Below are 45,085 nucleotides of genomic sequence, written 5' to 3' on the forward strand. Positions count from 1 at the left end.
ACCACGGCCTGGCCGGCCTCCAGCAGTGCGCGGGCGGTGTAGGCACCGATGAAGCCGGCAGCGCCGGTGAGCAGGATGGTCATGGCAGGGGCCTGGAAACGAAGTTCAGGCCCCTGATGTTACCGGTCTCAGAACAAACCGAAACGCTTCTTCGCCACGTTGGTGCGGCCGGGTTCGATTACATCCTGGATCTTCTTCGCGTCGAAGCGGTCGAGCAGCGCCTCGGCGCCCTTCCTCAGCTTCAGGTCCATCTCTTCGGGGTACAGCGGGACCAGGCTCATGAAGCTGATGGTCTTGCCGTCGTCCAGTTCCAGCGTGGCAAAGTCCTCCGGGGTGGTTACCGGCGGCAGCACGATGGCGCCGTCGAAGCCCACGCCCGGCGCATAGGGCTCGCTGGGATGGCCGTTGGGAATGGTGTGGCCGAAGCCCAGCCAGGTGTCGTACTCGTGCGGCAACCGCGCCATGCCCTTCAGCAGGCGCACCGGCCAGTAATTGCGCTCGTCCTCGAAGGCGTCCTGGGAGATGGGCCAGTCCGCCGGCAGGGTCACCATCAGTTCCATGTAGCGCGGCACGTCCGCGTCCACCTCGGCGGGCACGGTCATCGGCAGGTCGCTCATGCCGGAGGTGACCAGGCGCAGGTAAGGGCAGTGGTCATTGGCCGGCACCACGTGCACGTCGATGTGCACCAGGTCGGAGATGATCTCGTGGAAGACACCGGACACCGGGCCCAGATGGCGTTCGAGGTGGGCGCTGATCGCCTCGATGTGGCGTTCTTCGCCGGTGGCGAGCACGAAGTCCTTTTCGCGGCGATGTACCAGTATCTGGGTGCCGTCCGGGCTGACGTCCTCGTATTCGTTGCTCATGTCCTGCTCCCTGGATGAGGCCACGGACCGGAAGGCAGTGCATTCCCACGGCGCGCGCGGCGGTACGCTCCCTGTCATTGGCGGGACACGGCAGGAACGGGCCGCGCCCCCTGTCACTGCGCCGGGCTCAGCCCTGGCGCGTGCGCAGCTTTTCCAGCACGCCGTCCAGGGTATCCAGGTCGGTGTAGTGGATGATCAGCTTGCCCTTGCCACCGCGGCCATGATTGATCGCCACCTTGGCGCCCAATGCTTCGGACAGTTCGGTTTCCAGCGAGGCGATGTCGGCCTGCTGCACCTTCGGCGTGGCCGCCGGGCGGTTGCTCGGCACCTTGCCGGCGGCGAAGGCCTGCGCCCGGCGCTCGACCTCGCGCACCGACCAGCCTTCATCGGCTGCTTCCTGGGCCAGCTTGCCGGCCAGCTCGGGAGCCAGGGTCAGCAGCGCGCGGGCGTGGCCCATTTCCAGGCGGCGGGTTTCCAGCAGCAGGCGGATCGCCACCGGCAGCTCCAGCAGGCGCAGCAGGTTGGACACCGCCGCGCGCGAGCGGCCGACGGCCTCGGCGGCCTCGGCATGGGTCAGGGTGAACTCGCTGATCAGGCGCTGCAGCGCCTCGGCTTCTTCCAGCGGGTTGAGGTCTTCGCGCTGGATGTTCTCGATCAGCGCCATCGCGATGACGGTGCGGTCTTCCAGCTCGCGCACCACCACCGGCACTTCGTCCAGGCCGGCCAGCTGCGATGCGCGCCAACGGCGTTCACCGGCGACGATTTCGTAGTTGCCTGCCGGCAGCTGGCGCACCAGGATCGGCTGGATCACGCCCTGCGACTTGATCGAGTCGGCCAGCTCGGACAGCTTGCCCTCGTCCATCTCGCGGCGCGGCTGGTACTTGCCCGGCTGCAGCTGGCCGACCGGCAACTTGCGCAGCACTTCACCCGGCAGCGGCTCGATCACCGCGGTGGTGGCCTGCACCTGGCTGACCGCGCCTTTCGGGCCCAACAGCGCATCCAGGCCACGGCCGAGGCCTCGCTTCTTGGCTGCCGGCTTGCTGCTGGTCATCAGACGATCTCCACGGCCTTGCCGGCCTTGTTGCGTTCGTTGTTGCGGCGGATGATCTCGCCGGCCAGGCCCAGGTAGGCCACGCCACCGCGCGAGGCGCGGTCGTAGCCGACGATGCTCTGGCCATGGCTGGGTGCCTCGGCCAGGCGCACGTTGCGCGGCACGATGGTGCGGAACACGCGGTCGCCGAAGTGCTCGGTGAGCTCGGCCGACACTGCGTTGGCCAGGTTGTTGCGCACGTCGAACATGGTGCGCAGCACGCCTTCGATCTCCAGCGCCGGGTTCAGGCTGGTGCGCAGCGCTTCGATGGTTTCCACCAGCGCGCTCAGGCCTTCCAGCGCGTAGTACTCGCACTGCATCGGCACGATCACCGAGTCGGCGGCGGCCAGCGCGTTGAGCGTCAGCAGCGACAGCGCCGGCGGGCAGTCGATCAGGATGTAGTCGTACTCGTCGCGGATCGGCGCCAGCGCGCGCTTCAGGCGCTGCTCGCGCTCGCTCTGGCCCATCAGCTGGATCTCGGCGGCGGTCAGGTCGATATTGCCGGGCAGCAGGTCGTAACCCTCGGCAGTCTGCACGCGTACGTCGGCAGCGCTGTTCTCGCCGAGCAGCAGGTCACAGGTGGAGGCGGCCAGCTCGCGTTTGTCCACGCCACTGCCCATGGTCGCGTTGCCCTGCGAATCCAGGTCGACCAACAGCACGCGCTTGGGTGCGTTGGCCAGGGAAGCGGCCAGGTTGACGGCGGTCGTGGTCTTGCCGACGCCACCCTTCTGGTTGGCGATGGCGATGATGCGGGCCATGCGGGTGTGCCTCGTCGACGTGTGCTGGGACCGGTCATTATGCGTACAACCGGCCCCTTGCGGAAATCGTGGATCGCCAACCCGTTGTTCCACAAGGGGCTGGCGGCGGGAATCAGGGGCCTGTAACAGTGACCAGGTGGCGTTCGCCGGCCAGGCCGGGCACGCTCAACGGGGTCACCTCGCGCACCTGCCAGCCCGCCGGCAGGTCCGCGATCTCCTCATGCGGGTAGACGCCCTTCATGGCCAGCAACACGCCGCCGGGGCGCAGCAGGTGGCCACCGACGCGGACGATGCCGGCCAGGGTGTCCATCGCGCGCGCGGTCAGCTGGTCATAGCGGCCGGCCTCGTCCAGCGCCTCGGCGCGCGACTCGGCCACGCGGGCGTTGCCCAGGCCGAGCTGGCGCACGGCTTCGCGCATGAAGCGCGCCTTCTTGCCGTTGCTCTCGACCAGGGTGACCTGCAGGCCCGGGCAGGCGATCGCCAGCGGGATGCCGGGCAGCCCGGGGCCGGTGCCAAGGTCGGCCAGGCTGCCGTCGGCCACGAACGGCTGCATCGCCAGCGAGTCGAGCAGGTGGCGGGTGACCATCTCCTGCGGGTCGCGGATGGCGGTGAGGTTGTAGGTGCCGTTCCAGCGGTGCAGCAGGGCCAGGTAGCGCAGCAACGGCGGCGCCAGCGCGGCGTCCAGGCCCATGCTGGCCAGGCCCTGTTCCAGCGTAGCAGACACGCTGGCGGGAAGTGGGTGTTCGCTCATGCCGGCATTATCGCCGGTTTTGCGCGCCGATTCCCCGCTTCAGTGTGGATACCAGGCCAATGCAGCGCGGAACTGGCCGCTGGCCTGCCACTCGTGCAGGTGCCAGCGCGCGGCCTCGCCCAGTTCCGGGTCGCACCAGCGCAGGTGCAGGGCGCCATCGGGCCCGGGCGCCAGCTGCAGGCGGTGCAGGCCGAACGAGATGCCCTGCCCGTGCGCCTTCAGCATCGCTTCCTTGGCGCACCACACGCGGAAGAACCAGTGCTCGCGCCCGGCCTCATCCAGGCGTTCCAGCCAGGCCACCTCCTGTGGGTGGAAGAAGCGCCGCACGATCTCCAGCAGGCGCGGTCGCGGCCGCAGCAGCTCCAGGTCCACGCCCAGCCGCACGCCTTCGCCCAGCGCCACCAGCAGCACCTCGCCGCTGTGGCTCCAGCCGGTGCCGTAGTGGGCCAACGGGCCGCTCAGTTCCGGCCGGCCCTTGTCATCACGGACCAGCGGCAGCGTCTGCGGGTCGGCGCCCAATGCCTGTGCCAGCACCTGCCGCGCCTGCGGTTCACCACGCTGGCCCGGCACATGCGGGCGCCGCCAGACCGTCACCGGACCGAAGCGCCACGGGCCATCGAGGGTGGCTGGCAGGCTCATCCGCACACGCCCATCACGCAATTCCACGACGGGTTCACAGCCCTGCGCGTCAACTGGTCACAGTTCCCCACCGGAGGTTCGATCATGGGCATCATCATCTGGCTGATCGTCGGCGGCATCGTAGGCTGGCTGGCCAGCATCATCATGAAGCGCGATGCCCAGCAGGGCATCATCCTCAACATCGTGGTCGGCATCGTCGGCGCGCTGATTTCCGGCTGGCTGTTCGGCGGCGGCATCAACGAAGCGATCACCCTCCGCACCTTCCTGTTCTCGCTGATCGGTGCGGTGATCCTGCTGGCGATCGTCAACCTGTTCACCCGCAAGAGCATACGGTGATCTGAGGGTAGTGCCGGCCACTGGCCGGCAGATGTTCCAGAACGGGCCCGGCAATCGTCGGGCCCTGTTCGTTCAACCGATCTGCACCCAGGCCGGCGCATGGTCACTCGGGCGTTCCCAGGTGCGCGGCTCGCGGTCGATGCCCGAGGCCACCGCACTGCCCTTCAGCGCCTCTGAGACCAGGGTCAGGTCGATGCGCAGGCCCAGGTTGCGGCGGAAGCCGGCGGCACGGTAGTCCCACCAGCTGAAGGTACCCGCCTCGTCGTTGTGCAGGCGGAAGCCATCGTGCAGGCCCAGCTGCAGCAGCTTGTTCAATGCGCCGCGCTCGGCGGTGGAGGTCAGGATGTGGTTGTCGTTCCACACCGCCGGGTCGTGCACGTCGCGCGCGTCCGGGGCGATGTTGAAGTCGCCCATCACGATCAGCTTCGGGTGGCGCTGCAGTTCTCCGGCGATCCAGGCATGCACCGCTTCCAGCCAGCGCAGCTTGTAGTCGTACTTGTCGGTGCCGATGTCCTGGCCATTGACCACGTACAGGTTGATCACCCGCAGGTCGCCGAAGGTGCCGGCGATGACGCGCTTCTGCTCGTCCTCGAAACCGGGAATGCCGATCTGCACGTCCTGCGCCGGCTCACGCGACAGCAGCGCCACGCCGTTGTAGGTCTTCTGGCCGGCGAACACGCTGCGATAGCCTGCGGCGATCAGCGCCGAATCGGGGAACTTGTGGTCCTCCAGCTTGGTTTCCTGGATACCGACGATGTCCGGGCCGAAGTCCTTGAGCCACTGCTCCAGGTGCGGCAGGCGGACATTGAGCGAATTGACGTTCCACGAGGCGATCTTCATGGGGGCATTCTAACCGGGTGGGCTTGGGTTGCCTTGTAGAGCCGAGCCCACGCTCGGCTGTGTCTGCCTGGACCAGCCAAGAGCAGCCGAGCGTGGGCTCGGCTCTACAGAAGAATCAGGCCCTGAATCAAGTGGAGCCACGCCATGCGTGGCTTCATCGCAGCAGGAACCGCAACAACCCCGCAATCCTCGAATACGGCGGCCGCAGCCGGTCGCTGGCCGCCCAGCGCGACTGCCACAGCACCGGCAGCCGCTTGCTCATCGCATCGAACCCGGCGCGGCCGTGGTACGCGCCCATGCCGCTGGCCCCTACACCGCCAAACGGCAGGCCATCGGCGGCGAAGTGCAGCAGCGTGTCATTCACCGTCACCCCGCCGGCCACCACCTGGCCAAGGATGCGCTCCACCGTCGCCGTGTCGTGGCTGAAGGGATACAGCGCCAGCGGCCGGTCGCGGGACAGCACGTCGCCCAGCGCGGCGTCCAGATCCGGGTAGGCCCGCACCGGAAGGATCGGGCCGAAGATCTCCTCGCGCATCAGGTCCAGGTCGTCCGGCGGGTCCAGCACCACGGTCGGCACCAGCAGGCGCTCGCGGTCGGCGCGCGCGTCATCCACCTGCGCCAACGGAATCACCGGCACCCCGCGTTGCCGCGCCTGTGCCAGATAGCCCTGCAGGCGCCGGTACTGACCTTCATTGATGATGCGGGTGTAGTCGTCGGCATCGCTGAAGTCGCCATAGCGCTCGCGCACCTGCTGCTGCAGCGCCTGTACGAATTCGCGCTGGCGAACGGTATCGATCAGCACGTAATCCGGCGCGATGCAGGTCTGGCCCGCGTTGAACCACTTGCCGGTGGCCAGCCGCGCAGCGGCTTTGTCCAGCGGGAAATCGCGACAGACAATCGCCGGCGACTTGCCGCCCAGCTCCAGCGTGACCGGTACCAGATGCTCAGCCGCGGCGGCCATCACCTTGCGGCCAACCGCCGTCGAGCCGGTGAACAGCAGATGGTCCAGCGGCAGCGACGACACCGCTGCGGCCACATCCGCCCCGCCCTGCACCACCGCCACCCGATCGGGCGGGAACACGCTGGCCAGCAGATCGGCCAGGAACGCGCTGGTGCGGGGCGTGTGTTCCGAAGGTTTCAGCAGTACGTAGTTGCCCGCAGCGATGGCGGTGGCCAAAGGCACCAATGCCAGCGTGACCGGGTAGTTCCACGGTGAGATCACCCCGACCACGCCCAACGGCGTCGGCCGCAGCTGCGCGCGCGCCGGCCACAGCTTCCATCCCGCCGATGCCCGCTGCGGCTTCGACCAGCGCCGCAGGTGGCGGCGCAGGTGGTCGATGGCCGACAGCACGCTCATGCCATCGGCCAGCTTCGATTCAACGTGGGCGCGATGCCCGAAGTCCTCGGCGATGGCCTGGGCCATTTCGTCCAGGCGCGGCTTCAATGCCTCGCGCAGACGGCGCAGGTCGGCTTCGCGCTGGTCGAGCGTGGGGCGCTGGGCCTGCCAGGCGCTGCGCAGGGTGTGCAGGAGGGCGGGAAGGTCTGCCGGCGTGGTGGTGGTCATGGGCCGACTATACGGGGTGCTGCGCAACGCAATGGTAGTGCCGGCCGCTGGCCGGCAAGGGCTTCATGTCCGCGGCGATTCAGGAGGTTGCCGGCCAGCGGCCGGCACTACCGGATGCGGGCCGAGTGGGCACGGCCCACAAGCAGAAAGGCCGCGGTCTGCACCGCGGCCTTTCCTTCACTGCATGGAACCCACCGGTTACTTGGTGATATCCACGTTCTTGGTTTCGCGCAGGAACAGGCCGCCGATCACCACCGACATCAGTGCGATCGCGATCGGGTACCACAGGCCGTAGTACAGGTTGCCGGTACCGGCCACCAGCGCGAACGAGATCGCCGGCAGGAAGCCACCGAACCAGCCGTTGCCGATGTGGTACGGCAGCGACATCGAGGTGTAGCGGATGCGGGTCGGGAACAGTTCGACCAGGTAGGCGGCGATCGGGCCGTAGACCATGGTCACGTACAGCACCAGCAGCCACAGCATGAAGATGGTGCCGGCGATGTTGATGCGGGCGCCATCGGCCTTGGCCGGGTAGCCGGCGGTGGTCAGGGCGGTCTTCAGTTCCGCACCGAACGCATCGGCCTTGGCCTTGCCTTCTTCCTTGGTCAGGCCGGCGGCCTCATACGAGGTGACGCTGGCGCTGCCCACGTTCACCATCGCCAGCGAACCGGCGGCGGCGGGCTGCACGTCGTACGGCACACCGGCCTTGGTCAGCGCGGCGGTGGCCACGTCGCAGGAGCTGGTGAACTTGCGCAGGCCGACCGGATCGAACTGGAACGAGCAGGTAGCCGGATCGGCCACGACCAGGGCCGGCGAGCTGCTGCGGGCTTCTTCGATGGCCGGGTTGGCGAAGTGGGTCAGGCCCTTGAAGATCGGGATGTAGGTGATGGCCGCCAGCAGGCAGCCGGCCAGGATGATCTTCTTGCGACCGATGCGGTCGGACAGCCAGCCGAAGAAGATGAAGAACGGCGTACCCAGTGCCAGCGCAGCGGCGATCAGCAGGTAGGAGGTGGTGGCATCGACCTTCAGCATGCTGCTGAGGAAGAACAGCGCGTAGAACTGGCCGCCGTACCAGACCACCGCCTGGCCGGCCGCCGCACCGAGCAGGACCAGCAGCATCAGCTTCAGGTTGCCACCCTTCAGGCTGTCGCGGAACGGGGTCTTGGAGCCCTTGCCTTCAGCCTTCATCTGCTGGAACAGCGGCGATTCGCTCAGCTGCAGGCGGATCCATACCGAAATGCCCAGCAGCAGGATCGAGACCAGGAACGGGATGCGCCAGCCCCAGGCTTCGAAGGCCTCGTTGCCCAGCGTCATGCGGCAGGCCAGGATGATCAGCAGCGACAGGAACAGGCCCAGCGTGGCGGTGCACTGGATGAAGCTGGTGTACAGGCCGCGCTTGTCGTCCGGCGCGTGCTCGGCCACGTAGGTGGCGGCACCGCCGTACTCGCCGCCCATCGCCAGGCCCTGGGCCAGGCGCAGGATGATCAGGATCACCGGTGCGGCGAAACCGATCGAGGCGTAGTTGGGCAGCACGCCGACCAGGAAGGTCGAGATGCCCATGATCAGGATGGTGACCAGGAAGGTGTACTTGCGGCCGATGCGGTCGCCGAGGCTGCCGAAGAAGGCCGCGCCGAACGGACGCACGAAGAAGCCGGCAGCGAACGCCAGCAGGGCGAAGATCATGCCCGTGGTTTCATTGACGCCACTGAAGAACTGCTTGGCGATGATGGCCGCGAGCGAGCCGTACAGGAAGAAGTCATACCACTCGAAGACCGTGCCGAGGCTCGAGGCGAAGATGACTTTCTTGTGGCCCTTGGTCAGGGTGCCCGCCGCATGGTGCGGGCCTGGTGCAGTGCTGGACATAAGACGCTTCCCCTCCGAAGCAATCGTTGTGGGTGGGTGCCGACCGTTGGTCGGCACACAATCTCTGTAGGTGCCGACTTTGGCCGGCACCCCATCTCGGTAGATGCCGACCTTGGCCGGCACCTCATCTCGGTAGGTGCCGGCCGCTGGCCGGCACGCTCTTAGAAGCTGTACTTCGTAGTGAACTGCAACCGGGTGATGTCACCCTTGTTGCCGTTTTCCACTTCGCGACGGCCATACATCAGCTCGGCGCCGATATCGACCTTGGGCAGCGGCGAATAGAAGATGTTGCCGCGGATGCTCTGCACGCTCTTGGTCACCAGCGGGCCGAGGATGCTGTCGTTGTCGTAGTCGCTGCGCGCATAGATCAGGTTGGTGCGGAGCTTCGGCGAGAACGCATGCCGCCAGCCCACGTAGCCGGCCAGCACGCCGGTCGGGTTGAGCTCGTCGCGGGCCACGTCATAGGCACTGTCGGCAGTGATGCCCAGGCCGATGTAGCGGGCGATGCCTTCGCCACCGGTCAGCTGGTAATGCAGCGAATCGCTGTCACCCATCACCCACTTGCCGCCCAGGGTCAGGCCGCCAGCCACCTTGTCGGCCTTCGCGCCGGTGGCCTGGTTGTCCACCTTCAACTGGCGGACGATGCCGCCGACACCAAAGGTGCCCCAGTCGCCCTTCCAGCCATAACGCATGGTCAGGTCGGGCAGGCTGCCACGGTCGGAGTTGGCGCTGGCGTTGGTCCAGGCCCCGGTGACCGGGTTGCGGGTACCGGTGAGGGTGGTGGTTTCCGGGTTTTCCAGTGCGACGCTGAAGCCGCCCTGGGTGTAGCGCACCTGGGCCTGGCGCACGAAGATCACGCCGTCGGTGGGGCCGACGAAGTCGACCGCCTCCGGCAGCGCGGCCGCGTCCATGAAGTTGGACCAGGTCTGGCCGGCCATCCAGTTGTTCCAGTACATGTAGGCGTGACGCAGGGTCACGCCGTAGGTATTGGTGGCGGTCTGGTTGCCCAGCGAATTGCCGAAGAAGTCCATCTCGAAGAACGCACCGGCCTTGTTGCCCGATTCGCTCACGTTGTCGATGCCCAGGTTGAAGCGCGAGAACTTGGCATGGGCGTTGAAGTCGGTGCCCGAACGCTTGCCGCTGCCGCCGGCGCCTTCCACCGGGGTCTGGCCCGGCAGGTACAGCGAGCGGCCGGTGGCGTCGTCGGCCAGCTGGCCATCGCTGGTCTGGGTGGCCAGGAAGTCGGCCTTGATGAAGCCACCGATCTTGACCGTGGTGCCCGGCGCGGCGCCCGGGGTAATGGTGGTGACCTGGATCGGCTGCTTGCCCGCCGGCACCGAGGCGACCGGCTTCTGCCCGGCCTGCACCGTGCGCACTTCGGTCACCGCCTGCTGGGTCTGGCTGATCTGGGTCTGTTGTTGTTGCTGCGAAGACAGCAGCAGCTGGACCTGGCGTTCCAGTTCGGCAACGCGTGCTTCCAGTGCCTTCTCTTTGGCGGTCTCTGCGAACGCCATGCCCGGTGCGACCAGGGCGACCAACAGGCAGGCCGCCAAAGGTGTGCGCACGGCTTTCAACGTACGGTGGCTCATGTTGCCCTCTCTCCCAAGTGGCAAGGTGATGCCGCGCGTGGGGCACGGTCGAGCCGAGACTGCGGGGCGTTCGCGCACAGCGGCTATTGGCCATTGGTCGAACCCGGCCCTGCTGGGCGCTCACTTTCGACCATGGTCTAACCAGGGTGGTGACGCGGCCGGGGGTGAATGGGGCAAACTGAGGGGGATCGGTCGTTGCGATGCTGCGACCGCACATACAAAGTCAACGTGCAAGTGAGGGTGCCATGGCTGATATCTACCCCGTCGATCCGCAGTTCGCCGCCAAGGCACGCATCGACAAGACGTCGTACGAACAGCAGTACCAGGCGTCGGTGACCGACCCGGATGGTTTCTGGGGCAAGGCCGCCGAGCGCCTGCAATGGATGCGCAAGCCGACGAAGATCAAGAACGTCAGCTATGACCTGTCCGACTTCCACATCAAGTGGTTCGAAGATGGCGAGCTCAATGCCAGCGTGAACTGCCTGGATCGCCAGCTGGAAACGCGCGGCGACAAGACCGCCCTGCTGTTCGAGCCGGACGGCCCGGAAGCACCGGCCCAGCACGTGACCTATCGCGAGCTGTACGAGCGCACCTGCCGCCTCGGCAACGCGCTGCGCAACCTCGGCGTCAAGAAGGGCGACCGCGTCACCATCTACCTGCCGATGATCGTCGACGCCGCGGTGGCCATGCTGGCCTGTGCGCGCATCGGTGCGATCCACTCGGTGGTGTTCGGTGGCTTCGCGCCGAATTCGATCGCCGACCGCGTCAGCGACTGCCAGAGCAAGCTGATCATCACCGCCGACGAGGGCCTGCGCGGTGGCCGCAGGATTCCGCTGAAGACCAACGTTGATGCCGCGCTGAAGCTGCCGGGCACGAATACGGTTGAAACCGTGCTGGTGGTGCGCCACACCGGCGGCGCGGTGGACATGCAGGCCCCGCGCGACCGCTGGTTCCACGATGTGGTGGACAGCCAGCCGTCCACCTGCGAACCGGAACGCATGAACGCGGAAGATCCGCTGTTCATCCTCTACACCTCCGGTTCCACCGGCAAGCCCAAGGGCGTGCTGCACACCACCGGCGGTTACCTGCTGTACGCGGCCTACACCCATGAAGCGGTGTTCGACCTGCGCGAAGACGACGTCTACTGGTGCACCGCCGATGTCGGCTGGGTCACCGGCCACAGCTACATCGTGTACGGGCCGCTGGCCAACGGCGCGACCTCGCTGATGTTCGAAGGCGTGCCGAACTACCCGGACACCTCGCGTTTCTGGAACGTCATCGACAAGCACAAGGTGACCATCTTCTACACCGCCCCGACCGCCATCCGCGCGCTGATGCGCGAAGGCGAGGAGCCGGTGAAGAAGACATCGCGCGCGTCGCTGCGCCTGCTCGGCAGCGTCGGCGAGCCGATCAATCCGGAAGCCTGGCGCTGGTACTACGAAGTGGTCGGCGACAGCCGCTGCCCGATCGTCGATACCTGGTGGCAGACCGAGACCGGCGGCATCCTGATCTCGCCGCTGGCCGGCGCGATGGACCTCAAGCCGGGGTCGGCCACCCTGCCCTTCTTCGGCGTGCAGCCGGCGCTGGTCAATGCCGATGGCGAGATCCAGGACGGCCCGACCGAGGGCAACCTGATCATCCGTGATTCCTGGCCGGGCCAGATGCGCACGGTGTACGGCGACCACCAGCGCTTCATCGATACCTATTTCCGCACCTACCCGGGCAGCTACTTCACCGGCGACGGTTGCCGCCGCGACGAGGACGGCTACTACTGGATCACCGGCCGCGTCGACGATGTGATCAACGTGTCCGGCCACCGCATCGGCACCGCCGAAGTGGAAAGCGCGCTGGTCTCGCACCCGAAAGTGGCCGAAGCGGCCGTGGTCGGCTTCCCGCATGACGTGAAGGGCCAGGGCATCTACGCCTACGTCACCCTGGTGGCCGAAGAGGCACCGAGCGACGAGTTGCACAAGGAACTGGTTGCCTGGGTGCGCAAGGAAATCGGCCCGATCGCCACGCCGGACCACCTGCAGTGGGCGCCGGGCCTGCCGAAGACCCGCTCGGGCAAGATCATGCGCCGCATCCTGCGCAAGATTGCCGAGAACGCGCCGGACCAGCTTGGCGACACCTCGACCCTGGCCGATCCGTCGGTGGTGGCGTCGCTGGTGGACGAGCGCAAGGTGCGCTGACGTACGACCCGGGGCCGGATCCCGGGGTCGGATCCCGTTCCGCCAGGAACGGGCTCTGACCCCGGAGGATCTGGCCCCATGCAGTTTCCCCCCACGGTTCCCCCCGACCATGACCACCCTCCTGATTGCCGATGACCACCCGCTGTTCCGCGAGGCCCTGCGCGGGGCCGTGCAGCGGGTCATCCCCGGCGTGCAGTTGTTCGAGGCCGACAGCGTGGAAGCGCTGTATGCACTGGCCGACCAGCACAATGACGCCGACCTGGTCCTGATGGATCTCAACATGCCCGGTGCGCAGGGTTTCAACGCGCTGGTGCACATGCGCTCGCTGCATCCGCACCTGCCGGTGGTGGTGGTGTCCGCGCGCGAAGAAGCCACGGTGATGCGCCGTGCCCTCGACCACGGCGCGCTCGGCTTCATTCCCAAGTCCGCCGACTCGGACACCATCGGCCACGCACTGGGCACCATCCTCGATGGCGAGACCTGGGCACCGCCGGAAGCGCACAACGTGCCACCCACCGGCAGCGAAGAACGCGAAGTCGGCCAGCGCCTGCGCGAGCTGACCCCGCAGCAGTTCCGCGTCTTGCAGATGCTCGGCGCTGGGCGCTTGAACAAGCAGATCGCCTACGACCTCAATGTCTCCGAAGCGACGATCAAGGCCCACGTCACCGCCATCCTGCGCAAGCTGGGCGTGACCAACCGCACCCAGGCCGTGCTGATGGCCGGCAAGCTGGCGATCGACGACGACGCCATCGTGCTGCCGCCGGAAGAAGATTGATCGTAACGGACTGCGGAGCCGAGCATGTGCTCGGCTCCGCAGCCTTCATGATGCCCCTGTAGAGCCGAGCCCATGCTCGGCTGCTCTTGGCCTCAATACCGATCACCCCCAAAGCCGCCATCGACTCCATACATAGGGGTATTCCCCGATGCGCGTGGCCAGCCCAGCACGCACTGGATTGGCTGCAATGTACATCGCCTGCGTGCGCAGGCACTCGTCACTGCGCAGCGCATGATCGTAGAACCCCGCCTGCCAGATCGGTGCGTTCGCATCAACGCGCCTGGCGATGGATCTTCCACTCCGGGACTTCAGGATCTGCATGCAGCCGGCCAGCGTTCCGGTACGCAACTCGACCAACCAATGCAGGTGATCCGGCATGATCACCCAGGCGAGGGAGGAGGTCCGCCCCGTCCGCTCTACGGTGCGCAGCGCTTCGATCAGCAGATCGACATTGGCCTTGTCGTCGAACCAGGGACGGCGTGCGCGTGTCACAGCCGTGATCGCGTAGACATTGCCGGTCTGCGACCAGCGACCAAAGCGGAGTGCGGGACTGGCCATGCGAAGAGGCTATGGCACGCATGACAGCCTCTCCATCAGCGAAATGCCGTGCTGCATGTCGGCGAATGCTCCAATGTAGAGCCGAGCCCACGCTCGGCTGCCATGTGAAGCAGCCGAGCATGGGCTCGGCTCTACAGGGGCGGGCGTTACCCCACGCCGTGCAGGTGTTCGTACAGGATCGTTGCGCCGATGATCACCAGGATCACGCCACCGATGATCTCCGCACGCTTGCCGACCATGCTGCCCAGCACGCGGCCGAGCATGATGCCGACGGTGACCATGGTCAGCGTGCACAGGCCGATCACCGCAGCCATCACGCCGATATGTACATCCATGAAGGCCAGGCCGATGCCCACCGCCATCGCGTCGATGCTGGTGGCGAAACCGGTCAGCGCCAGCTTCCAGAAGCCGTGGTGTTGCGACGGATCTTCGTCGTCCTCAGCACTGTCGGGGCGCAGGCCGTTGTAGATCATGTGGATGCCCAGTGCGCCGAGCAGGCCGAAGGCGATCCAGTGGTCGAAGGCTTCGACGTATTGCAGGGCAGCCCGACCGAGCAGCCAGCCGATGATGGGCGTGATCGCCTCGATGACGCCGAAGATGATGCCGGCACGCAATGCATCGCGGAACACCGGCTTGCGCATGGCCGCACCCTTGCCGATTGCAGCGGCGAAGGCATCGGTGGACATGGCAAAGCCGATCAGGAGGATCGAAATGGGGGACATGGGCGGTGGCTGAGGTCGGGCTGGGACGGACGCACGGCCTGCGCTCGCGCCCAACCTGACGTTGCGCGCGCGGGCCGCTGGTCTCGCCAACCATCATGGTTGTCCACGCCACGGCGCACTGGCCGAGTATGTTGACGTGGACGATTCCTGCGAAGGAATCCGGCTACTCCCCAAGGGGACGCGAAGCTTAGCATCGCGATCCGCACGTGGCGCATTTCCAGCGAAACGCGCAGGCAGGGCTGGTTTGTATAGCGATGGCTATATCGGCGCCGCCATGCGTTCGGGAGCCGAGCACAGGCTCGGCTCTACAATTGCCGATCAGGCATCGCTATTGCCGGCATCGCGCAGCGCGCCCAGGAAGGCGCGCAGCGAGGCCGGCTTGATCGGCTTGGTCAGCACGCGGTGGCCGCGTTCGCGTGCCATCCGCTTCAGTTCGTCGCGGCCATCGGCGGTCAACAACGCACCCGGCAGCGGGTAACCGGCGGCTTCACGCAGCGCCACCAGCGCATCCAGGCCGTCCATGCGGTCGTGCAGGTGGTAGTCCACCAGCATCACCTGCGGCCGCTCGGCCACTTTCTCCAGCGCCTGATCCACCGTCGATGCCGTAATCACCTGCACCTGCCAGCGACCGAGCAGCGCGCGCATGCCGTCGAGGATCTCTTCGTCGTTGTCTACGCACAGCACGCGCAGGCCCGCCAGCGAATCGCTGCGCAGCGGCGCGGCTGCGGCCTGTACCGGCGCGGCCAGTTCGGTATAGCCCGGCAGCGGCGCCACCCGCGGCAGGATGATCGAGAACATCGAGCCCTTGCCAACCCGGCTGCGCGCATTGAGGCGATGGTCAAGCAGGCGCGAGATGCGCTGGCAGATCGACAGGCCCAGGCCCAACCCCTGTTCGCCCCAATCGAACGGCTGCTGGTAGCGGTGGAACTCGTCGAAGATCTGCCGCATGTGGTGCTCGGGAATGCCCGGGCCGGTATCCCATACCTGCAGCTCCACTTCGTTGCCACGCTGGCGCACCGCCAGCACGATGCGGCCCTGGCGGGTGTAGCGCAGCGCATTGGCCAGGAAGTTCTGCAGCACGCGGCGCAGCAGGCGGCGATCACTGCGCACCCAGGCCGGACGCGTGAACAGGTCCAGGCGCAGGCCACGGCCGGCGGCGACCGGCGTGTACTGCGCGGCCAGTTCGCGCATCAGCGCGCTCACGTCGAACTCGCCGATCACCGGGTGCAGGCCACCGGCATCCAGCCGCGACACGTCCAGCAGGCCATCAAGCAGTTCTTCGGCAGCACGCAGCGACGCATCCACGCGCTCGGCCAGGTGCTTCTGCTCGTCGCTCACATGGTCGCTGTCGCGCAGCGCCGAAGCAAACAGCCGTGCGGCGTTCAACGGCTGCAGCACGTCATGGCTGATCGCCGCCAGGAAGCGGGTCTTCGACTGCTGCGCGACCTCGGCCTCGTGCGAGCGCTCGGCCACGCGCTGTTCCAGCGTCTCGTTGGCCTCCAGCAGTGCCTTCTCCGCGTGCTTGTAGTCGGTGATGTCGTTGTAGCTGGTCACGTAACCGCCGCCGGGCAGCGCCTGGCCGCGCATCTCGATCACCTTGCCGTCGCTGCGGGTGCGCTCGAACACGTGCGGTGAGCCGGCGCGCATGTAGCCGATGCGGCGGTTGATCTGCACTTCGATATCGCCCTCGCCCAGCTCGCCGCGCTCGGCGTTGTAGCGGATCAGGTCGGCCACCGGGCGGCCCACGTAGAGCATGCCGTCGGGGTAGCCGAACATGTCCTGGTAGCGGCGGTTCCATGCGGTCAGGCGCATGTCCGGATCAACCACGCTGACCCCGGCGCTGATGTTCTCCAGCGTGGTCGACAGGATCTCGCGGTTGAAGCGCAGCTCCTGCCCCGCTTCGTCCAGCACCGCCACCACTTCGCCCAGGTCCATGCCCGAGCCACGCAGCAGGCTGGTCAGCAGCAGGCGCGCCGATGCCGCGCCGATCGAGGCCGCCAACAGACGCTCGGTGAACTGTACCCACGGCCGGTCCGCAGGCGCCGAGGATTGCAGCTCGCGGCCCAGCGACTGCGCCTGCTCGAAGAACGAACGCCGCGCGTGGCGCTCGCCGACCACGCGCGAGGCCAGTGCCAGCAGGTCGCCCACGTGCACGTGGCCGGGCCAGCCGCCGGCCACCGACGGGCGTTCGGCATACGGGTCGAGGAAGGGGGCAGCGCGCAGGCGCTCGTCGACGCCGGGTCGCCAGCGTGCGGACACCAGCATCATCGTCGCCGCATTGACCAGCAGCGACCAGAACGTGCCATGGGTCAGCGGATCCCAGCCGGTCATGCCGAACAGCTGCTGCGGGCGCAGCCACTCAATGCCGAACGGGCCGTGCTGCACCCAGGCGGCATCGACCCAGCCGGCCATGGTCATCGCCGGCAACAGCAAGGTGTACAGCCAGGTGGCGAAGCCGAGCAGCATGCCCACCTCGACGCCACGCCGGCTGGCACCGCGCCAGTACAGGCCGCCGATCAGGCCGGGCGCGAACTGCGCCACCGCTGCGAACGCCATCAGGCCGTACGAGGCCAGCGTGCTGTCATTGCTGCTGGTGCGGTAGTAGCTGTAGGCCATCAGCGCCAGCAGCAGGATCGCCAGGCGGCGGATCCACAGCACGCGCGAAGCGACGTCGGCGGCCTCCTGGTGGTCACCGCTCCGACGCAGCAGCACCGGCATCACCAGGTCGTTGCTGACCATGGTGGCCAGTGCGATGGACGACACGATGACCATGCCGGTGGCCGCCGAAAAGCCGCCCACGTAGGCGATCAGCGCCAGCGCATTGCGGCCTTCGGCCAGCGGCAGAGCCAGCACCATCGAGTCGTCGGCGACGCTGCCGCCGGTGCCGAACAGGGTCACGCCGGCGGTGGCGATCGGCAGCACCATGCCCGAGATCAGCACCAGGTAGCCGCCGAACATCCAGCGCGCGCGGCGCACGTCGCGCACATCGCCGCACTCGACCACGGCCACGTGGAACTGGCGCGGCAGGCAGATGATGGCCAGGAAACTGAGCAGCGTCTGCGAGATGAAGCCCACCGGCGGCAGGCCGGTGAACAGCGTATGCACCGACTCGACCACCGCGTCGGTGCGGTTGCTCAGCCACAGGTAGGCGAACACGCCCACGGCCAGCATCGCCAGCAGCTTGATCACCGATTCGAAGGCGATGGCCAGCATCATGCCGTGGTGGTGTTCGGTGGCATCGACCTGGCGGGTACCGAACAGGGTGGCGAACAGCGCCATCAGCAGCGCCACGTACAGCGCGGGATCGGTGAAGAAGCCGGTCGGGCCGGTGTTGCCGGTCAGCACCTGCAGGCTCATCGCCACCGCTTTGTACTGCAGCGCCAGGTACGGAATGATGCCGATCAGCGCGATGATCGCCACCAGCGCCGCCAGCCGCCGCGAGCGACCGAAGCGCGAGGAGATGAAGTCGGCGATGGAGACCACGTTCTGGCTGCGCGCGATCAGCGCCAGGCGCTCGATGATGCGCCAGCCGAACAGCAGCAGCAGCAGCGGGCCGATGTAGATGGGCAGGTAGCCCACGCCGTTGCGCACGGCGGTACCGACCGCGCCGTAGAAGGTCCACGACGAGCAGTACACGGCCAGTGCCAGGCTGTAGACCACCGGCCGCAGCCACGGCCGGTCGGGGTACATCGGCCGACGGTCGCCCCACCACGCCACGCCGAACAGCAGCGCGGCATAGGCAACCGAGACCAGCAGCAGGATCCAGCTGGAGACCACGCGTGCGTTTCCGTCAGGACAGGGGTCAGTAGATCACGACCGCTGGTCGTGCGGGTAGGTCATGGCGGTGGGTCACGACCATTGGTCCGTCTGGTGGGTCACGATCGTTGATCCGTCTGGTGGGTCACGACCGTTGGTCGTGACGGGGACATCCGTGCCCACTAACAGTGGGCACCTACCGGGAATCAATGGGCACCCACCAGGAAGCGGTGGGCGCCTGCCAGGTACCGGCGTTATTGGGCCGGCACGCCCATTTCCTTCAGCAGCTCGGGCGCCGGGTAGACCTTGGCCAGCAGCCAGCGCAGGTAGCGCATGTCCACGTGCACGGCGCGCTTGTAGCGCGGGTCGAACCACCAGCTGGCGCTGACCGACTCCCAGTTGCTGTCGAAGTTCAGGCCGATCAGTTCGCCCCTGGCGTTGAGCACCGGCGAGCCGGAGTTGCCGCCCGTGGTGTCCAGGTTGGTCAGGAAGTTGACCGTCTGGGTCTTCAGTGCCGGATCGGCGGTGCTGCCGAAGTCACCCTTGGCGATGGCGGCCAGCAGCGGCTTGGGTGCATCGAACGGGTAGGCGTTGGTGTTCTTCTCGACGATGCCGGCCACGGTGGTCACCGGCGAGTAGGTCACGCCATCGCGCGGGTGCAGCGCCTCGACCTTGCCGTAGCTGATGCGCAGGGTGCGGTTGGCATCCGGATACACCGCGCGGCCCTGCCTGGCACGCCAGGCGAACAGCGCCTGCATGTACGCCGGGCGCAGGCGCAGCTGCTCGCCTTCGCGGGTCTTGCTCTCGTTCTCGATGCGCAGCTGCGCGGCCACCAGCGGACCGGCCACGCTGATCAGCGGATCGGCGGCCAGTGCCTTGCCTTCGCGTGCGGCGGCAAAGCGCGACAGGCGCTGCGCTTCCTCACCCAGCTGGGTACCGGCATACAGGGTGTCCAGCGCCTTGGCCAGCTGCTGCGGGGTACGACCAAAGGCCGCGTCGAACTCGGCCACGCGCTGCGCGTCCGGCAGCTGCTGGTAGCGGGTCAGCAGGGTGGTCAGCAGGGCCTTCTCGACCTCCGGCGCGTAACGGCGCTGGACCTGCTTGAGCACCCCTTCGATCATCGCCTGGTCGCGCTGCTGGTAGCCGCTCTCGCGCTGCGCGTCCGGCTTGGCCGATTCGATGCGCAGGCGCTCCAGCAGCAGCGCCGAGCGCAGCAGCTGGCTCTGCGCGGCCATCTGCTCCAGCAGCAGGTCACGCTCGCCCACCGCCGCGCCCTGCGACAGGTTGGCCAGCAGCGCCTTGATGTCGCCCTGGTACCTGCGGTCGGTGGCAGCCAGCATGGCCGTCTCGTCGGCCGCACGCTGTGCCTTGGCGTCGCTGCGCAGCAGGCCTTCCAGTTCACCGGCGGCGCGCTTGCGGTTGTTCTTCAGCGACTGCAGCTGCGAGGCGTAGCGGGTACGCGCCTGCGCATCCTTGGCGCTGGCGGCCTCGATGGTGTCGATCATCTGCTGGAACACCGATACGCGGCGCGGCAGCACGGTATCGATCTGGCCGGCGAATTCGGCCGCGGTGCGGTGGCGGTAGGTGATGCCCGGGTAACCGGCCAGCATCGCGTAATCGCCTTCCTTCGGGCCTTCCACCGACATCTGCAGGTGTGCCGGCGCCTGGTAGGGTACGTTGTCCTTGCTGTAGGCGGCCGGCTTGCCGTCCTTGCCCACGTAGGCGCGCAGCAGGGTGAAGTCGCCGGTGTGGCGGGGCCACATGAAGTTGTCGATCTCATCGCCGTAGTTGCCGATCGCGCGCGGCGGCGCATACACCAGGCGCACGTCGCTCAGTTCCAGCTGGGCAATGCGGTAGAAATCGGTGCCGTAGTACATGTTGGCCACCGAGCAGCGCACGCTGCCGTCCTTCTCGCACTCGGCCACGATCTGCTTGCTGGCTGCATCCACGGCATCGAAGTAGGCACGGCCGGTCTTGCCACGGGCCTGCGCCAGCACCTGGTCGGTCACCTTGTCGAAGCCGACGGTGACCAGCACGCGGAAGTCCGGGTTGGCCGGGCGCTCGTCGGCACGGTCCCTGGCGATGAAGCCACCAGCGATCAGGTCGTGCTCGGGCGAGCTGTTGTACTGGATCACGCCCATCGCCACGTGGTGGTTGGTCAGCAGCAGGCCGTCGGCGGACACGAACGAACCGGTGCCACCACCGGCGCGCACCACGGCGCTCAGCGGCGGCGCGGTGACGTTGGCCAGGTCGGCCGGATTGCCCTTGAAGCCAGCGGCCTGCAGCGGTTGGGCCAGGTCCGGCAGCTGCGTCGGCATCCACATGCCTTCATCGGCGTGGGCGCCGGTGGCGAGGGTCAGGCCCAGGGCCAGGGCGGTGGGGAGGGCTTTGCGTGGTGACATGAGGCAATCCGGTACGACAGAACAGCCCGGGACCATAGCCCGTGGGGCGCTGTCGGGCAACGCCCGATAGTCAGGCCTGCGCCGCGCTCCTAGAATTGCCGTTTTCTGCACATCGGACGTTCGCAGATGATCGTCGGCATCGATCTTGGCACCACCCATTCCCTCATCGGCAGGCACACGGCAGCAGGGCCGCAGCTGTTCCCCAATGCCCATGGCGAGCTGTTGACCCCTTCGGTGGTCAGCCTCGTCGATGGTGCCGTACTGGTCGGCCAGCCGGCCCGTGACCGCCTGGTCAGCCATCCGCAGCAGACCGTGGCCCATTTCAAGCGCTGGATGGGCAGCGACCGTGAGACCCGGCTGGGTGAGCGCAGTTTCCGTCCCGAGGAGCTCTCGGCCATGGTGCTGCGCTCGCTGCTGGCCGACGCCGAAGCCGCCCTGGGCCACAAGGTGGAGGAAGCGGTGATCAGCGTGCCGGCCTACTTCTCCGACGCCCAGCGCAAGGCCACCCGGGCCGCCGGCGAACTGGCCGGCATCCGCGTCGAGCGCCTGATCAATGAACCCACGGCCGCTGCGCTGGCCTATGGTCTGCAGGAGCGTGACGGCGAAGGCCGCGTGCTGGTGCTGGACCTGGGCGGCGGCACCTTCGACGTCTCCATCCTGGAACTGTTCGATGGCGTGGTCGAAGTGCATGCCAGCGCCGGCGACAATTTCCTGGGCGGCGAGGATTTCCTGCAGGTACTCGTGCAGGCCTTCCACGCCGACCAGGGCACGTCCGCCAGCGACCTGTCCGCTGCCGAGCAGGCGCAGCTGCTGCGTCGGCTGGAACTGTTCAAGCGCGAACTCAGCCAGAGCGGCACTGCCAGCCTGCAGTTGCCCCTGGCCGGCAGCGAACGCCAGTGGCAGCTGGATGAAGCTCGCTACGCCCAGCTCTGCGAGCCACTGCTGCTGCGCATGCGCGCGCCCATCGAGCGCGCGATCCGCGACGCCCGGCTCAAGCCCGAGGCGCTGGACGACATCATCCTGGTCGGCGGTGCGGTACGCATGCCGATGGTCAGCAGGCTTGCGACCCGCATGTTCGGCCGGCTGCCGCTGCGCCATGTCCATCCGGACCAGGCGATTGCCTTGGGTGCCGCCGTTGCAGCGGGATTGAAGGCGCGCGACGAATCGCTGCGCGAAGTCGTGCTGACCGATGTCTGCCCCTACACGCTTGGCACGCAGGTGTCCCGCCAGGATGCTGCCGGTGGCGAGCGCAGCGGCTATTTCCACCCGATCATCCAGCGCAACAGCGTGGTGCCGGTCAGCCGCGAGGATCGCTTCTACCCGCTGCACGAGCGGCAAAGTGCCATCCGCATCGACGTGTTCCAGGGCGAGAGCCCGACGGTGGATCGCAACATCAAGCTCGGTGAGCTGACCGTGCCGCTGACCCATTCTGTCCCGATGCAGGAACGCAGCGTCACCGCCCGCTTCACCTACGACGTGAACGGGCTGCTGCAGGTGGAAGTCACCGAGGATGCCACCGGCAGGCGCCACGAGCTCATCCTGGAACAGAATCCCGGGCTGCTGTCACCCGAAGAGATCCAGCAGCGCCTGCGCGCGCTGGAAGCGCTGAAGATCCACCCGCGTGACGCCCAGCCCAACCTCGCGGTGATCGCCCGCACCGAGCGCCTGTACGAGGAACGCATCCATCACCGTGAACAGTTGCAGTCGTGGCTGAGCAGCTTCCGCCATGTGCTGGAGAGCCAGGATGCCGTTGCCGTCGAGCGTCATCGCCGTCAGCTGGACGAGGCACTCGACGCCCTCGAGCGCGATGCATGAGCTGGGCACTGCACGTCCTGGAGCTGGACCAAACGGCTGACGAGCGCGCGGTCAAGCGCGCCTATGCAAAGCGCCTGCGGGTGACTCGACCCGACGAGGATCCCATCGCCTTCCAGCACCTGCATGAGGCCTATCAGGCGGCATTGGACTGGGTCCGCCAGGAAGCGCTGGCCGATATCGCGGACGAAGACGAACCGGCGGAGCATGCAACCGACATCGCACCCTGGCCGCCCGACGCAGACGTGGCATGGGCGCCGCCCGAAACGCGTTCGTACTCGCCTCCATGGCCACCTCGCGGCACGCCTGTGCTGCTGCGCACGGCACCAGTGGCGGAACTGGAGGGAGCGGTCCACGTATCGGGCCATGCGCACACGATCCTGCGCATGGCCCATCTGTCTTCCCCTGAAGACTTCGGCCCCTGGCTGGAGGCCACGCCGGTGCTGTGGTCGCTGCGCTACAAGCCATTGGTGGGCGACGCGCTGCTGGATGAACTGGCACGCAGTCACAACAGCGTCAGCGCAGCCAACATGGGTCTGCTGGCACGCTGCTTTGGCTGGGATGATGTACACGATGGCGTGGATCCGGACAGGCTGGCATCGATCCAGTCGCGCGGTCATCGACGCTGGGCCGCCGAGACCGGGAATGCGGCAGAGCTGTCGGCACTGCTTGAACAAGAGGGCAGCCTGCGGCTGGGGAGGGTCACCCTTGCGCGTTGCCTGCGCTACCTGGCGCAGCCATGGCACGCGCGACGATCCCTCTGGCAGGCGCAGCTGCCCGAGCACATCATTGAGGTCAACGCGCTGCTGGATGCGCTGGAACGCGGCGGCCAGGAGCCATTGCCCGCCGCCTGGGATCGGCAGCAGGTGCAGTTCTGGCGCAGCCTTGCCGACGTTTCCCGTCCCAACCGCTGGCGTTGCCAGGTCAATGCGCTGCGGGGCGGCCTGTTGGCTGCCCTGACGCTCGCGATTGCCGGTGGCTCGACTCTCATGAGTCTTGCCCAGCGTGACCTGCGCACCGCCGCCGCGCTCGGCATAGGCGGCGTGCTGCTCGGGGTCCTGCTCGCCCTGGCCGGCGCTCTGTGGGTCCATGTCCGTTGGGCGCTGCGCCAGCTGACGCTGGATCTGCCCCCTTCGCGCTGGGGATGGCTGCTGGCGTTGCCAGCGCCGCTGATCGCCCTCGCCAGCCTGATCCTGGTCCATGGCCTGGATCTGCGGCTGGAAGGTACGTTGCTGCTGTTCCCTGGCCTTGCTCTGGCGACGGCACGCTGGATCCGGCGCGAGGATGGCCGGGGATTCCGGCCGCGCAACCTGATTGGACCGGGCATCGGCATGTTCGTCCCCGAAGTGGGCTGCGCCCTGGTCCTGCTGCTATGGACCACCTGGTTCCTGCGTGACAGGTGCCGTCGCCTGTCGATCGACCTGCCTCCACCTGCTTCTGGAAACACCGTGTGAACCGGGCACTGGACGCTCTCGGGCTCGACGCCAGCGCCGACGAAAAGGCGATCAAGCGCGCCTACGCGCAGAGACTGCGCGCGGCACGCCCGGACGAAGACCCGGTGGCATTCCAGGCGCTGCACGAGGCTTACCAGCAGGCCCTGCTGTGGGCACGCAGCCGCACGCAATGGCAGGAGGAAAGCAGTGCAGAAGCGCTGTCGACGCCACCTGCAGACAACAGCCCACCCGGCCCACCGGCGCCGTACGACAGCCATTCGCCGATGGACCACATGCCGGTGCTGCATCATCCATGCACGCCCGACACCGACATGCCGGACGATGTGGTGGAGCCATCATTGAACCTGCCCCGGTTTGCGCGCCTGCTGATCAACACCGCCGGCGACGCCGACCCGGCCAGCTTCGAGCACTGGCTGGCCCATCGCCCGGAGCTGTGGTCATTGGCCGACAGGCCGCGTATCGGTGACGTGGTACTGCAGCAGCTGCTGCACCAGGGCCAGCCGCTGTGCGAGTCCAACTTCGATCTGCTCGGTCGATACTTCTGCTGGGATGAGATCCGGGCTGATATCGATCCCTACCGGGTCCGCGCACGGCGCAACCTGCTGCATCGCCGCTGGCAGCTGCAGCCGCGCAACCACACGGCCCTCACCGCAGCCCTGGACCGACCGCATGACCGGGTGTCCGCTACCGAGGCCCATGCCCGCATGGAACGCTTGACCCGACCGTGGCACTGGTTGCAATCGCTGCTGTCGGCCAGCGTGCCCGGGCGTGCTGGCATCATGCGGCAAACGATGCAGCGTCTGGGAGTGCATGGTGTCCGTGACACGCTGGCGCCACTGGACACGGATCAGGTCGCCTTCTGGATGGCGGTATCCCAACCCGGGCACTTCAATCTCATGAAGATGCAGGTGGCCATTGTCCGCTGCCTGCTGGGCGCTCTCGTCGTGCTGGCCGTTCTGGCGGCGCTGGCATTGCTCGGTGATGCCGCTCGCCCTATCGCGATCAGCACGTCCAGCATGAAACACGTGGCAATCCATGTCTCGGTGGTCATCGTGTCTGGCGTCCTCATGCTGACGCCTTTCGTTGGAGGCACCCCATCGCGGACGGCGTCCGCGCCAGCGCCCGTCGAGCCACCGTCGGCGCTTGATGGGCACGGCATGCTCACGCACGGGCCTCGTCCGCGCAGGCCAGCCCCCTCCTTCGCCGTTGTCAGCCAGACCGATCCCGACACAGAGGGTGGTTGAGGGGCAGCGGGTTATTTCTCCCGCCGCCAGTTGATCGACCCGCGGTTTTCCACGGTGCTCGACTCCACTTCCACGTCGAACCCGCGGCGCAGCAGGTACTTCAGCGTGATCACCGAACCGGCACCGACCAGCGACACGCCGTAGCCGACGTACAGCTTGGGCGAGATGTACTTGCCGACACCGATCACCGAGCCGCCCAGCGCGCGCGACTGGCTCACGCCGGCGTCGTCCAGGCCCAGCTTGGCGCCCAGCTGCGAAGCCAGCAGGCCGCTGCCCGCCGAGAGCGCCGCCGAGGCCGCGTTGACCTGCTGCGCCTGGTCGCTGCTGGCACCGGTCAGGCTGCGTCCCAGCACCAGATAGGCCAGTGCCTCGGACTGCGACATCGCCGGATCGGACCACACGTCCGCGCGCGGCTGCTGCGCACGCCCGGTCACGTCGATGCCGGCGGTGACATCACCGATCCGGCGCTCGGCGCGGATGTTGATGCGCGGGTCGGACACCGCGTTGTAGTTCCAGGTGAGGTTGCCGCGGGTGATGGTCAGGTCCTGCCCATACGCCTTGTAGCGGCCGCTCACTTCCAAGCCGCCATTGGCGGTCATTTCACGGCCGGGCTTGGCCCAGACCTGCATCTTGCCGGTCAGCGCGCCCTTCAGGCCGAACCCGGTCATCTTCACCTTGTCGCCGAGGCTGACCGTCAGGTCCATGTCCAGCGGCGAGGTGCGCGACTCTTCCGGATCGGCCGGGTCCAGCACCACCACGTCTTCGGACACCGAGGTGCCACGGTCCAGGCGCTCCAGGTCGATGTCGGCCTCGGGCACGTGCACGGTGCCACGCAGCTCCATCGCCGCCTTGGCCAACGTGAAGTCGAGGTTGGGGTTGGCGACGATGCGCAGCTCGCTGGTGTTGGACAGCAGCACGTTCTCGCCGTGGATCTTCAGCTGCAGCGGCTGTGCATCACCGAACCACGACAGGCCGCCGTCGACATACAGCGTGCCCTGGCCCGAGTTGGCCTGCGCGGTGATCTTGGCCGAACCGTCGGGCTGGGCCACGAAACTACCCTTGCCCTGGTCGAAGGTCAGGCCAAGCGCGGGGAATTCGCCCTTGAAGTTGCTCAGCTGCGCGTCGCCGCCCAGCGACGGCTGCCCGCGCGTACCGCGCAGGCTGACGTGGCCTTCGATCAGGCCGGTCGGGCGCACGATGTCCGGCGAGAACAGCTCCAGCCAGTACAGCCGCGACATGTTGAGGTAGAGCTCACCGTTCAGCGGTGCGCTGGCTTCCCAGCCGGTCTGCATCTTCGCGTCGACGAAGCCATTGCCCTGGAAGCCCATGCCCAGGTAGCCCTTGATGCTGGCCGGGGTCATGTCGAGCTTCAGCGAGAACTGGTCATAGCGCACCAGCTCGCCGCGGGTGGTATCGCCCACGGTGTTGCGGTTCTCGCCCAGGCGCACGCCGCCTTCCTTCGAGCGCACTTCCACATGGCCTTCCCAGGCCGCGCCACGCGGGCGGATCTGCGCGTCCAGGCTGACGTCGCCGCGCAGGTAGATGCGGCGGCCGGACTGCGGCGGCAGCCACGGCTGCACCAGCGCCAGCGGCAGCGCGTCACTGCGCAGCACCAGGCCTTCTCGCGGCCAGTTGGCCTGTGCGCACAGCGCGCCGCTGCTGGCGGCGGCCAGGCAGGCTTCGGACAGGGTGTAGGTGCTGCCGGTGATCGCGAACGCCGCCGGTGCACGCAGCGACCACGCATCACCCTTCACCGGTGCGATGCGCAGCGAGGCCAGCTCGCCACGCCACTGCGCCCCCTGCTGGCGCACACTGCCCTGCAGCTCGATCGCGCCCATCTCATTGCGGGTCTGCGCAGCCAGGCGCAGGTTGGACACACTGCCCTGCGCATCCACGTTCAAGCGCTCCAGCAGCATGCCGGCGTTGACCTGCTGGCCCTGCACCGCCAGCGTGCCGCTGTCGCCGCGCCACGGCAGGTGGCCCTTGATGCTCACGCTCTCGGCGCCGTAGCCCTCCCAGTTGAGATTATTGCCGACCAGGTCGGCGGTGATGTCCGGCACATCGCGCGGCCCCTTCACCTGCACCTGGCCGCGCAGGCCGCCGTCGGCGCCCGGCAGCAGGTCACTCAGCTGCAGCGGTTCGAAACGTGCATCGATGTCGAGGCGGTCGCCGACCTTGCCCGACGCGGTCACCCGGCTGCTGCCCAGCGACAGCTTCAGGTCACCCTGGCCCTGCGCGCCCTGCAGCGCGAACTTGCCCTGTGCATCAAGGTTGCGCTGGCGCAGGATGCCCTTCAGCGACGGCAGGTCGACGGTGGCTTCCAGCGTGCCGGCCGTGCCCGGTGCGGCATTGGCCGGCGGCGGCAGCTGACGGCCCTTGGAGGCCAGGTTGCCGGACAGGCGGCCGTTCCAGCCCGGCACGAAATAGCCGGGGTCGAAGTCCTTCAGCGTGGCCTTGGCGTCCCATTCCAGCTGCGGCGCCCAGGCCACCTGGCCTTCCACCTGCAGCTGCCCACCCGGCGTCTGCGCCTGCAGCTGGTGGATCGACGCGGCCTGGTCATTGCCGCGTACGTCGAACTGCAGCTGCGCCTTCTGCGCCTCGCGTTCGATCTCGGCACGGCCGATCGCCGCCCAGGCCTTCAGGGTACCGGCCAGGCCGAAGCGTGCTTCCTTCAGGGTGACCGGCACCGGTGCGCTGCCAGCCGTGTTCGGGTCGGGTGCCGGCACGTAGGTCAGATCGCGTGCGACCACCGAGAAATTGAGTTTCTGCTGATCGTCCTGGCTGAAGTCGGCGGTGCCTTCCAGCCGCGCTTCGCCACCGAGGCCCTTCACCAGCAGCGGTGAGACCTTCAGCACCTGGTCCTGCAGCGACACCACCGACGGTGCCAGTTCCAGCTCCTGGTCGCCCTGCTTCACCCTGCCGCGCAGGTTGGCATTGCCGCCCTTGCCGGCGGCGGTGAAGTCCAGCGACAACGGCGCAATCGCCGAGCTCGCCAATGCTGGCGACAACAGCGCCAGATCCAGCTCGTCGCTGCGGGTGCGGGCGCTCCAGCTCGGGTCGGTGCGGCCATCGAACACCAGCATCGCGTGCAGCGGCTTCGGCGCGCGCCCGGCTACGGCCACTTCCATGTGCGACAGGTCGCCACGTGCGACCAAGCCCACCGTAGCGGCGGTGCGCCCACGCGGTGCTGGCAGCACCGCCGTCACCGTCACATCGGTGTCGTAGTCCTCGGCCGGAATGTAACGGCCCTGGGCGGTGAAGTTGCCCATGTCGCTGTCCACCACCAGCTTGTGCGCCTGGAACTCGCCATTGGCGATCTCGATGCCACCACGCACCCGGCTGATGTCGATCACCGGCTCGTTGGCCTGGCTGATGCGGAAGCCGTCGATGGCAATGTCATCGGCCTGGATCGCCAGCGGCATTTCGATCTGCGGCAGCGAATCGGGCCACGACGGCAGCTTGAACGGCTCGTCACTCTTGGCCAGGTTCAGCGTGGCGTTGGTCAGCTCCAGCTTGTCCAGCAGCAGCTTGCGGCCCAGCAGCGGGCGCAGGTCCGGCTCCAGGTGCGCACGCTCGGCGTGGAAGTGGATGTCGTCGTAGCGGAAGTCGACGTTGTACAGGGTCAGCGGACCGGCTACCGGGCCTTCCACCTTGTCCCAGGTGAAGCTGGCACCCACCGGCAGTCGCGCCACCACCTGGGCCAGCAGCACATCGCGGCCGGCCACGGTCTGCAGCAGCCAGTACACCGCCAGCAGGGCCAGCAGCACCACGCCGATCACGCCGACGCCGGACCAGGCCCAGAAGCGGCGGCGTCGGTAGAAGCGCACGCGCGGCGGTGGCGTGCCGGGGCTCGGTGCGGGCGTGCTCACAGGTCCGCTCCGATGTTGAGGTACAGCTGGAACTGCGAGTCCGGATTGTTCAGGCCGTGCGCGATATCCACCCGCACCGGGCCCACCGGCGATTTCCAGCGCACGCCGAAGCCGACGCCGGTATGCAGGTCAATGGTGTTGTCGAAGGCACTGCCGGTATCGACGAACACGGCCGCGCCCCAGGGGCCGCCATTGAAGTAGTGTTCGTACTCGGCCGAGCCGATCACCAGGTTCTTTGCGCCCAGCGCATATTTGTCGGGTTTGGGCGTGCGCGGACCAACTTCGCGGTAAGCGTAGCCGCGGATGCTGCGGTCTCCGCCGGCGAAGTAGCGCAGGCTCGGTGGCATCGCCACCAGGTCGCTGGTCCACGTGGTGCCGCCTTCACCGCGCAGGATCAGGCGGTTGCTTTCACCCACCGGGATGTACCAGCGCAGCACGGCGTTGGCCTGCACGAAGCTGGTATCCGAGCCGGCGCCTTCCACGCCGGCACGCACCGTCGCCGCGCCGCTGATGCCCTTGCGCGGGAACATCTCGTCGTCGACGTTGACGTAGTCGGCAACCATCTGCGGGTACACCAGCGTCGAGGTGTTGTAGACGGCGTCGGTGAATTCGGTGCCGGACGCGTAGCGCCAGCGCTCGCGCAGTGCGTTGATCGAGGCGATCGCGGTCCAGTGCTCGTTGATCTCGCCGCTGCGGCTGGCGATCAGCTTGAAGTTGCGCAGATCGATGTAGTCGGTCTGCTCGTCGTACGCGCTGGCGGCAAAGGTGTACCAGCCGTCGAGCCAGTTGAAGGCCGGAATGCGGTAACTGGTGACCAGGCTCTTGCGCTTCTGCGCATAGTCCAGCTGCGTGTTCATCTTGTGGCCGCGGTTGTTCAGGAAGCGCCGCTCGATGCCACCGCGCACACCCGGGCCGCTCTCGCTGCCGTAGCTCAGGCCGGCGGTATAGATGGTGCGCTTGGCGCGCGTCAGCTTCACGTCCACCGGCACTTCGCCGTTCTCGTCGGCCTGGTCCGGGCGCGGCTGGATGTCGATCACGCTGAAGTAGTCCAGCTTGGTCAGCGACTCGCGCAGCCGGTCCAGCTTGCCCTCGTGGTAGTAGCTGCCCTGGTCCCAGTAGACCAGTGGATCGAACAGCTTGTCGACGAAGTAGTCCTGCTGGAAGCGCACCGGGCCCATGTTGTAGCGGCGGCCGCTGTCCCAGGTCAGGTCGATGTCGGCGGCGTTGTCGGCGCGGGTGATCTGCACCTGGCGCTGGGTGTAGTCGGCGTCGAAGTAGCCGCGCTCGGCCAGGCGCCGGGTGATGGTGATCTTGCTGGCTTCGTACTGGGTGTGCTCGAAGCGCTGGCCCTTGCGCGGCTTGAACGCGGCCAGGTCATCCTGCAGGTACTGGTCGTACATCGCCGGACCGGTGATGTCGATGTGCTCCCGGCGCACGGTCACCGGGGTGCCCTTGTCGACATGGATCAGCACGCGCACGTGTTCGTCCTCGCGCGGTGCCTCGACCTTGATCACCGGGTTGTAGTACCCGAACGGTTCCAGTGCCTGGCGGGTCTGCCGCTCGGCCTGTGACAGCAGGTACTCCAGGCGTGATTCGCCCTGTTCCTTGCCGATCGTGTCGTACAGCGACAGCGATTCCTGGATGTTCTCGATGATTGCGGCGTCGTCGCCCTTGTCCAATCCCTTGATGTCCACCTTGTCGATGGTGCCGCGCGCGTGGGCCACGGAAGTGGCGGCCAGCGACAGGACCATCAGCGGCAGGGCGTATTTCTTTGGCTGCATGCGGGACAGCATACCGACCGAAGGTGACGATGCGAAATGCATCACGTCATTCGGGATCGGTTGTTAAGTGGCGGTCAAAATACGCACCTTTGTGGCGATCATCGTGAATGCAGGCGAGGATGCCGGCATCGTGCGCGATGCCGGCAATGACCCCGATGGACATCCACCGGCGATGCGGTGCGCGGGGTAATGCCGGCCAGCGGCCGGCACTACCGATACGGGCATCAGCTCGACAGATGCTCGATCGCCGCGACCTTGCCCAGGCGCTCGCCCAGCATCGTCAGCAGCGCCAGGCGGTTGCCACGCAGCGCCAGATCGTCCGCATTGACCATCACCCCGTCGAAGAACGCGTCGACCTGCGGGCGCAGGCGCGCCAGGCGTGCCAGCACGGCCACGTAGTCCTTCTGGTGCAGGCTGGCGCCGGTGTCGTCGATGGCGGCGGTGACCGCTTCGGCCAGCGCGCGCTCGGCGTCTTCCTGCAGCAGCGCCGGGTCGATCTGCGCCGGAATGTCGCCCTCGGCCTTGCGCAGGATGTTGCGGATGCGCTTGTTGGCCGCAGCCAGTGCTTCGGCTTCCGGCAGTGCGGCGAAGGTGCCGATCGCATCCAGGCGGCGGTCGAAGTCGTACAGCGAGGCCGGCTTCAGTTCGGCCACCGCGTTGAAGTGCGTGGCCGGCACGCCCTTGTCGCCGTAATAGCCCTTCAGGCGGTCGAGAATGAAGTCGTACAGCTCGCCGACATCGGCCTGCACGTTGCGCGCGGCCAGGCCGGCGTTGGCGCTGGCCAGCAGCGCGCGCAGGTCCAGCTCGAAGCCGCTTTCGATGATCGTGCGGGCCAGGCCCAGCGCATTGCGGCGCAGCGCGAACGGGTCCTTGTTGCCGGTCGGCTTCAGGCCCGCGGCGAAACCACCGGCCAGCGTGTCGACGCGTTCGGCGATGGCCAGCACCTTGCCCAGCGGCGACAGCGCGATGTCATCACCGCCGAAGCGCGGCTGGTAGGCCTCGTCGATGGCCAGCGCCACCTCGGTCGATTCGCCACCGGCCACGGCGTAGTGGCGGCCGGCGATGCCCTGCAGCTCCGGGAACTCGTTGACCATGCGCGACTGCAGGTCGTTCTTGGCCAATTCGGCAGCCCGCCTGGCCTGCACGGCATCGGCACCCACCTGGGGTGCGATCACTTCGGCCAGGGCGGCCACGCGCGCCACCTTGTCGGCCACGCTGCCGAGCTTGGCCTGGTAGGTCACCGTCTTCAGGCCGTCGCCCATCGACGCCAGGCCCTGCTTCAGGTCCTCGTCGAAGAAGAACTTGGCGTCGGCAAAGCGCGGGCGGATCACCCGCTCGTAGCCCTTGGCCACTTCGGCCACGTCCTTCGATTCGATGTTGGCGATGCCGATGAACTTCTCGGTCAGCGTGCCTGCGGCATCCAGCACCGGGAAGAACTTCTGGTTGATCTCCATCGTTTCGATCAGCGCTTCCTGCGGCACTGCCAGGAACGCGCGTTCGAAGCTGCACAGCACCGCCGACGGCCACTCGACCAGGTTCACCACCTGCTCCAGGTTGTCGTCGGTGATGCGGGCGCTGCCACCGGCCCTGGCCGCGGCGGCCTCGACCTCGGCGACGATGCGCGCACGGCGCTCGCGCGGGTCGACCAGCACGAAGGCGGCGCGCAGGGCTTCAACATAGTCCTGCGGCTGGGCCAGCGACACGGGCTGGTCGTGGTGGAAGCGATGGCCACGGCTGACACGGCCGGCCTGCAGGCCGAACAGTTCGGCCTCCACCACCTCGGTACCGTGCAGCAGCACCAGCCAGTGCGCCGGGCGGGCAAAGCCCCAGGTGTGGCCGCCCCAGCGCATCGGCTTGGGAATCGGCATCGCTGCAATCGCCTCGCGCAGGATCTCCGGCAGCAGGCTGGCGGTGCGTGCGCCCGGGGTCACCGCGCGGTGCACGAAGCGCTCACCCTTGTTGTCGGTGGTCTTCTCCAGCGCGGTCCAGTCGATCCCGGCCTTGGCGGCAAAGCCCTGCAACGCCTTGGTCGGCTGGCCTTCGGCGTCCAGTGCGATGTTCAGGTACGGGCCCAGCACTTCGCTGTGCTGTTCCGGCTGTTCCAGGCCCACGCCCGGCAGCAGCACGGCCAGGCGGCGCGGGGTCGACAGCGGGCGTGCATCACCCAGTTCCAGCGCGACGCCGCGCGTGCGCAGGCCTTCGACAACACCGTCGAAGAACGCCTGGGCCAGGCCCGGCAGCGCCTTGACCGGCAGCTCCTCGGTGCCCAGTTCGATCAGCAGGGGGGACAGTTGGCTCATCGGTTCGATCCTGTGGTGGGGGCGCAGCGCGCGACGCGTCCGGCGCCCCGGGTAGTTGATGAAAAGCGGGTGGGTGCCGACGGCCCGTCAGGCCTTCTTCGCGCCCGGGAAGCCCAGCTTCTCGCGCTGCTCGTAGTACGCCTTGGCCACCGCCTGGGCCAGCGCGCGCACGCGCAGGATGTAGCGCTGGCGCTCGGTCACGCTGATCGCGCGGCGTGCATCGAGCAGGTTGAAGGTGTGGCTGGCCTTCATCACCTGCTCGTAGGCCGGCAGCGGCAGGCCCACCTCGACCAGCTTCTGCGCTTCACGCTCGCAGGCATCGAAGCGGTGGAACATTTCGTCCACGTCGGCGTATTCGAAGTTGTAGGTGCTCTGCTCGACTTCGTTCTGGTGGTAGACGTCGCCATAGGTCACCGGTTGCCCGTCCGGGCCGTAGGTCCAGACCAGGTCGTAGACGTTGTCGCAGTTCTGCAGGTACATGCACAGGCGTTCGAGACCGTAGGTGATCTCGCCCAGCACCGGGCGGCACTCTAGGCCACCGGCCTGCTGGAAGTAGGTGAACTGGGTCACTTCCATGCCGTTGAGCCAGACTTCCCAGCCCAGGCCCCAGGCGCCCAGCGTCGGCGATTCCCAGTTGTCCTCGACGAAACGCAGGTCGTGCACCAGCGGGTCGATGCCCAGCGCCTTCAGCGAATCCAGGTACAGCTGCTGGATGTTGTCCGGCGCCGGCTTCATCGCCACCTGGTACTGGTAGTAGCGCTGCAGGCGGTTCGGGTTCTCGCCGTAGCGGCCATCGGTCGGGCGGCGCGACGGCTGCACGTAGGCCGCGTTCCAGCGTTCCGGACCGATCGCACGCAGGAAGGTGGCCGGGTGGAAGGTACCGGCGCCCACCTCCAGGTCGAGCGGCTGGATGAGCACGCAGCCCTGCTGGGCCCAGAACTGGTTCAGGGTCTGGATCAGGCCCTGGAAGGTGATCGGAACGGTCGGGGTCGCGGACATGCGTACGAGTCTTGGCCGGCAAGGGGGTGCGTTAGTATAACGGCCGACCTGCGGGGCATTCCGTACCCGGGAGGAGCAGGCAGATGGAACATCGGCTGCCGGTGGGCACGCCCGGCGAGCCAGGCGACATCCCGCTGCCGTGGGGCCGCCTGCATTTCGAACAGGTCTGCGCAGCGCTGCTGGCCGATGGCCTGGTGGCCGAGCACGACGTCGAGCGCATGCGGTTTTCCGCACAGGGCGCGCGCAACGCCAGTGAAGTGCACCCGCTGGTGTTGCTGTCCAACCTCAAGCTGGCCGCCCGCGACGGTGGCGAACTGACCCTGGAACGCCTGACCGAATGGCTGGCCCGGCGCACCGGCAGCCGCTACCTGCGCATCGATCCGACCCGGGTCGACGTCGCTGCGGTCACCGCGCTGGTCTCCCATGCCTACGCCCGCCGCCACCGCTTCCTGCCGCTGGCGGTGGATGCCGAACGGGTGCTGGTGGCCACCAGCGAGCCGCTGGTGCAGGAGTGGCGCCGCGACCTGCAGCACCTGACCCGCCGCAGCATCGAGCTGGCGGTGGTCAATCCGCTCGACCTGCACCGCTACACCATGGAGTTCTACGGGGTGACCCGCTCGGTGCGTGGCGCGCGCGGCGATGTCCGCGGCGAAGCCAGCACCACCCTGCCCAGCTTCGAGCAGCTGGTCGAGCTGGGCCGTACCGGCGACGTCAATGCCGACGACCAGCACATCGTGCACATCGTCGACTGGCTGCTGCAATATGCCTACGAACAGCGCGCCTCGGACATCCACCTGGAACCGCGCCGCGAGATGGGGCGCATGCGCTTCCGCATCGATGGCGTGCTGCACAAGGTCTTCGAGGTGCCCCCGGCGGTGATGACCGCCGTGGTCAGCCGCATCAAGGTGCTCGGCCGCATGGACCTGGCCGAACGCCGGCGCCCGCAGGACGGCCGCATCAAGACCCGCTCGCCGGGCGGCCGCGAGGTCGAGATGCGCCTGTCGACCATGCCCACCGCCTTCGGCGAGAAGTGCGTGATGCGCATCTTCGACCCGGATGCCGCCTTCAAGAGCATCGACCAGCTGGGTTTCAGTCCGCAGGAGGCCGCCGGCTGGAATGCACTGGTCGAACGCCCGCACGGCATCGTGCTGGTCACCGGCCCGACCGGCTCAGGCAAGACCACCACCCTGTATTCCACGCTGAAGCGGCTGGCCACGCCGGACGTGAACGTGTGCACCGTGGAGGACCCGATCGAGATGATCGCGCCCGAGTTCAACCAGATGCAGGTGCAGGCCAACATCGACCTGGACTTCGCCAGCGGCGTGCGCACCCTGCTGCGGCAGGACCCGGACATCATCATGATCGGCGAGATCCGCGATCTGGAAACCGCGCAGATGGCGGTGCAGGCCTCGCTGACCGGCCATCTGGTGCTGTCCACGCTGCATACCAACGACGCGCCGTCGGCGGTCACCCGCTTGCTCGACCTGGGCGTGCCGCACTACCTGCTGGCCAGCACCCTCAACGGCATCCTCGCCCAGCGCCTGGTGCGCACCCTGTGCCCGCACTGCAAGCAGCCGCACACCCTTGGTGCTGCCGACTGGGCGGTGCTGGCTGATAGCCAAGCCGCATATCCAGATGCCGCCACGCCCTGTCGGCCGGTTGGTTGCCTGGAGTGCCGGCGCACCGGTTTCCTCGGCCGCATCGGCCTGTATGAGTTGCTGCCATTGGGCTCGCGGCTGCGTGGGCAGATCCGCGCCGACATGGATCTGGCCGGTTTCACCCGTGCCGCGCGGGCTGAAGGGGTGCGAACCCTGCGCCAGGCCGGGCTTGAAAAGGTGGCGCAGGGGCTGACTACAATCGAGGAAGTCCTGTCAGTCCTGCCGCCCCCGGATGAACCCAGCCCCGTTCCTGATCCTTGAAACCGGCCGACCGGTGCCGTCGCTGCGCCGCTACGGGCGCTTCCCTCACTGGATCCGGGTGGCCGCCGGGCTGGAAGAGCACGAGACGGTGGTGGTCGATGTCGAACACGGGGATGCCCTGCCCGACCCGCATGCCTTCGCCGGCGTGCTGGTGACCGGCTCGGCCGCCTTCGTCACCGACCACGCCGAATGGAGTGAGCGCAGTGCCGCATGGCTGCGCCAGGCCGCCCACGACGACTTGCCCGTGTTCGGTATCTGCTACGGACACCAGCTGCTGGCGCACGCGCTGGGTGGCGAGGTGGCCTACAACCCGGCCGGGCGCGAGTCGGGCACGATCGAACTGGAGCTGCAGCCGCAGGCCGCGCAGGACCCGCTGTTCCAGGGCCTGCCGCAGCACTTCGCCGCCCACGCCACCCACCTGCAGACCGTGTTGCGCGCGCCCGACGGCGCCGAAGTACTGGCACGCTCGCCGCTGGATGGCTGCCATGCCTTCCGCTGGGGGCGCCAGGCCTGGGGCGTGCAGTTCCACCCCGAGTTCGCCACCCACCACATGCGCGGCTACGTGCGTGCCCGCGCCGACTGCATCGGCCGCCATGGCGGCTGTGCCCGCAGCATCGAGCGCGCGGTCAGCGCCGCACCGCTGGCGCGCCAGCTGCTGCGCCGCTTCGTTCGCCAGGCGCGGCTGTCTTCAGCCCAGCCGGCGGCAAAACAGGGATAATCGGCGGCACGGGCAAGCGCCCGGCCCCCTCCTGTCCTTCCCGGATGTCCATGAAAGAGATTCGCAAGCTGCCGGCCTCGGCGGGCGCCCAGTGGTTGCTGGATACGTTCTCGCTGTATCGGCGTGCGCCGCTGCAGCTGGCCCGGATCGGTCTGACCTGGCTGCTGGTGAGCTGGGTGGTCACCCTGTTGTCGACGCTGATTCCCGGCGCTGCCGGCATGGCCGTGCAGCTGATGACCCTGGCCATCTCGCCGATCATGTTCGGCGGCATGCTGTACGCCGTGGGTGAGATCGACGAAGGTCGCCCGGGCCTGGCCTCGCACCTGCTGCAGCCGATCCGCGACCACCGCGTCAGCCACCTGCTGGTGCCGCTGGCGATCCAGGTGCTGGCGGTGCTGCTGCTGGGCGCGCTGCTGTTCCTGATGATCGGCCGCGAAGGCTTCACCGCCTTCAGCGAGGTCATGACCAAGATGGAAGAGATCAGCCGCAGTGGCCAGCAGATCAAGCCGGACGATGCCGCGGCGCTGGTGGCCAACCTGCCGGCCAAGCGCATCGCACTGTGGATGCTGCTGGTGTTCCTGAGCGCGGTCGCACTGTCGCTGGCAATGTTCACCCAGCCGGCGCTGGTGGTGTTCGACAAGCAGAGCGGCATGCACGCGCTGCGCCTGAGCCTGCAGGGCTGCATCGAGAACATCGGCGCAATGATCGTGTTCGCCGTGCTCGGCCTGATCGCCGCGTTCTGCATCTACATCCTGTTCGTGATCGTGATCCAGATCGCGATGCTGATCGGCGGCCCGCTGGCCGCCGCCTTCATCGCCCAGCTGGTGCTGACCACGGTGCTGATGCCGCTGTATGTCGGCGCGGTCTACGCCGCGTGGAAGCAGATGTTCGTGCACCGTGGCAGCCGCGCCGCACCGCCGATCCCGACCACGCCGACCTCGAGCGACATCTTCCACGCCTGATGAAAAAAGGGGACGGAGGGGATTAAGTCGTTAGCTGCACACACTGGGCATAAACGACTTAATCCCCTCCGTCCCCTTTTTTCTTTCAGGCGGCGGGCTTCTTGACTGCCGACGACGGCACCAGCCAGCGTGCGGCGTGGATGCCCAGCTCATAGAGCAGGCACATCGGGATCGCCAGCATCAGCTGCGAAACCACGTCCGGCGGGGTCAGCACCGCCGCCAGCACGAAGATGCCGACGATCGCGTAGCCGCGGCCTTCCTTGAACTGCTGCGGCGTCACCCAGCCCAGCAGCACCAGGATCACCATCGCCACCGGCAGTTCGAAGCTGCCGCCGAAGGCGAAGAAGATCGCCAGCACGAAATCCAGGTAGGCATTTGCATCCGGGGTGATCGCAATCACGTCCGGGCTGAAGGTGGTGAGGAAGTGGAACACCGCCGGCAGCACCAGGAAGTAGGCAAAGGCACAGCCGGTGTAGAACAGCAGCACCGAGGACACCAGCAGCGGCACCGCCAGGCGCTTCTCGCGCGCATACAGGCCGGGCGCGACGAAGGCCCACAGCTGGTACAGCAGCCACGGCACCGCCACGAACAGGGCAACGAAGAAGGTCAGCTTCAACGGCGCGAAGAAGGCGCCGGCCGGATTGGTGGCAATCATCGTCTGCCCGTTCGGCAGCTGCGAGACCAGCGGCTCGGCCAACGCGTTGTACAGCTTCTGGGTGAACGGCAGCAGCGCCAGCAGCACCACGCCCAGGCCCAGCAATGCGCGCACCAGGCGGCCGCGCAGTTCCACCAGATGTTCGACCAGCGAGCTCTCGCCGAAATCCTGTTCACTCATGGCTGGCGCTCCGTGCGCGGCGGCGGCGGCGCACCGGCTTCAGGGGGTGTCGCCGGCGTCGGCTCGGGAGCGACGCCCTCCTGTACCGGTGCATCGGCACGGGTCAGGCCGCTCATATGCGGCGGCAGATCCGCAGGCGCCGGTGCGCGTACCTCCTGCGCCAGCGTATCGCCCTGCTGCTGCGCCTCCTGCGCTTCGCGACGGATCGCTTCGCCGCTGGCACGCAGCTGGTTCTCGGTGTCCTGCATGCCCTGGCGAACGTCCTGCATCTGCCGCTTGATCTCCTCGGCCTGCAGTTCGCGCTCCAGTTCCTGTTTCACCGAATCCCATTGATTGCGGGCGCGACGCACCCACAGGCCGGCAAAGCGGGCCGCCTTGGGCAGGCGCTCGGGACCGAGCACCACCAGGGCGACCACGGCGATCACCAGCAATTCGCTGAAGCCGATATCAAACACCGCGACCGCTCCGGATCAGCGAGGGGTGCGGTCGTGCTCGTCCTGCGCGGTGCGCGAGGCGTCCTGGCTGCGCGACTCGTCGCCCAGCTGCGCGTTCGGCTTGTCGTCGTCGCGCATGCCCTTCTTGAATTCCTTGACCGCCGAACCGAGGTCCTTGGCGCCACTGGTCAGGCGCTTGGTGCCGAACACCAGCAGGACGATGGCCAGCACGACCAACCAATGCCAGATGCTGAAACTGCCCATAAAGACGCTCGTTACGTTAGTGATCAGGCTGTCGAGCATAGCGCACCGGCTGTTAGCCGGCGCGCGTGACGAAAGTCAGTTTCCGCCCAGCGTTTCCGTGCGGATTTCGCCGTCGTTGACCGGCTGGAAGCCCTGCTGCTGCGGCGGCGGGTTCTGCGGAACGTTCTGCAGCGGCGCGGTGGTGGCTTCGGCCGGGGCCGCCGGTGCTGCCTGAACAGGCGCAGGCACAGGGGCGGCAGCCGGCGCCGGCGCCGGACGCGGTGCATTGCCACCGTTGCCGTTGCGGTTGTTGCGGGCGGCGTAGGTGGCCTCTTCCAGGCGATCGCGGAAGGCGACCACGTCCATCGACGGCGAACCGACGGCGCGACCTTCGAAGATCATGCGCGGCGTGGTGTTGCTGCCGTAGGCGTCAAGGTTGGCGGCATCGTCGATCTGCAGCACCGCGCCATCCAGCGCAACACCGGCGAACAGGCCGCGCGCGCGCGACCACGACCAGATCTCGGCCTTCAGCTGGCCGTCGGTGGCGGCGGCGGCATTGCGGCCGACCGGACCGGCGGCAACGCCGGCATCGGCGCCAAGCGTGAACTTGCCATTGACCAGGTTGTCCAGGCTGCGGTCGTTGCGGAACACCAGCACCACGTCCGAAGACTGGACGCCGGCCTGGAAGCCGATGCTGCCACCGGTCAGCTTGACGAATACCGGGCTGGACCAGGCGCCATTGGGCATGCGCACCGACATCAGCCCGTGGCCGCGACGACCGCCAATGACCAGGCCGGCCTTGATCGTGTCGGGAATGACGATGACCGCGCGGCCTTCGTCGAGCAACTTGTCCGGAATTCCCTGTTCAGGGATTTCCTGGATCTCCGCCAGCACGCGCACGGCATTGCGGGCGCGCTGGTCTTCCTGCGGTCCGGCCATGGCCTGGCTGGACAGCAGGCTGGCGGCGATCAGCAGGGCTTGGATCGGGCGACGCATGGCAGGCTCCAGAAGTCAGTCCATAGGAAGATATAGCAAGTGACTGAAATTAGTAGTGTTGTCATGAATCGCCAATGAGCGCTCCCCGCTCACATAGATGCCCGCTATGCCTGCAATCCGAACCCTGCATCCCGGTGCGACACCGGATCGGCGACAATGCACCCCATGCTCGACGCACCCGATACCGCCGTGCTGGCGGTCAACCTAGGCACGCCCGATACGCCGACGGCCCCCGCCGTACGCCGTTACCTGGCCGAATTCCTGTCCGACCGCCGCGTGGTCGCGATCCCGCCACTGCTGTGGCAGCCGCTGCTGCGCGGACTGATCCTGCCGCTGCGCAGCAGCCGTTCGGCGGCCAAGTACGCCCAGGTCTGGCTGCCGGATGGCTCACCGCTGATGGTCCATACCCGGCAGCTGGCGCAGGCGATGCAGGCCCTGCTGCCAACCCTGAAAGTGCGCCACGCAATGCGCTATGGCGAACCGGCCCTGGCCCACGAGCTCGACCGCCTCGCCGGCGAAGGCGCACGCCGCATCGTGGTGCTGCCGCTGTACCCGCAGTACTCCACCACCACCACCGCCTCGGTCGAGGACCGCGTCGACGCCTGGCAGCGGCGCAACCCGGGCGTGACCGTCAGTCTGGTACGCGACTACTCGGTCGACCCGGGCTGGGTCGAGGCCGTTGCCGGCTCGATCCGCCGCTACTGGGAACAGCACGGCCGCAGCCAGAAACTGATGTTCTCCTTCCACGGCATCCCGCAGCGCCTGGCCGACGCGGGTGATCCGTATCCGCAGCGCTGCGAGGCCAGCGCGCAGGCCATCGCCAACGCGCTGGGCCTGGGCAAGGACGACTGGCAGATGGGTTACCAGTCGCGCTTCGGCCGCGAGCGCTGGCTGCAGCCTTACGCTGAGCCGAGCCTGTGGGCGTTGGCCGAATCCGGTGTGAAGCAGATCGACGTGGTCTGCCCCGGCTTCGCCACCGATTGCCTGGAAACGCTGGAAGAAGTCGCGATGGGCTTCACCGAAACGCTGGCCGAACGTGGCGCGACGATGCGCTACATCCCCTGCCTCAATGCCGAACCGGAACACGCGCGCGCCCTGGCACGACTGGCCGTGGCCTCGCTGGCATGAGTCTGCAACCCTTTGAACTCGAGGTGGGCGGCACCCGCGTCGCCGGCCTGCGCAACAGCGGCGACGGCCCGCGCGTGCTGGCCCTGCATGGCTGGCTCGACAATGCCGCCAGCTTCGTGCCGCTGGCGCCGCACCTGGCGTCGCTGCAGCTGGTGGCGATCGACCTGCCCGGCCATGGCCACAGCGCGCACCTGCCGGCCGGTGCCAGCTACACCACGGCGGCCGCGATCTGCCACGTGCTTGATGTGGCCGACGCCCTGGGCTGGGACCGCTTCAGCCTGCTCGGCCATTCGATGGGCGCCGGCATCGCCAGCCTCACCGCCTCGGTCAGCGACCGCGTCGAACGCCTGGTGGCGATCGAAGCTCTCGGCGGCCTGCGCGGCCCCGAAGAAGAGACCGCCCATCGCCTGCGCGAGCACGTGAACGCAACCCGTGCGTTGGCGCGCAAGCAGCTGCGCGTGTTCCCCGACCTGGCCGCGCCGATCCGCGCACGGATGATGACCAACCAGCTCAGCGAACCGTGCGCACGACTGCTGGTCGAGCGCGGCGTGGAACCGGTCGAAGGCGGGTATCGCTGGTGCAGCGATCCGCGCCTGATGCTGCCCACCGCGATCCGCCTCAGCGAGGGCCAGATCGACAACCTGCTGCAGGCCATCGCGTGCCCGACACAGGTGATCTATGCCACGCCGGCGCAGTCGTATTATCCCGAGCCGATGCGCAGCGATCGCCTGCAGCACCTGCGGGATGGCCGGCTGGCAGTGTTTCCCGGCAACCATCACCTGCACATGGAAGATCCGGAACAGATCGCAGGCGTGATCCTGCACTTCTTCAGCAACGACAACGCCGGCTGAGCGCAGGCGTCCGCGCGCTTCACTCCGCGCGTTTGCGGCCGATACATCAGTTGCGGGCCCCTGCGCCCGCTGCACGCGGGCCCGGTCGGTCCTGCGGCATGTGTCTGGTTCTGCAAGGAAGTCCGCATGCCCGCTCTGCTGCACCGTCACCCACAGGATGTGGCCGCGGTGTCCCCTCTCCGCGTCGCTGATCGCGCCGCATCCCTCGAATTCCCGGCACCCGCCCTCGTCACGCCCTGCTGCGTGCGTTGCGGCGTGCTCGTTGTCGTCTGCTGACCCAGGAGCCTCCGATGTCCATTGCATCCGCCCGTCCCCCCGATACCGCCCGCCTGTCGCACCTGCAACAGCTCGCCCGCGGTGCTGACCGCCGCCTGCTGACCGGCAGCGCGGCACTGGCCGTGACCGGGCTGGTGCTGGCCCTGCGCGGTCCGCACGGTGTGGCCGCCGCGTTGGCCGCGGGCGCTGTGCTGCCCGCCTTGTGGCTGGCCGGTCCGCTGGCAGGCCGCGGCATCGCCCGCAACGCCCTGGCGATCCTGGTGGCGCTGCAGCTGGCCCTGTTGTCCGCGATCACCGGCCTGTCGCCGGCGTTGCCGATCGCCCTGCTGCTGGGCGTGCTGCTGGGCCATCGCGATCGTCTGCCGGTGTGGCTGGCCGGTAGCATCGGCACGCTTGCACTGCTGGCCCCGCTGCCGGCCGGTGCTGCGGTGGGGCCGGCGCTGCTGCAGGCCGCGATGCTGGCCGGCCTGACCCTGTTCCTTGGCCAGGTCGCACTGCGGCTCCGCCAGCAGACCGAAGCACTTGGCCACGGTCCCCGCCGGCTGGCCGCGCTGGCGCGCGACATCGCCACCGGCGCCGATCTTGGTGCACATGCTGACACCACCGCCTACGCACCGGGTTCGCTGGCCCATGCGCTGGCCGACACCGCACGCCATGTGCAGGCCCAGCGTGGACGCGAAGCGGAGGCACACGCCGAGAACGCGCAGATCCGCCAGGCCCTCGATGCCTCGCGCACCGCGATGATGATTGCCGACAACGATCACGTGATCCGCTACGTGAACCGCTCGGTGGTGGCCCTGCTGCGCAACCAGCAGGCAACGTTGCGCCAGGCCTTCCCCGATTTCGATGCCGAGCGCCTGGTCGGTAGCAGCATCCATCGCTTCCACGCCAACCCGGACCGGATCCGCGCCATCCTCAATGGCCTGCAGGTCAGCCACAACGGCAAGGTACAGATCGGCCCGGTGCACTTCGCACAGGTGGTTACTCCGGTCTTCGACGCACAGGGCCTGCGCCTGGGCTTCGCCGTGGAGTGGCATGACCGTACCCATGAGCTCGCCTTGGAGAACGCCGTCGCCGGCATCGTCGCGGCCGCCGCCGCCGGCGACCTCGACCAGCGCCTGCAGGCAACCGAAGGTGCCAGCTTCCTCGATGGCCTCACCGGTGGCATCAACCAGCTGCTGGATACGTTGGGCAGTACGGTTGACGAGGTGCGGCAGATGCTCTCGGCGCTGGCCAGCGGCGATCTCGATCGACGCATGCATGGCGAGTATCACGGCGCCTTTGCCGCGATCCAGCGCGATGCCAACGCCACCGCCGGCCAGCTGGCGCGCATGGTGGGCCGTATCCAGCAGTGCGCGTCCTCGATCAGCACCGCTGCCAGCGAAATCGCTGCGGGCAATGGCGCGCTGTCCGAGCGCAGCGAGCGCCAGGCAGCGCACCTGCAGGAAACCGCCGCTTCGATGGAAGAGCTGACTGCCACCGTGCGCCAGAACGCTGCCCATGCGCGCGAGGCGAGCCAGCTGGCGATCACCACCCAGAGCGCCGCCAGCGATGGCAACGTCGCCATGCAGCGGGTCGTCGACACCATGCAGGCGATCGAGGGAGCCTCGAAGCGGATCGGCGACATCACTGGCGTGATCGATGGCATCGCCTTCCAGACCAATATCCTCGCGCTCAACGCGGCAGTGGAGGCCGCCCGTGCCGGCGAGCAGGGCCGTGGCTTCGCGGTGGTGGCCAGCGAGGTGCGCGTGCTGGCGCAGCGCTCCGCCGCCGCCGCACAGGAAATCAAGAAACTGATCGATGAGGCGGGTCGCCAGGTGGGCGAAGGTGCCCAGCTGGTGGCCGATGCGGGCCAGCGGATGCAGGGCATTGTCGGGGGCGTTGAGAATGTCAGCCACCTGATGCACGAGATCTCGGCGGCCTCGCAGGAGCAGTCGGTCGGCATCGAGCAGATCAACCAGACCGTGGTGCAGATGGACCAGGCGACGCAGCAGAATGCCGCGCTTGTGGAGGAAGCCACCGCGGCCGCACGCGAGCTGCAATCGCAGGCGGGTACGCTTACCGAGGCGGTATCGGTGTTCCGCCAGCAGGAACCGCACGAGGTCTCGCGGGCCGCCTGATCCGGGCCTGCAGTTCCATCCCGGTCAAGACGGCGCCCGCAGGGCGCCGTTTTTTTGCCTGCTTTTGCGTGATGGGTCAGGAAAGTCCGCTTCCGGACCTGCCGTGAGGAGCGACCAACCCTGGCTGGCGCCGCATCCACACACGGCGTGGATCTACTGTGCGCCCGCATGCCCTCGGTAGTCGCCAACCCTGGTTGGCGCTGGGGCTGCCCGCGGAGAATATCCACGCATGGCGTGCATCTACCGGCCGGTGTGCAGCTATGGCGGTGCCGGCCGGCGGCCGGCACTACCCGCATGTTCTGCGCACAAAGAAAAACCCCGCTGCGCAAGCAGCGGGGTTTTGGGTATAAACCCTGGCGATGACCTACTCTCGCATGGCTTGAGCCACACTACCATCGGCGCAGCTGCGTTTCACTTCCGAGTTCGGGATGGGATCGGGTGGTTCCACA

The 45,085-nt window shown here is 67.7% G+C and carries 34 protein-coding genes, 1 rRNA gene and 1 riboswitch (1 of these 36 only partly in view); of the genes, 12 read left to right on the plus strand and 23 right to left on the minus strand.

The window, feature by feature from the left end:
- The 6 genes from AC5P7A_RS16225 to AC5P7A_RS16250 all read right to left on the minus strand — a co-directional run.
- A protein-coding gene (locus tag AC5P7A_RS16225) for an NAD-dependent epimerase/dehydratase family protein (protein WP_495220337.1) crosses the window boundary here: on the minus strand, window positions 1-83 show its beginning. 883 nt of this gene lie to the left of the window's left edge; 83 of the gene's 966 nt are visible here — the first part of the coding sequence; the start codon lies at window positions 81-83; its stop codon lies beyond the left edge, outside the window.
- Between the two features lie 45 nt (window positions 84-128).
- Window positions 129-863, minus strand: a complete 735-nt coding sequence (locus AC5P7A_RS16230; protein ID WP_049407664.1) for a suppressor of fused domain protein — start codon at window positions 861-863, stop codon at window positions 129-131.
- A gap of 127 nt (window positions 864-990) precedes the next feature.
- Window positions 991-1,914: a ParB/RepB/Spo0J family partition protein gene (locus tag AC5P7A_RS16235; RefSeq protein WP_014648883.1), complete on the minus strand. Its 924-nt coding sequence runs from the start codon at window positions 1,912-1,914 to the stop codon at window positions 991-993.
- Window positions 1,914-2,711 (minus strand): ParA family protein, encoded by a 798-nt coding sequence (locus AC5P7A_RS16240; RefSeq protein ID WP_014648884.1) that lies wholly within the window; start codon window positions 2,709-2,711, stop codon window positions 1,914-1,916. Before AC5P7A_RS16240 ends, AC5P7A_RS16235 begins: the two co-directional genes overlap by 1 nt.
- A 112-nt stretch (window positions 2,712-2,823) precedes the next feature.
- The gene (gene rsmG / locus AC5P7A_RS16245) at window positions 2,824-3,462 is read right to left on the minus strand and encodes a 16S rRNA (guanine(527)-N(7))-methyltransferase RsmG (RefSeq protein WP_014648885.1); all 639 of its coding nucleotides are present in this window, start codon (window positions 3,460-3,462) and stop codon (window positions 2,824-2,826) included.
- Between the two features lie 39 nt (window positions 3,463-3,501).
- Window positions 3,502-4,101 (minus strand): 4'-phosphopantetheinyl transferase family protein, encoded by a 600-nt coding sequence (locus tag AC5P7A_RS16250; protein ID WP_111205383.1) that lies wholly within the window; start codon window positions 4,099-4,101, stop codon window positions 3,502-3,504.
- Between the two features lie 84 nt (window positions 4,102-4,185).
- Between AC5P7A_RS16250 and AC5P7A_RS16255 the strand changes: the two genes are divergently transcribed.
- Window positions 4,186-4,437 carry a GlsB/YeaQ/YmgE family stress response membrane protein gene (locus tag AC5P7A_RS16255; protein WP_014648887.1) on the plus strand — a complete coding sequence of 84 codons (252 nt, stop codon included), beginning with the start codon at window positions 4,186-4,188 and terminating at the stop codon, window positions 4,435-4,437.
- 72 nt (window positions 4,438-4,509) lie between these two features.
- Here AC5P7A_RS16255 and xth read toward each other — a convergent pair whose 3' ends face one another.
- From xth to AC5P7A_RS16275, 4 genes are all read right to left on the minus strand, one after another.
- Window positions 4,510-5,277, minus strand: a complete 768-nt coding sequence (gene xth / locus AC5P7A_RS16260; RefSeq protein WP_014648888.1) for an exodeoxyribonuclease III — start codon at window positions 5,275-5,277, stop codon at window positions 4,510-4,512.
- Between the two features lie 154 nt (window positions 5,278-5,431).
- A complete protein-coding gene (locus AC5P7A_RS16265) occupies window positions 5,432-6,841 on the minus strand; it encodes a coniferyl aldehyde dehydrogenase (RefSeq protein ID WP_495220338.1) in 1,410 nt (469 codons plus the stop codon).
- A gap of 198 nt (window positions 6,842-7,039) precedes the next feature.
- Entirely contained in the window at window positions 7,040-8,704 is a 1,665-nt protein-coding gene (locus AC5P7A_RS16270) for an MFS transporter (RefSeq protein WP_014648890.1), read from the minus strand.
- 161 nt (window positions 8,705-8,865) lie between these two features.
- On the minus strand, window positions 8,866-10,293 hold the full coding sequence (locus AC5P7A_RS16275) for a DcaP family trimeric outer membrane transporter (RefSeq protein ID WP_032957835.1): 1,428 nt from the start codon (window positions 10,291-10,293) through the stop codon (window positions 8,866-8,868).
- A gap of 245 nt (window positions 10,294-10,538) precedes the next feature.
- Between AC5P7A_RS16275 and acs the strand changes: the two genes are divergently transcribed.
- Both acs and AC5P7A_RS16285 read left to right on the plus strand, forming a co-directional pair.
- On the plus strand, window positions 10,539-12,482 hold the full coding sequence (acs, locus tag AC5P7A_RS16280; protein ID WP_495220339.1) for an acetate--CoA ligase: 1,944 nt from the start codon (window positions 10,539-10,541) through the stop codon (window positions 12,480-12,482).
- 109 nt (window positions 12,483-12,591) lie between these two features.
- A complete protein-coding gene (locus AC5P7A_RS16285; RefSeq protein WP_006477308.1) occupies window positions 12,592-13,257 on the plus strand; it encodes a response regulator transcription factor in 666 nt (221 codons plus the stop codon).
- Window positions 13,258-13,359: 102 nt separating this feature from the next.
- Here the strand turns inward: AC5P7A_RS16285 and AC5P7A_RS16290 are convergent, their stop codons facing one another.
- The 4 genes from AC5P7A_RS16290 to AC5P7A_RS16305 all read right to left on the minus strand — a co-directional run bounded on the left by AC5P7A_RS16290 (window position 13,360) and on the right by AC5P7A_RS16305 (window position 20,695).
- Window positions 13,360-13,815 carry an REP-associated tyrosine transposase gene (locus AC5P7A_RS16290; protein ID WP_142235025.1) on the minus strand — a complete coding sequence of 152 codons (456 nt, stop codon included), beginning with the start codon at window positions 13,813-13,815 and terminating at the stop codon, window positions 13,360-13,362.
- Window positions 13,816-13,961: 146 nt separating this feature from the next.
- On the minus strand, window positions 13,962-14,537 hold the full coding sequence (locus AC5P7A_RS16295) for a manganese efflux pump MntP (RefSeq protein WP_032957840.1): 576 nt from the start codon (window positions 14,535-14,537) through the stop codon (window positions 13,962-13,964).
- An 88-nt stretch (window positions 14,538-14,625) separates the two neighbouring features.
- A riboswitch (yybP-ykoY riboswitch) is annotated at window positions 14,626-14,715 on the minus strand.
- A 140-nt stretch (window positions 14,716-14,855) separates the two neighbouring features.
- Complete coding sequence (locus tag AC5P7A_RS16300; protein WP_227864155.1) at window positions 14,856-18,314, minus strand: hybrid sensor histidine kinase/response regulator; 3,459 nt, start codon at window positions 18,312-18,314, stop codon at window positions 14,856-14,858.
- 233 nt (window positions 18,315-18,547) lie between these two features.
- Window positions 18,548-20,695, minus strand: a complete 2,148-nt coding sequence (locus tag AC5P7A_RS16305) for a S46 family peptidase (RefSeq protein ID WP_049442105.1) — start codon at window positions 20,693-20,695, stop codon at window positions 18,548-18,550.
- 126 nt (window positions 20,696-20,821) lie between these two features.
- Between AC5P7A_RS16305 and AC5P7A_RS16310 the strand changes: the two genes are divergently transcribed.
- From AC5P7A_RS16310 to AC5P7A_RS16320, 3 genes are read left to right on the plus strand one after another with little or no spacing between them, the layout of a single operon-like run.
- On the plus strand, window positions 20,822-22,510 hold the full coding sequence (locus AC5P7A_RS16310; RefSeq protein WP_046433293.1) for a molecular chaperone HscC: 1,689 nt from the start codon (window positions 20,822-20,824) through the stop codon (window positions 22,508-22,510).
- Entirely contained in the window at window positions 22,507-23,961 is a 1,455-nt protein-coding gene (locus AC5P7A_RS16315) for a J domain-containing protein (RefSeq protein WP_481453347.1), read from the plus strand. The genes AC5P7A_RS16310 and AC5P7A_RS16315 overlap by 4 nt, the downstream gene beginning before the upstream one ends.
- Window positions 23,907-25,205: a J domain-containing protein gene (locus AC5P7A_RS16320; protein ID WP_495220340.1), complete on the plus strand. Its 1,299-nt coding sequence runs from the start codon at window positions 23,907-23,909 to the stop codon at window positions 25,203-25,205. Before AC5P7A_RS16315 ends, AC5P7A_RS16320 begins: the two co-directional genes overlap by 55 nt.
- An 11-nt stretch (window positions 25,206-25,216) precedes the next feature.
- On the opposite strand, the gene AC5P7A_RS16325 is transcribed toward AC5P7A_RS16320, so the two are convergent.
- The 4 genes from AC5P7A_RS16325 to glyQ all read right to left on the minus strand — a co-directional run bounded on the left by AC5P7A_RS16325 (window position 25,217) and on the right by glyQ (window position 34,154).
- Window positions 25,217-29,074: a translocation/assembly module TamB domain-containing protein gene (locus AC5P7A_RS16325; protein WP_495220341.1), complete on the minus strand. Its 3,858-nt coding sequence runs from the start codon at window positions 29,072-29,074 to the stop codon at window positions 25,217-25,219.
- Window positions 29,071-30,867: an autotransporter assembly complex protein TamA gene (locus AC5P7A_RS16330; protein ID WP_111205391.1), complete on the minus strand. Its 1,797-nt coding sequence runs from the start codon at window positions 30,865-30,867 to the stop codon at window positions 29,071-29,073. The genes AC5P7A_RS16325 and AC5P7A_RS16330 overlap by 4 nt, the downstream gene beginning before the upstream one ends.
- Window positions 30,868-31,079: 212 nt before the next feature.
- Window positions 31,080-33,155, minus strand: coding sequence for a glycine--tRNA ligase subunit beta (gene glyS / locus AC5P7A_RS16335; RefSeq protein ID WP_126411539.1), 2,076 nt, complete (start codon window positions 33,153-33,155; stop codon window positions 31,080-31,082).
- 87 nt (window positions 33,156-33,242) lie between these two features.
- Window positions 33,243-34,154: a glycine--tRNA ligase subunit alpha gene (gene glyQ, locus AC5P7A_RS16340; RefSeq protein ID WP_014648902.1), complete on the minus strand. Its 912-nt coding sequence runs from the start codon at window positions 34,152-34,154 to the stop codon at window positions 33,243-33,245.
- An 83-nt stretch (window positions 34,155-34,237) separates the two neighbouring features.
- Between glyQ and AC5P7A_RS16345 the strand changes: the two genes are divergently transcribed.
- From AC5P7A_RS16345 to AC5P7A_RS16355, 3 genes are read left to right on the plus strand one after another with little or no spacing between them, the layout of a single operon-like run.
- On the plus strand, window positions 34,238-36,073 hold the full coding sequence (locus tag AC5P7A_RS16345) for a GspE/PulE family protein (protein WP_134809447.1): 1,836 nt from the start codon (window positions 34,238-34,240) through the stop codon (window positions 36,071-36,073).
- Window positions 36,045-36,791, plus strand: a complete 747-nt coding sequence (locus AC5P7A_RS16350; protein WP_014648904.1) for a glutamine amidotransferase — start codon at window positions 36,045-36,047, stop codon at window positions 36,789-36,791. The genes AC5P7A_RS16345 and AC5P7A_RS16350 overlap by 29 nt, the downstream gene beginning before the upstream one ends.
- Window positions 36,792-36,841: 50 nt before the next feature.
- On the plus strand, window positions 36,842-37,753 hold the full coding sequence (locus AC5P7A_RS16355) for a BPSS1780 family membrane protein (RefSeq protein ID WP_014648905.1): 912 nt from the start codon (window positions 36,842-36,844) through the stop codon (window positions 37,751-37,753).
- Window positions 37,754-37,838: 85 nt separating this feature from the next.
- Here the strand turns inward: AC5P7A_RS16355 and tatC are convergent, their stop codons facing one another.
- The 4 genes from tatC to AC5P7A_RS16375 all read right to left on the minus strand — a co-directional run bounded on the left by tatC (window position 37,839) and on the right by AC5P7A_RS16375 (window position 40,261).
- Window positions 37,839-38,588 (minus strand): twin-arginine translocase subunit TatC, encoded by a 750-nt coding sequence (tatC, locus tag AC5P7A_RS16360; protein WP_005420449.1) that lies wholly within the window; start codon window positions 38,586-38,588, stop codon window positions 37,839-37,841.
- Complete coding sequence (tatB, locus tag AC5P7A_RS16365) at window positions 38,585-39,043, minus strand: Sec-independent protein translocase protein TatB (RefSeq protein ID WP_032957854.1); 459 nt, start codon at window positions 39,041-39,043, stop codon at window positions 38,585-38,587. Before tatB ends, tatC begins: the two co-directional genes overlap by 4 nt.
- A 15-nt stretch (window positions 39,044-39,058) precedes the next feature.
- On the minus strand, window positions 39,059-39,286 hold the full coding sequence (gene tatA, locus AC5P7A_RS16370) for a Sec-independent protein translocase subunit TatA (protein WP_014648907.1): 228 nt from the start codon (window positions 39,284-39,286) through the stop codon (window positions 39,059-39,061).
- A 75-nt stretch (window positions 39,287-39,361) separates the two neighbouring features.
- Entirely contained in the window at window positions 39,362-40,261 is a 900-nt protein-coding gene (locus AC5P7A_RS16375) for a lipid-binding SYLF domain-containing protein (RefSeq protein ID WP_046433307.1), read from the minus strand.
- A 165-nt stretch (window positions 40,262-40,426) separates the two neighbouring features.
- Between AC5P7A_RS16375 and hemH the strand changes: the two genes are divergently transcribed.
- The 3 genes from hemH to AC5P7A_RS16390 all read left to right on the plus strand — a co-directional run bounded on the left by hemH (window position 40,427) and on the right by AC5P7A_RS16390 (window position 44,636).
- A complete protein-coding gene (gene hemH / locus AC5P7A_RS16380) occupies window positions 40,427-41,389 on the plus strand; it encodes a ferrochelatase (protein WP_032957857.1) in 963 nt (320 codons plus the stop codon).
- Window positions 41,386-42,240 carry an alpha/beta fold hydrolase gene (locus AC5P7A_RS16385; RefSeq protein ID WP_032957858.1) on the plus strand — a complete coding sequence of 285 codons (855 nt, stop codon included), beginning with the start codon at window positions 41,386-41,388 and terminating at the stop codon, window positions 42,238-42,240. The genes hemH and AC5P7A_RS16385 overlap by 4 nt, the downstream gene beginning before the upstream one ends.
- Window positions 42,241-42,530: 290 nt before the next feature.
- Window positions 42,531-44,636: a methyl-accepting chemotaxis protein gene (locus tag AC5P7A_RS16390; protein ID WP_111205394.1), complete on the plus strand. Its 2,106-nt coding sequence runs from the start codon at window positions 42,531-42,533 to the stop codon at window positions 44,634-44,636.
- Between the two features lie 351 nt (window positions 44,637-44,987).
- Here AC5P7A_RS16390 and rrf read toward each other — a convergent pair.
- Window positions 44,988-45,085 (minus strand): 5S ribosomal RNA (gene rrf, locus AC5P7A_RS16395); the annotation flags it as partial.

This window comes from Stenotrophomonas sp. YJH_SMC_65 (assembly GCF_059369475.1).

Bases quoted from the DNA above. Each gene is read 5' to 3' on its own strand.
- AC5P7A_RS16375 (WP_046433307.1), bottom strand. From the start codon at position 40,261: ATGCGTCGCCCGATCCAAGCCCTGCTGATCGCCGCCAGCCTGCTGTCC.
- glyQ (WP_014648902.1), bottom strand. From the start codon at position 34,154: ATGTCCGCGACCCCGACCGTTCCGATCACCTTCCAGGGCCTGATCCAG.
- glyS (WP_126411539.1), bottom strand. From the start codon at position 33,155: ATGAGCCAACTGTCCCCCCTGCTGATCGAACTGGGCACCGAGGAGCTG.
- AC5P7A_RS16290 (WP_142235025.1), bottom strand. From the start codon at position 13,815: ATGGCCAGTCCCGCACTCCGCTTTGGTCGCTGGTCGCAGACCGGCAAT.
- tatA (WP_014648907.1), bottom strand. From the start codon at position 39,286: ATGGGCAGTTTCAGCATCTGGCATTGGTTGGTCGTGCTGGCCATCGTC.
- AC5P7A_RS16285 (WP_006477308.1), top strand. From the start codon at position 12,592: ATGACCACCCTCCTGATTGCCGATGACCACCCGCTGTTCCGCGAGGCC.
- AC5P7A_RS16390 (WP_111205394.1), top strand. From the start codon at position 42,531: ATGTCCATTGCATCCGCCCGTCCCCCCGATACCGCCCGCCTGTCGCAC.
- hemH (WP_032957857.1), top strand. From the start codon at position 40,427: ATGCTCGACGCACCCGATACCGCCGTGCTGGCGGTCAACCTAGGCACG.
- tatC (WP_005420449.1), bottom strand. From the start codon at position 38,588: ATGAGTGAACAGGATTTCGGCGAGAGCTCGCTGGTCGAACATCTGGTG.
- AC5P7A_RS16305 (WP_049442105.1), bottom strand. From the start codon at position 20,695: ATGTCACCACGCAAAGCCCTCCCCACCGCCCTGGCCCTGGGCCTGACC.
- AC5P7A_RS16270 (WP_014648890.1), bottom strand. From the start codon at position 8,704: ATGTCCAGCACTGCACCAGGCCCGCACCATGCGGCGGGCACCCTGACC.
- AC5P7A_RS16265 (WP_495220338.1), bottom strand. From the start codon at position 6,841: ATGACCACCACCACGCCGGCAGACCTTCCCGCCCTCCTGCACACCCTG.
- AC5P7A_RS16385 (WP_032957858.1), top strand. From the start codon at position 41,386: ATGAGTCTGCAACCCTTTGAACTCGAGGTGGGCGGCACCCGCGTCGCC.
- AC5P7A_RS16355 (WP_014648905.1), top strand. From the start codon at position 36,842: ATGAAAGAGATTCGCAAGCTGCCGGCCTCGGCGGGCGCCCAGTGGTTG.
- AC5P7A_RS16240 (WP_014648884.1), bottom strand. From the start codon at position 2,711: ATGGCCCGCATCATCGCCATCGCCAACCAGAAGGGTGGCGTCGGCAAG.
- rsmG (WP_014648885.1), bottom strand. From the start codon at position 3,462: ATGAGCGAACACCCACTTCCCGCCAGCGTGTCTGCTACGCTGGAACAG.
- AC5P7A_RS16350 (WP_014648904.1), top strand. From the start codon at position 36,045: ATGAACCCAGCCCCGTTCCTGATCCTTGAAACCGGCCGACCGGTGCCG.
- AC5P7A_RS16275 (WP_032957835.1), bottom strand. From the start codon at position 10,293: ATGAGCCACCGTACGTTGAAAGCCGTGCGCACACCTTTGGCGGCCTGC.
- AC5P7A_RS16310 (WP_046433293.1), top strand. From the start codon at position 20,822: ATGATCGTCGGCATCGATCTTGGCACCACCCATTCCCTCATCGGCAGG.
- AC5P7A_RS16330 (WP_111205391.1), bottom strand. From the start codon at position 30,867: ATGCTGTCCCGCATGCAGCCAAAGAAATACGCCCTGCCGCTGATGGTC.
- AC5P7A_RS16230 (WP_049407664.1), bottom strand. From the start codon at position 863: ATGAGCAACGAATACGAGGACGTCAGCCCGGACGGCACCCAGATACTG.
- AC5P7A_RS16295 (WP_032957840.1), bottom strand. From the start codon at position 14,537: ATGTCCCCCATTTCGATCCTCCTGATCGGCTTTGCCATGTCCACCGAT.
- AC5P7A_RS16315 (WP_481453347.1), top strand. From the start codon at position 22,507: ATGAGCTGGGCACTGCACGTCCTGGAGCTGGACCAAACGGCTGACGAG.
- AC5P7A_RS16345 (WP_134809447.1), top strand. From the start codon at position 34,238: ATGGAACATCGGCTGCCGGTGGGCACGCCCGGCGAGCCAGGCGACATC.
- acs (WP_495220339.1), top strand. From the start codon at position 10,539: ATGGCTGATATCTACCCCGTCGATCCGCAGTTCGCCGCCAAGGCACGC.
- AC5P7A_RS16255 (WP_014648887.1), top strand. From the start codon at position 4,186: ATGGGCATCATCATCTGGCTGATCGTCGGCGGCATCGTAGGCTGGCTG.
- xth (WP_014648888.1), bottom strand. From the start codon at position 5,277: ATGAAGATCGCCTCGTGGAACGTCAATTCGCTCAATGTCCGCCTGCCG.
- AC5P7A_RS16250 (WP_111205383.1), bottom strand. From the start codon at position 4,101: ATGAGCCTGCCAGCCACCCTCGATGGCCCGTGGCGCTTCGGTCCGGTG.
- AC5P7A_RS16235 (WP_014648883.1), bottom strand. From the start codon at position 1,914: ATGACCAGCAGCAAGCCGGCAGCCAAGAAGCGAGGCCTCGGCCGTGGC.